Origin of the sequence: Microbacterium sp. M28 (assembly GCF_025836995.1) — a bacterium.
Taxonomy (GTDB): Bacteria; Actinomycetota; Actinomycetes; order Actinomycetales; family Microbacteriaceae; genus Microbacterium.
Genome location: NZ_CP107546.1, coordinates 336,908 through 394,578, shown reverse-complemented (window position 1 = coordinate 394,578; position 57,671 = coordinate 336,908). Strand labels below are relative to the sequence as shown.

Genomic DNA, 57,671 nt, shown 5'->3' with positions numbered 1-57,671 from the left:
CGGTCCAGGTGACCCCGAGGTCCGCCATCCTCGCCATCGATTCGGATGCCGCATCCGCCGCCCAGGTGCCGCGGATGCCCGTCCATCCCCATGTCATGCCGGCGACGTAGGAATCCAGGATGCCGCGTCCCTCCTCGGTCACTTCGCCACCTCGCTCACCGGACGAGAACCGGCGACCAGTTCGTTCGCCGTGCGCAGCACGGCCGGCGAGATCAGGGCCGCCGCGTCGATCTGCCCGGTGTGCCGGACGAGCAGTGTCGCGGTCTCCCCCGGCAGCAGCGTGATCAGCCCGTCCTCGGTGAACGCATCCGGGTGCACCTTGTCCGGCAGCAGCGACAGGTCCCGCACCAGGCTGTGCGCGGTGATCCGCACCTGAGTGCCATCGGCGACACTCGCCGTCTCGACCGCCACGTCGGCGGCCGGCAACTGCGAGTCCCGCGGCTCGGTGAAGTACCAGAATCCTCTCGCGTCGCCGACGCTCGCCACGATCAGTTCGCCCGCGGCATCCTGCGCGGCCGCCACCTCGGGGGCGATCACGACCGTCGCCCCACCACGAGCGGATGCCGTGACCGGCAGCGCCTGTTCGGCGAGAACCGTGCCGTCGAATCGCACCCGACGGACGACGAGTTCTCCCGCCCACTCCTCCCCGGTGTCGTTGCCGACGATCACGCTCAGGCCGGCTTCGCGCGGCTGGATCGTCACGGCCTTCGGAGCGAACGCGTTCTTGAGCGCGTGCCACAGCGGCTTCAGCCGCTCGTCGCCGTCGATCGCCGCCCAGGATGTGACGGGCCAGCAGTCGTTGAGCTGCCACACCACCGCACCGGCGTTGTGCGGTGCGAGCGAGCGGAAGTGCTCGAGCGCGAAACGCACCGCGTGCGCCTGGTTCAGCTGCATCGCCCAGTGCCAGGTGTCGGTGTCGGAGGGCACACGGAAGTGCGGCAGCAGGCCTCGGGTCAGCTTGACGTTGCCCTCCGCCGCCTTCTGATGCACGATCATGCCCGGCGACTCGGGTGTGAGCGGCTCGTCCGAGATCGACCGCGTCATGGTCGACCACGCCGGCGGTCCCTGCCAACCGAACTCCGCAACGAAACGCGGCTCGTGGTCGCGATAGGTGAGGTAGTCCTGCCTGTTCCACTGCTCCCACAGGTGCATGGTGCCGTGCGGCTCGGCGTTGGGATGCTGCCCACCGGGGCTGAAAGGGCTGCCTGGGCTGTACGGCACGTGCGCTGCCAGCTCGTCGACCAGCTGGGGGAACAGCTCGTAGTAGTAGTACGCGCCCCATGTCTTCCCGTCGAGCTCCTGCTTCCACCCCCAATCCTCGTAGCCCCAGATGTTCTCGTTGTTGCCGGTGAGCAGCACGAGGGACGGATGCGCGGACAGCCGGACGATCTGCTCGCTGGCCTCCGCCTCGACCTCGCTGCGGATCGGCTCCTCCTCGGGATACGCGGCGCAGGCGAACAGGAAGTCCTGCCAGGTCAACAGGCCGAGCTCGTCGCACAGGTCGTAGAAGTCCTCGGACTCGTACATGCCGCCGCCCCACACGCGCACGAGGTTGAGGTTCGCCGCGGCGGCCTGGCGAAGTCGCCGCTCATAGCGCGCGCGATCGACACGGGGGAACAGGGCATCGTCCGGGATCCAGTTGACGCCCTTGACGTACACCGGCTGGTCGTTGACGACGAGCGAGAACGGGGTGCCGTCGGCATCCGCCGCCGTGTCCCAGCGCACCGAGCGGAACCCGACCCGGCGCTCCGTCGCGTCACGTACGCCCTCGGCATCCGACAGGACGAAGGATGTCGCGTACAGCGGCTGCTCGCCGTACCCGATCGGCCACCACAGTTCGGCATCCGGGGCGTCGATCGCGACGGCGGCGACATCATCGGTGACATCGACCGTCGCGGAGCGTCCGGCGACGGAGACGTCGAGCGTCAGAGCTGCGGTGCCGACGGCTTCCGCACGCTCGACGAGCACGCGCGCGGTGAGCCGGCCGCCCTGCTCTGCGCGGTCGGCGGCGACGCGCACCTCGGAGATCCGGGCGACGGACCACGACTCGAGCGCCACGGGGCGCCAGATTCCGCTCGTCGCGGTGGCGATGCCCCAGTCCCAGCCGAAGCTGCACGCGGACTTGCGAATCGCCTCGAACGGCGTCGGGTAGGCGCGGGCCCGAGGAGCGAGCTCCTGGCTCATGGCGTTCGCGTGGCGGACGGGCGAACGGAAGGCGACCTCGAGCCGGTTGGAGCCCTCGACCAGCGCCTCGCGCACGTCGACCCGGTAGGAGCGATGCTGATTGGCGGCGCTGAGCACGGTGTGCCCGTTCACGCGGACGGTCGCGACGGTGTCGAGGCCGTCGAAGACGAGGTCGTGCCGGTCGTGCCCGTCGGGCGCCCAGTCGAACGTCGTCTCGTATGACCAGTCCACCAGGCCGATCCAGGCGAGCAGCGATTCGTTGTCGTCGAGATACGGGTCCGGGATCAGCCCTGCGGCGAGCAGATCGGTGTGCACGACGCCGGGGACGGTCGCCGGGATCCGCCTGCCGTCGATGGCCTCGGGTGCCGGGCCGTGTGCGGCACGGACGGTCCAGCCGGAGTGCAGAGGGATGCGGACGGGGGCGAGTGTCACTTGACGGCTCCTGAGGTGAGGCCCTTGTAGATCCAGCGCTGAAGCAGCAGGAAGGCGATGAGAGTGGGGATGATGACGAGGACTGTTCCGGCGGCGATGACCTCCCACTGCGCGCCGAACGGTCCTTTGAACCGGAACAGAGACGTGGAGATCAGTCCTTCGGACGGCAGATAGAGGAAAGGTGTGTAGAACTCGTTGTACACCGCGATGCCCTTGATGATGACCACCGTGGCGATCGCGGGCTTCAGCAGGGGCAGCACGATCCGCCAGTAGATCGTCCAGCGGTTCGCTCCGTCGATCATCGCGGCCTCGTCGAGCGAGACCGGTATCGATTGCATGAACTGGATGAAGAGATAGATCGCGATGATGTCGGTGCCCATGAAGAGCAGGATCAGCGCCGCCTTGGTGTCGTAGAGTCCGAGGCCGTTGATGAGCTGGAAGGTCGCGACCTGGCTCGTCACGCTGGGGATCAGCGTCGCCACCAGGAACAGGCCGAAGACGAGCTTCTTGCCGCGGAACTCGAACCGGTCCAGCGCATAGGCCGCCATGGTCCCCAGCAGGATCGTCCCGACCAACGAGACCACCAGCACGATCGTGGTGTTCACGAAGCCCTCGAGCATCTTGCCGCTCGTGAACGCGGTGACGAAGTTCTCGAAGTTCAGCCAGTTCGCCGGCGGGTCGAAAGGACCGGTCTGCGCGTACTCCGGCGCGGTCTTCATGCTCGCGAACAGCAGGACAGACAGCGGCAGCAGGGTCACGACCGCGGCGATCACGAGACTGGTGTACTTCGCCGTCGTCGCGCTGCCGCTCTTGAACCGGTCGAGGAACGAGCGCCCGCGGATCGGTCGCTGCGGTGCGGTGCGCACCGGCATGGTGCGCACCGGCTCGGTGGTGGTGGTCATGTCAGGTCGACCTTCTCGTCGGGGAACACCGTGCGCTGGATCCAGGTCACCACGAGCACGATCGCCAGCAGGACCACCGCCATCGCGGAGGCGAGCCCGACGTTGCGGAACGTGAACGCGGTCTGCAGGGTCTGGATCACGAAGGTGGCTGAGCCGTTCGCGCCGCCGGTCATGATGAACGGGATCTCGAACACGGCGAGGCTTCCGGAGATCGCGAGGATGAACGACAGCCCGATCACGCGTCGGATGCCAGGGAAGATGATTGCCCAGAACTGCTGCCAGCGGCTGGCACCGTCCAGGTCGGCCGCCTCGTAGAGATCGTGCGGTATCGATTGGATTGCGCCGAGGAAGAGCACGAAGTTCATGCCGGTGTACCGCCACACCGAGGTGGCCGAGAGCGACCAGTTGACGACGTCCGGGTCACCGAGCCATTGGGGAGGATCGACCATGCCGAACCACGCGAGCACGGTGTCGAGGGTTCCGCCGGGCTGGAACAGGTACAGGAAGACGAAGCCGATGGCGACGCCGTTGATCAGGTAGGGGAAGAACAGGATGCCCCGGAACAGGTTCGAGAACCGGGTCGAGAAGCTGAGGATCGTCGCGAAGTAGAGCGCGATCGCCATCTGCGCGAACGACGCCGCGAAGTAGTAGAGGCTCACCCCGAACACCGAGAAGATGCGCGGGTCGGTGAACACCTCGACGTAGTTCTCCAGTCCGACGATGTTCTTCTCGAGGTCGATGCCGTCCCAGTCCGTGACGCTGAAGTAGAACAGGTTCAGCGCGGGCCAGTAGGTGAACAGCAGGAGCAGTCCGACGGCGCCCGCGAGGAAGAACCACGGGGTGAGCTTCTGAAGGGGACCCTTTCCCGCCGTTCCGCTGCGGGCCGGGTCGGTTCGACGACGCGCGCCGCCGAACCGACCCGCTCGCGCGGGTGTCGAGAGGGCGGCAGTGCTGTCGACGGGTGCCGCACCCGGTGTTGCGATGGCCATGTCTCTGCCGCCCTCTGCCTCAGCCCGCGAGCTTCTCGACCGAGGCGCCCCAGCGCTCGTTCAGTTCGGCGAAATAGCTCTTCTTGTCTCCGTCGGCCGCGCCGCGCGCGACGTCGATGAGCTTCTGCCGGTAGATCGGACCGTAGAGATCGATCTGCGAATCGCTGGAGACCTCGTTCAGCAGACCCTCCTTGCCGGCCGGTGCCGCGTTGATCTCCATCAGCTCGACTCCGGCGGCTTCGAAGTCGGTGAGCGAGTCGGGAAGCGGTGCCTCCTTCAGCGGCGAGACCATGCCCTGCGTCTCCGTGTAGCCGGAGTCGGCCACGACCCACTGGATCCACGCCCATGCGGCGGCCTTCGCCTTGGAGTGCTTGCTGACGGCGAGGTTGTAGTCGCCGCCGATCACGGCCAGTTGCGTGCCGTCGACGGTGGCCGGGAAGGCCATGAATCCGATGTCGTCCGCGGAGGCGCCGTTGTCCTCGGCCGCCTGCTTGATCTGCGAGATGGCCCAGGAACCGAGCGGCATCGTGGCGATCTTGCCGGTGCCGAGGTCGACCTTGGACTGCTCCCAGTTGGTGGTGAGCGGGTCGGCCTCGGTCAGACCGGCGGCGACCGTCTCGTAGAGCAGACCGTCGATGGCGTGGATGTCCGTGCCTTCGGTCCACGGCGCCGGGTCCTCGGCGAGCGTGATCGGAGCATCCGGGTCGTTCGTGATGGCCCCGAGATTGCCGAAGCTCTGCGTCAGCGGCCAACCGTCCTTGTAGTTCGTGTACATCGGGATCGCTTCGGTGCTGTCCTTGACCTTCTGCAGCGTCTCCAGCCACTCGGCCTCGCTCGTCGGCAGCTCCGTGACGCCGGCGGCCTCGAAGACCTTCTTGTTGTACACGACGCCGTTGGCGTTGCCGCCGAAGGCGATGCCGTACTGGGTTCCCTCATAACTCGCGGCGGGGAGAAAGCGGTAGGTGTCCTCGAAGTCCGCGGTCTCGCCGAGCGGCTCGAGGAACTGCTCGTACTGGTCGGGCTGGATCGCCGGGATGCCGATGACGTCACCGTAGTTGGTGGTACTCATCCGGGTGAGCATCTCGCCGGCGTAGTCGGTGATGCCCTCGAAGGTCACCTTCACGTCGGGGTACTCCTTGTTGAACTCCTCGGCGTACGCCTCGAGCGTCCCATCCTCGACGAGGTCGGTGCGCCAGGTGACGACCTTGATGTCGCCCTTCACCTCGCCGTCGATCGCGTTGTCTGCGTCACCGCCTCCGCCGCCGCTCGCGCACGAGGTGAGCAGGAGCGCTGTGGTCGTCGCGACGACGGCGATGCCGGTCGCTGGCTTGCGTGATGCCATGTGAATCTCCCTTGATGTCGTGGCAGCCGGTCCGTGGGTCGCGTGGACCCTCGTCGCCGGATGTGCATGTCAGCGTAGGACAGATCAGGCAGGATGTAAAGCGCTTTAGTTCGGACGTGTGAAGACCGACCTCAGTCAGCCCGACGGTCAGGCCGGCGCGGGTCCGGTGGACTCGCGCGGCTGCAGCACCGGAGTGGAGTCGAGGTCGGTCTCGGGCGCCGCTCCGCCGACGACGTCGAACAGCCGACGGGCCACGTGAGCACCGAAGTTCACCACGTCGTGGCTCAGCGAGGTCAATCGCGGATACGAGTGCTGACACAGCACCGAGTCGTCCCAGGCGATGATCGACAGATCCTCGGGCACGCGGATGCCGAGTTGCGCGGCCACCCCGAGAGCGGCGACGGCCATGACGTCGTTGTCGTAGATGATCGCCGTCGGGGCATCGATCCCGCTCAACGCCGCCCTGGTCGCCTCGACGCCCTGCGCGGGGGTGAAGTCGGTGTACAGCACGCGGCCTTCGGCATCCTGACGACGCATCTCGTCGAGGAAGGCGTCATCGCGCAGGCGCGTGTGCACCAGCTCGGCCATGCCGGCGACACGCGTGATGCGGCGGTGTCCGAGCTCGACGAGATGTCGCACGGCCGCTCGGACGGCGGTCGCATCGTCCGTGCCGACCGTCATCAGGTCGACGGCGACGCTGGGGTCGCCGACGATGACCGCAGGCAGGTCGGGAGTCCCGGTGAGGTACGCGATGCGCGGATCGTCGACGCGGATGTCCGTGACGATCACGCCGTCGACTCGGCGGGCCTTGTGCCAGCCGCGCAGGGTCTCGAGCTCGCTGCGGATGTCGGGCACGACCTGCAGGAGCAGACCGTGATTGCGCAGCGACAACTCGCTCTCGACACCGGCGAGGAACTGCATGTAGAAGGTCTCGACGCCGAGGTTGCGCGGGTCCCGCGCGAGCACGAGCCCGAACGTCGCCGTCTTGGCACCCGCGAGCGAACGGGCCGCGCTCGCCGGCGCCCAGCCGAGCTCCTCCGCCACGCCGAGGATGCGCTCCCGCGTCTCGGCGGAGACACCTTTGCGACCATTGAGGGCGAACGAGACGGCTCCGATGGAGACGCCGGCGCGGGCGGCGATGTCAGCGATCGTCACGCGCCGCGTCGTCCTGCTCACCCTTGAACCCTACGCCCTCCCCGCGCACCGACCGGCCAGGACGGGCACCGCGCTCCAGGTCGCTGTCGCGAGGGGCGAGCGACGTCTTCTGCACCCTGGTGCGACGCCACGCACCGATGACGGCAGCGGAGGTCGGCCCCACCCGGGCTCCCGGGGGTCAGATCCGCAGCAGAGCCGCGCCGTGCGGAGCAAGCGGCACCCTCAGCGCTGCGCTTCCCGGTGCGACGCCGCGGGCAGCATCGCTCTGCGCGGTGATCGGCTCGAGCGGCACCTCGCGGCCGGTCCACAGCTCGGTCGCGACGCCGGATGCCGGGAAGCCGATGTTCCCGGCATCCAGCACGGCATCCATCGGCTCGGAGCCGAGGTTGAAGGCGGCGGCGTAGCGCTCGCCGTCCGCGCCATCTGCCGCCCAGAGAACGAGGGAGCCCTCGCGGAACACCTCGCGATTGCGCGTCGAGCGCGACAGCACCGCGAGCACGTCCGCGTTCTGGAACAGCGCGATGGTCGCGGGAGCGGATGACGGCAGGTCGCCGCCGATCATGAGCGGCGACCGGGCGATGATCCACAGCGTCAGCAGCGAGACCCGCTCATCCGGGGTGAGCCGGTCGTCGCGCGGTTCTCCCCGTTCGGCGCGGATGCCGATGCGCCCGAGCGGCAGCATGTCTCCATCGGGCCAGCCGTCCGACCCTGCGAACGGAGCCCAGCGCGCGAATCGGGCGAAGTTCGCCTCGACGTCCGACCACTGATCCCACAGGTCGTCGCAGATGCGCCACATGTCGGCGTGCCCGCGGAGGTGCTCGAGCCGCTCCAGCGACAGGTCGCGGCCGGGCGACAGACTCAGGACGATGTCCCGGCCGGAGCGCTCGATCGCCGCCGCGTACGCCTCGACGTCCGCCGCCTGGTACGGCCAGAGCATGTCGTCGGCCTTGATGAAGTCGACGCCCCAGTCGGCGTACAGCGCCAGGGTGGAGTCGTAGTACGCCTGCGCCGCCGGGTGCGCGTGGTCGAGGCCCAGCATGTCGGGGTTCCACTCGCACACGTTGGTCCGGTCCGCGACGTCCGATGCCCGCGCGTCGGCCCCGAGGATCGGCAACTCCTGCGCGACGGCCCGCCGCGGGATCCCCCGCATCGTGTGGATGCCGAAACGCAGACCGAGCGCATGCACGCGCGCCGCGAGCGGGCCGAAGCCCGCACCGCCGGCGGAGCTCGGGAAGCGTTCGGGGTCGGGGATCAGGCGGCCGTGCGCGTCCAGATGCAGCGGGGCATCCGCATTGTAGCCGTGCGACCGCGCCGTGGGGTCGGCCCAGTCGATGTCGACGACGATCGTGTCCCAGCCGAAGCGCAGCAGGTGCTCGGCCATGAACTCGGCGTTGGCGATGACTTCGGCCTCGGTGACAGTGGTGCCGTAGCAGTCCCAGCTGTTCCACCCCATCGGCGGTCGCGACACGGTCACAGCGCGGCGATCCGCCAGGATGCCGCGTGCGAGGCGCCCGGCTCGAGCACGACGAGGTCGACGCCGGAGTTGAACGCGTCGGGCGGGCACGTCATCGGCTCGACCGCGAGGCCGACCCGGTGGGTCGCCTCGGTGCCGGTGTCGGCGGTGTGCACCTGCACCCACGGGCAGCGCTCGTCCCAGCGCATGGCGACGCCGGTGCCGTCCGACGCAGTCACGCGCACCTCGGCGGAGCCGTCCGTGTACGACAGCGACGTGAACGCATGATCGATGAACACATCGCCGATCTCGCGCGCGGAGCGGAAGTCCCACTCGGGGTGTGCCGTGATCGGCTCCACGGCGACCGGGCTCAGCCGGTCGGGCGTCACCGTCAGGACCTCGGATGCCGGAAGCGTGAGCGTCCAGTCGTCCACACGACCGGCACCTGCGACGAGGTACGGGTGCGGCCCGGTGCCCCACGGCGCGGCATCCGCCCCGATGTTGCGCGCCGTGACCGTCTGCTGCAGGCCGTCGGCGTCGAGACGGTACTCGGTCTCGACCTCGACCCGGAAGGGGTAGCCGTCCTGCGGCTGGATGACCGCGTACAGGACCACGCGGTCATCCTCCACGGCACGCGGCACGAATTCGGTCCACGACAGCAGTCCGTGCAGCGCCTGACCTCTGCCCGGTTCGGTCAACGCGAGCTGGTGCTCGACGCCGGCGAACGAGTAGCGGCCGTCGACGATGCGGTTCGGCCACGGCGCCAGGGTCGTGCCGCGGTACCCGGGACGGACCTCATCCGCGTCGAACGGCACGACGAGGTCGCGGCCGTCGAACGCGAGGGTGCGCAGCGAGGCGCCGACGCTCGCGATCGCGGCCTGGTACCCGTGCGCGGCGATCGTGAACTGCTCACCCGAGCGCGAAGGGGATGCCACGGTCACAGTCCCTGCGCGAGACGGTAGTAAGCCTGGTTCCAGCGGACCTGCTTCTGGAACTCGACGAGCGTGGTGTCCTCGTCGATGACGAGGAGCTCGACCTCGGCCATCTCGGCGAAGTCGCGGAACGCCTCGAGCCCCACGGCCGTCGACATGACGGTGTGGTGGGCGGCACCGGCGGTCAGCCAGGCGGCGGCCGACGTGTTGAAGTCGGGAGCCGGCTTCCAGACGGCACGCCCGACGGGGAGCTTGGGCAGCGAGGCTCGAGGCTTGACGTTCTCGACGACGTTGGCGGTCAGGCGGAACCGGTCGCGCATGTCGCTCATCGCGACGACGACGGCGGGTCCGGCATCCGCGGTGAAGACCAGGCGGACCGGGTCGTCCTTGCCGCCGATGCCCAGAGGGTGGATCTCGAGCGTCGGCTTCGCGGTGGTCAACGACGGCGACACCTCGAGCATGTGCGCGCCGAGGATGAGCTCGTCGCCCGGGGTCATGTCGTACGTGTAGTCCTCCATGAGGCTGGCGCCACCGGGGAGGCCGGCGCCCATGACGTTCGCGATGCGCACCAGCACGGCGGTCTTCCAGTCGCCCTCGGCGCCGAAGCCGTAGCCCTCGGCCATGAGGCGCTGGACCGCGAGACCCGGCAGCTGCTTGAGCTCACCGAGGTCCTCGAACGACGTGGTGAAGGCGCCGAACCCGCCCTCCTCCAGGAACGACCGGAGGCCGATTTCGATCGCGGCGCCGTCGCGCAGCGACTGGTGACGCTCGCCGCCCTTGCGCAGCTCGGGGACGACCTCGTAGAGGTCTTCGTACTCGGCCACCAGGGCGTCGATGTCGGACTCGGATGCCGCGGCGACCGCCTCGGCCAGCTCGTTGACGCCCCAGGTGTTGACCTGCACGCCGAAGCGCAGCTCGGCCTCGGTCTTGTCGCCCTCGGTGACCGCGACGAAGCGCATGTTGTCGCCGAAGCGGGCGAGCTTGAGCGAACGCGAGGCGGCGAGGCCGGCCGCGGCGCGCTGCCACGTGCCCAGCTCCTGCTGCACCCGAGGGTCGGACGCGTGGCCGACGATCGTCTTGCGCGGCACGCCAAGGCGGGTCTGGATGTAGCCGAACTCGCGGTCGCCGTGCGCGGCCTGGTTCAGGTTCATGAAGTCGAAGTCGATGTCGGCCCATGGGAGCTCGACGTTGGCCTGCGTGTGCAGGTGCGCGAGCGGCTTCTGCAGCGCGTCGAGACCCGCGATCCACATCTTGGCGGGGCTGAACGTGTGCATCCAGGCGACCAGGCCGATGACATTGTCGTCGGCGTTGGCCTCGAGGGCTGCCTTCTTGATCGCGGCGGAGTCGGTCAGCACCGGCTTCCAGACGATCTTCACGGGGACGTCGCCCGCGGCATCCAGCAGGCGCGCGATCTCCTGCGACTGGTCGGCGACCTGCGCGAGCGTCTCGGGACCATACAGGTGCTGGCTTCCGGTGAGGAACCAGACCTCGTAGCCGTCGAGGGAAGTGGTGAGCTGGGGCATGTCAGGTCCTTCAGATGTTCTGGGTGGCGGCGGCCTCGATGGCCAGACCAGCCCGGTAGCGGTCGAGGTAGGTGGCGAATCCGGCGACGTCCGCCGGGTCAGGGTCGGCTGTGGAGAGGGATGCCGAGGCGAACACCCGCTCTTCCAGGAACGTGCCGAGGTCGGCATCCTCGGCGTGTGCGAGGTACGACGCGAGCACCGCGATGCCCCACGCACCGCCTTCGCTCGCGAGCTCGCCGACCGCGACAGGAGCGTCCAGTGCTCCGGCGAGGAAGCGCTGCGCGACCCCGGCGGTGCGGAACATCCCGCCGTGCGCGAACATGCGATCCAGCCCCACGCCCTCGGCGGCGAGCACCTGCATGCCCAGTGCAAGCGTGCCGAACACGCCGTACAACTGCGCGCGCATGAAGTTCGCCAGCGTGAAGGCGCTGTCCGGCGTGCGGACGAACAGCGGACGACCTTCCGTGAGGCCGGCGATCGGCTCCCCGGCCAGATGGTTGTAGGCGATCAGACCGCCGGCATCCGCTTCGCCCTCGAGCGCCTCGCGGAAGAGGGCGTCGAACACGGCGTCGTCGTCCAGCGGCTGTCCTGCTGCCGCCGAGAAGCGGGTGAAGAGCCCCGCCCAGGCTGCCAGCTCGCTCGCACCGTTGTTGCAGTGCACCATGGCGACCGCATCGCCGGCGGGGGTCGTGACGAGATCGAGCTCGTGGTGGACGTCGGCGAGCGGGCGCTCGAGCACGACCATCGCGAAGATGCTCGTTCCGGCCGACACGTTTCCGGTGCGGGGGGCGACCGAGTTGGTCGCGACCATGCCGGTGCCGGCGTCGCCTTCGGGCGGGCACAGCGGGATGCCGGGCTGCAGCGCTCCGGTCGGGTCGAGCAGGGCGGCGCCCTCGGCGGTCAGCGTTCCGGCTGCGGCTCCGGCGGGGAGCACGGCGGGGAGCAGGCTCGTGATCGGTGCCGGCAGACGCTCGGCGGCTCGGTCGTCGTAGGCTGCGATCATGCGGGCGTCGTAGTCGCCGGTCGCCGAGTCGATCGGGAACATGCCGGAGGCGTCGCCGACGCCGAGCACTCGTTCACCGGTGAGCTTCCAGTGCACGTAGCCGGCGAGGGTCGTGACGAAGTCGAGCTGCGGGAGGTGCGCCTCGGCATCCACGACCGCCTGGTGCAGGTGCGCGATGGACCAGCGCAGCGGGATGTTCACACCGAGCAGTTCGGTCAGCTCGGCCGCCGCTGCGCCCGTGTTGGTGTTGCGCCAGGTGCGGAACGGGACGAGCAGGCCGCCGGCGTCGTCGAACGCGAGATAGCCGTGCATCATCGCCGAGATGCCGATGGCGCCGAACGTCGTGGGCTTCACGCCGTAGCGGTCGTGCGCGTCGGCGACCAGGTCGGCGAATGCGGCCTGAAGGCCTTGCCACACCTCGTCGATCGCGTAGGTCCAGAGACCGTCCTCGAGCCGGTTCTCCCATGAGAACGATCCGGTGGCGAGGACCTCGGTCGCGTCGGAGCCGATCAGGCACGCCTTGATGCGGGTGGAGCCGAACTCGATGCCGAGACTCGTGCGGCCGACGAGCAGATCTTCCCGCGCGCTCATCGGCGGACGTCCGAGTTCTGCCCGTAGACGTTCTGGTAACGGTTGAAGAGGCTGTCGATCGCCTCCTGCGGGATCGGGATCAGCGGACCGGCCTCGCGGGCGTAGTGCACGGTGCGGGCGACGTCCTCGACCATGACGGCGGCCTTGACGGCGTCCTTCGCGTCGACGCCGATCGTGAACGGACCGTGGTTCTGCATGAGCACGGCGCGCGAGCGGTGCCCGGTGAGCGTCTGGACGATGCCGCGGCCGATGGAGTCGTCGCCGATGATCGCGAACGGGCCGACCGGGATCGGTCCGCCGAACTCGTCGGCCATCGCCGTGATGACGCAGGGGATCTCCTCACCGCGTGCCGCCCAGGCGACGGCGAAGGTCGAGTGCGTGTGGACCACGCCGCCGACGTCGGGCATGTGGCGGTAGACGTACGCGTGCGCGGCGGTGTCGCTGGAAGGGCTGCGGTCGCTGCCGGCCGTGCCGGGGATGACGTTGCCGTCCAGGTCGCACAGGATCATGTTGTCGGCCGTGAGGTCGTCGTAGCTGACGCCGGAGGGCTTGATCACGAACAGGTCGGCGCCGGGGACGCGACCGGAGACATTGCCTCCCGTCCAGACGATCAGCTCGTATCGGACCAGCTCGCCGTGCAGTCGGGCGACGTCCTCACGGACGGTCTGAATGGCGGCTTCGATCTCAGGGGCGAAGACAGGGGCTTCGTTGCTCACGGATACCTCATCATGCGGCGGATTGGCGGTCACTGTGACCGGTCACAGTAGTGTGACATGCGGTGCTGGCGTCGTCAAGGCGGCGGGCTGGTGTTCCGCCGCCCCGACGATCGGTCACGCTTCTGGCGGGATGCTGAGCCCGGATGCCGCCGCAATCGTGACCTCGCGCCCGATCGGTCACGCTTCTGGCGGGATCCCGAACGTCAAGGTCACCCCAAGCGTGACCGACGCGGGAGGCGCGGCTCACGACCGCGGCGGAGCGACCGATGCGCGCGGCACGAGGACCGGCGCGACGGGCGCGAGGTCGGCGGCTGCGTCCTCAGATCCGGAGATCAGCGTCGCGACGGCGCGGCGGGCGAGCTCGCCGAAGTCCTGGCGGACCGTCGTGAGCGGGGGCCAGTAGTACGCCGAGTCGGGGATGTCGTCGAAGCCGACCACGCTCACGTCGCCCGGAACGTCGAGGCCCGCTTCGCGCAGCCCGGTCAGCAGGCCGAGCGCCATCTGGTCGTTCGCCGCGAACACGGCCGTGACCCCGGCGGAACGGATGCCGTGCGCTGCATCGTATCCGGAGCGGGCGGTCCAGTCACCGACGAGCACCGGGCCGGCCGACAGCCCTCGGTCCGCGAGCTCGGCCTGGAATCCCTCGACGCGCGACTCCGCCTCGAGCCAGTCGGCGGGCCCCGCCAGATGCGCGATGCGGGTGTGCCCGGCATCCGCCAGCGCAGCGACGGCGAGCCGGGCACCGGCGGCGTGGTCGACCGAGAGGCCACGGGCACCGCGTCCGGCGGAGTGCAGCGTGACGACGGGGATGCCGATGCGCGACACGTCGAGGGCGAGGAGCGTTCTGGCGTGCGGGGCGACGACGACGATGCCCTCGACGCCCTGGGCGATCAGGTGATCGACGGCCGAGGCGACGGCCGCGTCATCCGCGGCATCCGCGAAGGCCGCGCTCACCCAGTACCCGGCGTCGCGGGCGCTGGACTCGATCGCGGCGATGCTCCGCGACGGTCCGTACTGCAGCGCATCCGAGGCGAGGATGCCGATCGTGCGCGTCCGACGGGTGCCGAGCGCGCGGGCGGCATTGTTCATCCGGTACCCGAGCTCGTCCATGGCGGCGAGCACGCGTTCGCGGGTTCCGTCGGCGACCTCCGGGTGGTCGTTGAGCACGCGCGAGACGGTCTGCCGGGAGACCCCGGCGAGCGCGGCGACTTCGCGCACGCCGACCGTGCGGGTGCCGTCGATTCTCGTCTCGCTCATCGCGATGAGTCTAGGGCCGGTGCCGCTCGCGACGATCGCGTGGCACTCTGGACGCATGCGCATCGCACTCACCGGATCATCGGGCAAACTCGGCCGTGTCGTCGCGCGGGAGCTGCGCGCCGACGGCTACGAGGTCATCGGAATGGATGTCGCGGGCGACCGCGGCCCCGACTTCGTCCAGGTCGACCTCACCGACTACGGACAGGTCGTCGACGCGTTCACCGCCGTCGGGGACCGCCACGACGGGATCGACGCGGTCGTGCACCTGGGTGCCATCCCGGCGCCGGGGATCCGCAGCGACGTTGCGACGTTCCACAACAACATGCCCGCGACGTTCAACGTGTTCTGGGCGGCGGTGCGACTCGGCATCCGGCGCATCGTCTACGCGTCCAGCGAGACCGTGCTCGGCCTGCCGTTCGACGCGCCGCCCCCGTACATCCCCGTCGACGAGGAGTATCCGGCCCGGCCCGAGTCGGTCTATTCGCTGGTGAAGACGCTCGAGGAGCAGCTGGCGACCGAGCTCGTGCGCTGGCACCCGGAGGTCTCGATCACCGCGTTGCGCTTCTCGAACGTGATGGTGCCGGAGGACTACGCCGAGTTCCCGTCGTTCGACGAGGACGCGCTCCGGCGCAAGTGGAATCTGTGGGGCTACATCGACGCCCGCGACGGTGCGCAGGCGGTCCAGCGTGCGCTCGAGGTCGCGGCCCCAGGCTTCGATCGGTTCATCATCGCCGCCGCCGACACGGTGATGTCGCGCCCGAACGCCGAGCTCATCGCCGAGGTCTTCCCCGGTGTGCCCGTGACGCGGGAGGTCGGGGAGCACGAGACGCTACTCTCGATCGACAAGGCGCGGCGCGTGCTGGGGTTCGACCCGCAGCACTCCTGGCGCGACCACGTGTGAGCGCCTCGCCGCGGTCGTCGCTCAGCGCGCGAGAGGTAGGGCGCTGCGCTCATCGCTCAGCAAGCGAAGGGGCTACCGCCGTGCGATCGTCGACCCGCGGATCACGAGCCGCACCGGCAGCGTCCGCGTGCCGCTTCCGATGTCGACGCCGTCGATCGCGTCGAACACGCGCTGCGCGGCCTGCCGACCCAGTTGCTGCAGGTTGGCGTCGATGCTCGTGAGCTCCGGGCGCGAGTTCGTCGCGAGCACCTCCCAGTTGTCGTAACCGATGACGGCGAGGTCGTCGGGCACGGCCCGCCCGAGATCGCGGGCGGAATCGAGCGCCCCGCGAGCGATCTGGTCCGACCCGCAGAAGATGGCATCGATCTCCGGATGCCGCTGCAGCAGCAGCGCCGCGGCATCCCTTCCCCAGTGCTCCGTCCACTCCGAGAACATCGGGGACCCCACGAGATCGAGCCCGGCGTCAGCGAGCGCCGCTCGCGCGCCCGTGAGACGATCCTGCGCCGCCGCGTACGAGGGGTCGCCGGAGATGTGCGCGATACGTCGACGCCCGCACGCGAGCAGGTGCTCGACGGCCAGCCGTCCCCCCTCGACGTTGTCCGGGGTCAGAGACAGATCGCGTGTGTCGTCGGACGGGGCGTACGCGTAGACCACCGGCACGGGGATGTCCTGTCCGAGCGACGGCCGCGGATCCGTCTGACGTCCGACGACGATGATCCCGTCGACGCGGCGGCTCAGCAGCTCGCGCAGATGATGCTGCTCGCGGATCGCGTCGCCGCGCGCATCGCACAGGAACACGTTGATGCGGCCGGCGCCGAACGCGTCCTCCGCGCCCATGAGGATCGGCAGCATGAATCGACCCTCCAGGTCGCTGGTGAGCAATCCGACCGTCCCGGTCCGCCCCGCGAGCAGGCCCTTCGCCATGGCGTTGGGGGTGAACGCCAGCTCTTCGGCCGCCGCGCGGACCCTGGCTCGGGTCGCCGCGGCGACATCGCCGCGGTCGTTGAGCGCCTTGGATGCCGTTGCGATCGACACCCCTGCGCGACGCGCGACGTCATTGAGGGTCGAGGCCTTCGCCGTGGTCTCGCCTGCTGTCAACGCATCCTCCCGGTGCCCACTCGTTGCTGAAAGGTTATCGGACCGTCTCTTGACCAGTCGATGAATCCCACGGTATACCTTTTCGAAAGGGGTTTCGGTGATTTTCGATCCGGCTCCGGAACCTGAAGGCAGCATCCACTCGAAACCGCTCGAGGAAGAGCCGAGGAGGCACACCCATGCACACCCCCCGACGCCGCACGATCAGACGTGCGGCCATCGCCCTCGCCACCACCGCAGCGCTGGTCGGCTCGCTCGCCGCCTGCGCGGGCGGAGGCGGCACCGACGGACCGGCGGAGGCCATCCCCGCCGAAGGAGTGGACGACGGCTCGACGCTCACCCTCTGGACGCGCGCTCCACTCGAGCACCAGGCCAACCTGCTGGTGGATGCGTACAACGAGACGCACGAGAACCGGGTCGAGCTCACCGTGGTCCCGAACGACGACTACGTCGCCAAGGTCGGCGCGGCCGCGGGATCCGGCGGACTGCCTGATCTGTTCGCCGCTGACATCGTGTATGTGCCGAACTGGGTGCAACAGGGGCTGTTCACCGATATCAGCGAACAGGTCGACGGCCTGGAGTTCAAGGACTCGATCAACGAAGGCCATCTCTCGGCCGGCACGCACGAGGACAAGGAGCACGTGCTGCCGTTCGTGCTCGACCTGTCCATGCTGTTCTGGAACAAGGAACTCTTCGCCGAGGCCGGTCTCGACCCCGAGAAGGCGCCTGCCACGCTCGAGGAGTTCGCCGCAGCAGCTCAGGCCGTGCAGGACCTGAACAAGCCGGACACCTACGGAACCGCCACCGGCCTCAACTGTGGTGGATGCCTCGTGTTCACCTGGTTCCCCTCCATCTGGGCATCCGGCGAAGAAGTCCTGTCCGATGACGGCACGGAGTCGTTGCTGAACGGCGACGCCGCGCAGGAGGTCTACGACACCTGGACGGGGCTCCAGGAAGGCGGCGCGATCCTGCCGAGCTCGACGGATGAGGCGGGTCCGACCTGGACCGCCGCGTTCAGCGAGGGCAAGGTCGGCGTGATGCCGTTCCCCGCGACGCTGCTGCCCACGCTCGAGTTCGACGCGGGCGTGGCAGGGCTCCCCGGTGTCGACGGCGGTGCCTCCACGTTCGTCGGCGGCGACGGCATCGGCATCTCCAAGGACTCCGAGCAGTCACCCCAGGCGTGGAACTTTCTGAACTGGATGATGTCCGAAGAGGCGCAGGTGGAGGTCCTCGCACAGGACGGCAACGCGGTCTCGCGCAGCGACCTCGCCGACAACGAGTACGCCGCGGCCGACCCGCGTCTGGTCACGATCAACGAGGTGGCGGCTCAGGGCGACACTCCGGTGGCGATCAACTTCCAGCAGGCGTTCAACGCCCCAGGCAGCCCCTGGCTGAACCTGGTGCGCAACGCGGTCCTCAAGGGCACCGACACCGTCGACGCCGACAACGACGAGATCACCGCGATCCTCTCCCAGTGATCCCGGCGGAGGGGCGGTGCGAACCGCCCCTCCGCCCGTCTCGACCCCGAAGGCAGATGATGACTTCCACCGTGCCGCGCGGCAGACCCTCGCGCACCCGATACGGCGGCCCCGTGCAGGGCTGGCTGTACGCCGCCCCGACCGCGACCTTCGTAGCGCTGCTGTTCATCGTGCCCCTGGTGCTGGTCTTCCAGATGTCGGCATCCGACTGGCCCCTGCTCAGCGGCAACCAAGGCGTCAACTTCCCCGACAACTACGTGGATGCCGTCAACCACCGACTGTTCTGGGACTCGATCTGGTTCACCCTGAAGTACACCCTGATCGCAACCGTCCTGCTGATCGGGCTCGGCCTCGGGCTCGCGCTGCTCGTGCAGGAGTCCACCCGCTGGAAGGGATTCCTGCGCACGGCCTTCCTCATCCCGAGCGCGCTCGGACTGGCATCCGCGTCGCTGCTGTTCTACGTGCTGTACTCCCCCATCGCCGGACCGTTCGCCGACCTCATGAAGTCCTGGGGGATCACGTTCCTCGGGACGCCGGAGGGCGCCCTGTGGTCGACGATCTTCCTGATCGTCTGGCGCTACGCCGGGTTCTACATGCTCCTGATGCTCGTGGGATTGCAGGGCATCCCGGACGACGTCTACGAGGCGGCCCGCATCGATGGCGCGAATCGGTGGCAGACCTTCCGCGACATCACCGTGCCGCTGCTGCGCCCCACGTTCGCGCTGACGATCGTGATGTGCGTGACGGGGTCGCTGCTCGCGTTCGAGCAGTTCTACATCCTCACCAAGGGCGGTCCAGACAACAGCACCATGACGGTCGTCCAGCTCATTTACAACGTCGCGTTCCAGGGACAGAACAGCCTGGGTATCGCCGGCGCCCTCTCGGTGATCGTGCTCGTGGCACTCATCGTCATCAACGTCTTCCAGTTGCGCGCCTTCCGGCGCCCCGACGAGAGCTGACCCCATGTCTCAGACGCTGACCCGCACCCTCGTCGCACCTGATCACCAGCCGACCACCCCGCAGTACCGCTCCAGAACGAAGCGACTCGTCTACGGCATCCCGTACTGGGTGTTCACGACCGCGCTGGCCGTGATCTTCCTCTACCCGCTGATCTGGACCGGCGTCTCCAGCGTGAGTCCGCTGGCCGGTACCAGCCAGACCGACGGCTGGGGCTTCGGCAATTACGCGGCCCTCGGCGAGTACCAGGCGGGCATCTGGGTGTATCTGGGCAACTCGCTCTTCGTCTCGGTGCTGACCGTCGCCCTCACCCTGTTCATCTCGCTGCTGGGCGGCTACGCGTTCGCGCGCTTCTCCTTCCCAGGCAAGAACGCGCTGTTCCTGCTGACGTTGGCGATCCTGATGGTGCCTTACGCCACGCTGCTGATCCCGCTGTACGTGATCCTGAATTCGGTCGGTCTGCAGAACTCGCTCGTCGGCGTGGCCCTGGTGATCACGATGTTCCAGCTGCCGTTCTCGATGTTCATGATGCGCATCTCGTTCGAATCGATCCCGCGCGAGATGGACGAGGCCGCCATGGTCGACGGCTGCTCGAGCTGGAGCGCGCTCTGGCGAGTGCTGCTTCCTGCGGTCAAGCCGGGCCTGGTGACCGTCGGACTGTTCGCGTTCCTGACCGCCTGGAACGACTTCATGGCTCCGCTGATCCTCATCAGCGACACCAACCGGATGACGCTGCCGCTGGCCGTCGCCAACCTCCGCGGCCAGGTGCAGGGCGTCGTCGACTACGGCGCCACCGAAGCAGGAGTCGTCGTCCTCGCCCTGCCGTGCATCCTCCTCTTCCTGATCCTCCAACGGCACTACGTGCGCGGCTTCATGTCCGGCGCTTTCAAGGGATGACCATGTCAGACACCACTTCTCCCGCAGCCCCCGTCGTCCCCACCAGCGGACGACTGCGCCCGCTCGGCCTCGGCGAGGTCAGCATCACCGGCGGCTTCTGGGCCGATCGACAGCGCGTCAACGGCGCTGCGACGCTCGCGCACATCGAGTCGCGCCTGGAATCCGAGGGCTGGCTCGGCAACTTCGATCTCGCGGCATCCGGCGCACTCCCGACCGGCCGGCGGGGCCGGGAGTTCGCGGATTCCGAGATCTACAAGTATCTCGAGGCACTCGCGTGGGAGATCGGACGCACGGATGCCGCGGCATCCTCTCCCCTCGAAGCGCGCTTCCGCGCGATCGTCGCCCGCGTCGCCGCCGCCCAGGAGCCGGACGGCTACCTGAACACGAACTTCGGACGCCCAGGACAGGGCGCGCGCTGGTCGGACCTGGAGTGGGGCCACGAGCTGTACTGCCTCGGGCACCTGTTCCAGGCTTCGGTCGCGCGGGTGCGCACCCGACCGGATGCCGACGACGGCCTGATCGGGATCGCCCGGCGTGCCGCGGAGCTCGTGTGCCGCGAGTTCGGCGCGGACGGACGCGACGCGATCTGCGGGCACGCCGAGGTGGAGGTCGGGCTCGCCGAACTCGGCCGTGCCCTGGGAGAGCAGCGGTTCGTCGATCAGGCCGCGCTGTTCATCGAGCGGCACGGACGAGTTTCGCTGCGCGACATCGAGTGGGGCCGGAAGTACTACCAGGACGACATCGCGGTGCGCGACGCCGAGGTGCTGCGCGGGCATGCCGTGCGGGCGAACTATCTGTCGGCAGGGGCGACGGACGTCGCGGTCGAGCGTTCAGATGTCGGCCTTCTCGATGCGTTGCGCGCGCAGTGGGACCGCACGATCGAGCGCCGTACCTACATCACCGGCGGGCAGGGCTCGCACCACCAGGACGAGGCGTTCGGCGACGACTGGGAACTGCCTGCCGACCGCGCCTACTCGGAGACCTGTGCCGGCATCGGTTCGGTGATGTTCTCGTGGCGGCTGCTGCTGGCGACAGGAGACGCTGCTTACGGGGACCTGATCGAGCGGACGCTGTTCAACGTCGTGGCGACGTCGCCTTCCCCTGACGGCACCGCGTTCTACTATGCGAACACGTTGCACCAGCGGATGCCGGGCGTGCCGGCCGATCCTTCTGCGACGTCGTCTCGGGCGTCGTCGTCGCTGCGCGCGCCCTGGTTCGAGGTGTCGTGTTGCCCACCCAACGTCGCCCGCACCTTCGCGAGCCTGGACGCCTACGTCGCCACCGCGGACGATGAGGGCGTGCAGTTGCACCAGTACGCCCCGGCCCGGGTGCGCACGAGACTGCCCGACGGCCGAGTCGCGGCGTTCGATGTCGCGACGGAGTACCCGGCGGACGGGCGCGTGCGGATCACGCTCGTCGAGGACGGCGAGTGGACCCTGACTCTGCGCGTGCCCGCATGGGCTGACGGGGCGACGCTGCGGGTGAACGGTGCGGAGTCGACCGTCGCTTCGGGGGCCGTCACGGTGCGGCGCGCTTTCCAACGCGGGGATGTCGTCGAACTGGACCTGCCCGTCGCGCCTCGTGTGACGGAGCCCGACCCCCGAGTGGATGCCGTCCGCGGCTGCGTCGTCGTCGAACGAGGACCAGAGGTGCTCGCTCTGGAGTCGACCGACTTCGGCTCGGACGTCGTCGACGCCGTGATCGTGGGCGAGCCGGTCGAGCGCGAGGGACGGGTCGTCGTGCCCGTGCGGAATCGATCGACCGGTTCGGTCGTGGATGCCCCGCTCGTGGCGTACCACGACTGGGCGCAGCGCGGACCGTCGACGATGCGGGTGTGGCTGCCGACGAGCTGAGCTCTGCCCGCGATCGAGGGGTCGCATATCGCCGCATCCCGCCGCGCGAGGCGACCATACGCGACCCCTTGTGAATCGAGCCCGCGCCCCTGCCCGCCAGCGACCGCCGGCGAATGGCGGCATTCCGCCGGACGTCGGCACTCCTCGCACTGCCCCGGGGAGCGCGTGTTCGTTACGCTCGCCCCATGCGCATCTCCGATTTCGCCGTGCCAGACACCGCCGCCGCCCGCGGAGCCCGCGAGCTGATGGACGAGTACCACTCCCCCGCACTGCGCCATCATGTGCTGCGCTCCTGGCTGTGGGCCGAGGCGTTCGCGGTGATCGAGGGCCGCACGGGCGTCGATCACGAGCTGCTCTACGCTGCGGCCCTGCTGCACGACATCGGACTCGCACCGGCGTTCGACAATCACCTGCTCGGCTACGAGGAGGCCGGCGGCCATGTCGGCGAGGCGATGGCCGCGGGCGCCGGGTGGCCGGCCGAGCGCCGCCGACGCATCAACGAGGTCATCGTGCGGCACAACTGGCCCGAGGTCGACCCCGCGTTCGATCTCGAGGGCTACCTGCTCGAGACGTCGACCGGGCTCGACATCTCCGGACGCCGGGATGCCGAGATCCCGCTCGAGTTCCGCCGCGAGGTGCTGTCCGTGTACCCGCGCCTGGATCTCGCCGCGGAGTTCGGCACCGGTGTGCAGGAGCAGGCGGACCGCAAGCCGCACAGTCTCGCCCGCGGCCTGATCGACGGCGGACTCATCGACCGCATCGCGACGAACCCGCTGGTGCACCTCCCCGGGCTACCCGCTCGTTGAGCGAGTCGAGCGAGTCGAAACGGGGCGGCTGCTGATCGGCGGTCACCCCGTTTCGACTCCTCGCTCAACGCGAGCGCCCGCCCCCACGCCGTAGGGATCGCAGATGGCCGCCTCAACGCTCGCGAGGCGACCATACGCGACCCCTCGAGAGCGCAGGGCATCAGGGCCTCTACTCCTTCTTGCGCGTCACCGCCCGCTGCAGCAGCACGAACACGAGCAGGATGCCGCCGGTGATGATCGTGGTCATCTCCGGCGGGATGCCGCCGTCACTCGTGATCAGCACGTTCATGAGTCCCAGCACCAGCGCTCCGATGACGGATCCGAGCACGTAGCCGTACCCACCGGTCAGCACGGTGCCGCCGATCACGGCCGCGGCGATCGCGTCGAGCTCCCAGCCGACACCGGTGATGTTCTGCGCTGTGCCGATCCGCGCGGTGTAGATCACGGCGGCCAGCCCCGCGAGCGTTCCGCTGATCACGTACACGAGCACCTTGGTGCGCTGCACGGGGAGCCCCATGAGCAGCGCCGAGTTCTCGGATCCGCCGATCGCGTACACCGTGCGCCCGGTACGGGTGCGGTGCAGGACGAAGAACGCCACCGCGACGACGACCACGGCGATGATGACGCCGGGCGTGACCACGAGGTCGTTCACCTTCGGACCGTCGATCACCTTCAGCTGCTCGCCGAGCCAGCGGATCGGCGACTCCTCGCCGAGTCGCTCCGCCTTGGTGCTGAGCAGCGACGCGAGGCCCCGCCCGAGGAACATCATCGCGAGAGTCGCGATGAACGGCTGCACGTTGAAGTACCGGATCAGGATGCCGGAGACGAGGCCGAACGCCGTGCCGATCAGGATCATGACGACGACGACCGCGAACGCGTTCCAGCCGGCGTTCGCCAGCATGACGCCCGCGACCGACGACACGGCGATGATCGCTCCGACCGACAGATCGATGCCGCCGGTGATGATGACGAAGGTCAGCGCGACGGCCAGCACGATGAGGTGCGCGTTGTTGATCAGCAGGTTCGACAGAGTGCTGGCCTGCACGATGTGCCCGTACGCGAGCTCGCCGTACACGAGCATCCCGATGAAGATCACGACCGACGCGACCGTGGGCAGCACGGACGGGTTGGCCTGCACCGCGCGTCGGATGCGGCCCGCGAACGCGGGCGACTCGGACCGGGACTCGGTCGCCGTCAGAGCGGTCATGCCGCCACCTCCTCTTTCACGGGTGCCGCTGGCGGTTTGGGCGCCGATGCCCTCCTGCTGCGGAACCAGCCGCGCACGCGCTCGGACTGCAGCAGGCACAGCACGACGATCACGATCGCCTTGAACGCCGGCGTCGCCGACGAGGAGACGCCCAGGTACAGCACGGTCTTGTCGAGCGTCGCGATCAGCAGGGCGCCGACGAAGGCGCCGCTCAGCGAGAACTTGCCGCCGGCGAGCGATGCGCCGCCGATCACGACGGCCAGGATCGCATCGAGCTCGAGCTGGTAGCCCGTGCGCGAGACGTCGACCGTCATGACGCTGCCGACCGCCATGATGCCCGCGATGCCGGCCAGGATGCCGCTGAGGATGTACGTCGTCAGCAGCAGCCCCTTGGGCTTGATGCCCGCCATCCGGCTGGCCTTCGGGTTGATGCCGATCGCCTCGATCATGAGCCCCAGGGCGCTGCGCCGCACGACCCACCCGACCAGCAGCACGATCGCCACGGCGAGGATGAACACGACGGGGATGCCGAGGACATAGCCGTTCGAGATCCAGCGGAACGCGTCGTTGGATGCCGTCGTGTTCTGCCCGCCCGTGATCACCTTCGCGATCCCTCGGCCGGCGAGCATGAGCACGAGCGTGGCGATGAAGGGCTGCAGCCCGACGTAGGCGACCAGCACTCCGTTGACCGCGCCGAGGATGCCGGTGATCAGGAGCGCGAGCCCGACGGCGGCGAACGCGGAGCCGGCCGAGCCGTCTGCGGCGCTGAGGAACTCCATCGACACCGCACCGGCGACCGCCATGAGCGAGCCGACCGACAGGTCGATGCCGCCGGTCGCGATGACCAGGGACATGCCGATCGCGATCATCATGATGGGCGCCGCCTGGCGCAGGATGTCGATCACGTTGCCGACGAGGTGGCCGTTGTTCGGGTTGACCGACATCGCCAGGTACGTCGGGTCCTTGATGAGGTTCAGCGCGAGCAGCGCGAGGATCGCGATGAGCCCCCAGAAGAACGGTTTGTGGATGAGCTCACGCCAGAACGACGTGCGGGATGCGGCGGTCATCGCGCTTCCTCCTTGTCCGTGGTGTGCGCGATCGTATCGGGTGCCGCACCCTCGGTCTCCTCGAGAGTCTCGGCCGCGGCCTCGGTGCCATGCGCGGCGATCACGTCGACGATCTCCTGCGCGCTGACATCGGGGCCGTTCTGGATCTCGCCGATCTTGCGGTGATCCTTGAGCACGACGATCCGCTCCGACAGACGGACCACCTCCTCCAGCTCGGACGAGATGAACACGACCGCGACACCGTCTTCGGCGAGTTCGGCGACGGCTTCCTGGATCTCGGCCTTGGCGCCGACGTCGATGCCGCGGGTGGGCTCGTCGAGGATCAGCAGGTCGGGCTCTGTCGCGAGCCAGCGTCCGAGCAGCACCTTCTGCTGGTTGCCGCCGGACAGGTTCTTGATCATGCGGTCGGGATCGGCCGGCCGCACGTTGAGTTCGGTGATGTACTTCTGAACGATCGCGTCCTGCTCCTTGCGCGGCATGGGCTTCGCCCAGCCCCGCTCGGCCTGCACCGCGAGGATGATGTTCTCGCGCACGGTGAGGTCGCCGATGATGCCCTCATCGCGCCGGTTCTCGGTCGAGAACGCGATGCGCTTGGCGAGAGCATCCGACGGCGACTTCAGATCGACCTCGGCACCCTTGACCGCGATGGTTCCGGCATCCGCTCGATCGGCTCCGTAGAGCAGCCGGGCGAGCTCGGTGCGTCCCGACCCGAGGAGTCCGGCGAACCCGACCACCTCGCCGGGGCGGATGTCGAGGTCGGTCGCCTCGACCGAGCCTCGCCGTTCGATTCCGGATGCCGAGAGCACCGGCTGCTCGTCCGCGTCACGGGGCGCGGTCCGGCGGTTGCCGCCGAGGGACTTGAGCGCGTCCAGATCCTTGCCGATCATGGTCGAGATGAGGGCGTGGCGATCGAGATCGCGCGTGAGGAACTCGCCCTGGTACTGACCGTTGCGCAGTACCGTCAGGCGGTCGCTGATCGCGTAGATCTGGTCGAGGAAGTGCGAGACGAAGAGGATCGCGACGCCCTGGTCGCGCAGCGTGCGCATGACCGTGAAGAGGCCTTCGACCTCGGCGGCGTCGAGGCTCGAGGTGGGTTCGTCGAGGATGAGGACCTTGGCCTTGATGGCCATCGCGCGGCTGATCGCGACGAGCTGCTGGACGGCGATCGACAGCGTCGACAGCGGCTTGTGGGTGTCGAGGTGCTCCAGCCCGAGCAGGGCGAGCGCTTCGGTGGCTGCGCGATGGGTGGCGCGCCAGTTGATGCCGAACGGACCGCGGACCTCGTGCCCGAGCATGACGTTCTCACCGATGGTGAGGTTCGGGGCGAGGTTGACCTCCTGGTAGACCGTGGAGATCCCGGCATCCTGTGCGTCCGACGTGCCGACGAAGCTGCGCTCCGCGCCCGCCACGACGATCGATCCGGAGTCGATCCGGTAGACGCCGGTGAGCGCCTTGATCAGCGTCGACTTGCCGGCGCCGTTCTCTCCCATGAGCGCGTGCACCTCGCCCTGGAACAGACGGAAGTCGACGCCGTCGAGGGCTTTCACCCCGGGGAACTCGATCGAGATCCCGCGCATCTCGACGATGGGCAGTTCTTCGTTCATCGCTGACTCTCAGTTTCGAAGATGGGATGCCGGGGCGGCGCAGGTCGCTGCGCCGCCCCGGCAGTCGATGCGATCGTGAGCGATCAGTACTTGCGGTCCGCGAGGACGGCCTGAGCGGCCTCCGCGGAGTCGAACGCCTCGCTCGGGACCACGATGTACGACTCGACCTCTTCGCCGGCGAGCGCCTTCTCGACGACCTCGAGGGCGGTCTCGCCGAACAGCGGGTTGTACTCGTGCACGTAGCTGAGCTGACCGTCGGCGAGCGCCTGCATGGCGTTCTTGGTGCCGTCGATCGTGGCGATCTTGACGTCGGTGCCGATCACGAGGCCGGCTTCTTCAGCGGCCTGCGCGGCTCCCAGACCCATCTCGTCGTTCTGGGCGAACACGAACTGGATGTCGTTGCTGTTGGCCTTCAGCATGGTCTCGAAGACGCTCTTGCCCTCTTCCGCCGACCAGTTCGCCGTCTGCGCGTCGACCTTGGTGAGCGCCGAGTCGCCGAGGCCCTCGTCGAAGCCCTCGTTGCGCTCGTTGACCACGCCGACGCCGGCCGGGCCTTCGAGCACGACGTAGTTGCCGCCGTCGGGGAAGGTCTCCGCCGCCCAGGCGCCGACCTCCTTCGCGACCTCGACGTTGTCGGGCGCGATGCGGGTGACATACAGGCTGTCGTCATCGGGCTCGATGCCGCGGTCCAGCAGGATCACCGGGATCTCGGCCTCCTGCGCACGCGTGAGCGAGTCCTCCCAACCGGATGCCTCGGTGGCGGACAGCAGGATGACATCCACGCCCTCGTCGACGAATCGCGTGAAGGCGTCGATCTGCGACTTCTGGTCGAGGTTGGTGGCGGGTGCGTACTTGAGCTCGTATCCGGCGTCCTCCGTGAAGGTGTCCTGGATGTTCTGCTCGTTGGCCTCACGCCATGCACCCTCGGGGCCGACGGCGACGAATCCGACGGTGGTCAGTTCGCCCGAGCCGCCGTCACCGGTCGAGCCCTCGGCGCCGCCGTTGTCGCCGGTCGAGCACGCGGCCAGACCGAATGCGAGGGCGCCGACGGCAGCCAGACCCAGAGCGGTGCGAATGCGCTTCTTCGCGGACATGTTTCTCCTCCTTGAGAGACCGAGGATCTCCCTCGGCTGCAGTGCGGGACCGGTCGTGGTCCCCTCTGTGATTGCGGACAGCTGGCGCGTGTCCTGACTGGATGTTACCGGGAACATTCCGTGGAACACAACACATTGCTCAAACCGTGACCTTTTGGACGTCCGGTCAGTGGTTACCGGTCACAGCGGACCCGCATCGCCGCGGTCGGCCGCGATCATCTCGACCACGGTGTCGACCGTGACGCCGGGGCCGTTGCTGAGTTCGCCGATCTTCTCGCGGTCCTTCAGCACGATGATCCGGTCGCTGAGGCGGACGACCTCCTCGAGTTCGGAAGAGATGAACACCACCGCGACGCCGTCTCCGGCGAGCTGGGCGATCCGCCGCTGGATGTCGAGCTTCACGGCGATGTCGATGCCGCGCGTCGGCTCGTCGAGGATCAGCACGTGCGGGCGCACCGCCAGCGCCCTGGCCAGCAGCACCTTCTGCTGGGTTCCGCCCGAGAGCAGCTGTGCCGGCCGGTCGAGGTCGGCGGGGTCCAGGTGCAGCGCCTCGACGTACGTGTCGATCAGCGCCGCCATCTCGGACGGAGACAGCGGACGCGACCAGCCGCGCATGGCCTGAAGCGAGAGCACGATGTTCTCCCTCGCCGTGAGCTCGGCGATGATCCCCTGCGTGCGGCGGTTCTCGGTCGTCATCGCGATGCGCTGTTTGAGCGCGGCAGATGGACTGCGCAGGTCCACCTTCGCCCCGTCGACCCAGATCTCTCCGCTGTCCGCGCGGACGGATCCGCTCAGCAGTGACGCCAGCTCGGTCCGCCCTGAGCCGCGCAGTCCCGCGACGCCGATGATCTCGCCGCGCATCAGATCGAGGTCGGTGCGGTCCATCTCGCCGCGACGCCCGATGCCGGTGGCCTGCAATGCCGGCATCCCGTCGGAGGCGTAGTGGTGGGCCTTGCGCTCGGATCTGAGCGCGCGCAGCCCCTCGATGTCCTTGCCCAGCATCTGCGAGATGAGATCGGCGCGCTCGATGTCGCGCGTGGAGTGCTCACCGATCCACCGGCCGCCGCGCAGCACGGTCATCCGGTCGCTGATCGCGAACGCCTGCTCGAGGAAGTGCGAGACGAACAGGATCGCCACGCCGCGTTCCCGCAGACTCCGGATCACGCGCATCAGCACGGCGACGTCGGCGGCGTCCAGGCTGGACGTCGGCTCGTCGAGCACGAGGACGCGCGGATCGTCGACGACCGCGCGGGCCAGCGCCACCAGCTGCTTCTGCGCCGGGGACAGCGTCAGCAGCGGGGTTCTCGGATCGAGGTCGTCCAGGCCGAGCCGCGCCAGGGCGTGCGCGGCGTCCTCGCGCGTGCGACGCCAGTCGATGCCGAGAAGGCCACGGCGCTCCCGGCCCAGCATGACGTTCTCGCCCACGCTGAGGTTCGGCGCGAGCTGGGTCTCCTGGAAGACGGTGGCGATCCCCGCCGCGCGGGCATCGGCGACACCGGCGAAACGACGCGGCTCCCCCGCGACCGTGACCGTTCCAGCGACCGGTGCGCACGTGCCGGTGAGCACGCCGATCAGCGTCGATTTGCCCGCGCCGTTCTCGCCCATGAGGGCGTGCACCTCGCCGGCGAAGAGCTGGAAGTCGACGTCGTCGAGCGCGCGGACCCCCGGGAAGTCCACTGTGATGCCCTCGAGCTCGACCAGCGGCTCGGCATCCGGAGCCATCAGCGCACCTCCCGGGGAGCCGCGGACGACGCGCGCGCGACGAGCTCGGTGGGGATGCGGGTAAGCGACGGGATCTCGCGCTCCTCGACGGCGGCGCGCAGCATCTCGACCACGGCGGAGCCGAGCGCGTGGAAGTCCTGCCGGACCGTCGTGAGCGGCGGCAGGAAGTGGCGCGCGAGCGGGATGTCGTCGAAGCCGACGACACTGAGGTCCTTCGGCACCTCGAAGCCCTTGTCGTTCAGACCGTGGATGAGCCCGATCGCCATGTCGTCGTTGGCGACGAAGATCGCGGTGTAGTCGGGCAGGCGGTTCAGGCCCATCGCGAAGTCGTAGGCGAAGTCCGCCGTCCAGTCGCCGACCACGATCGGCCGCTCGCGAATGCCCCACGACTTCGCCCTGCTGTGGAACGCGCGCTCTCGGGCGCGGGCGTCCAGCCAGTCCAGCGGGCCCGAGATGTGCAGGATGTCGCGATGCCCGAGGGCGACGAGATGATCGACCACGAGCGTGGTGCCGGCGTGCTGGTCGATCGAGACCGTCAGGAAGGTGGGGTCGGCGTCGGCCTTCACGACGAGCATCGGCACGCTCAGCGAGATGCGGCGCAGCGCAGCCACCGACGACGACCGCGGGGCGATCACGCACAGCGCGTCGACGCCCTGCGCGGCGAGGTTGTCCACGGCATCCTGCGGCGAGAGCGCATCGCCCTCGTGGAGTGCGACGGCCGTCACGGAGTAGTCCGCGGCGCGGGCGGCGAGCTCGACCGCGCGCAGGATGCTGGTCGGCCCGAACGCGACGGGGCTCTCGATGATCACGCCGATGCGGCGCGTGCGCTGCGTCGCCAGGGCGCGGGCGACGAGGTTCGGGCGGTAATCCAGCTCCTCGATCGCCTCGAGAACGCGCCTGCGGGTGTCCGGCTTGATGTTCGGGTGATCGTTCAGCACCCGCGACACGGTCATGTGCGAGACGCCCGCGATCACCGCGACCTGGCGGATATTGGGCTTGTCGGAGCCGACGTTCGCCATGGGCACCTCCGTCGGCCTCGCCTGGGGAGATGTTACCGAGCACAACGCGCGCGGCGCAATCGCGCGGGGTGGCGGTGTCGGCCGGCCGCGGCCCTTGCCGGAGAAATCCCCTCCGTCGGATGGATGCCGTGATCGGCGCCCGACGAAGGGGATTTCTCCGACGAACGGGCGCGAGCCCGCGTCGGGTCAGGTCAACCGCAGCTGGCAGCCTCCGTGGCCACGCGCTGCTCGACCTCGTGCCCGTCGATCACCGCGGTCACGACGATCTCCCCGGCCGGCACCTCCGCCCGCTTCGTGTTGATCGACGCGGACGCGCTCTCCCCCGCGGCGATCACGCCCAGATCCCGCGCACCGAACGGCGACGAGACCACGAACGACGCATCCGCATCAGACGAGTTCGTCACCGTCACCGTCTGCTTCACGAACTTCCCCGCCACGCACCGGTCGGTCACCTCGACCGAGAACGGGATCTCCGGGTCTGGCGCCGCAACGCGCAGCGTTCCCAGCCGTGCCAGCTGATAGCTCAGCGCGCGCTCCGGAGCGTCGATCTGGTTCTGGGTACCGAAGTCACCAGCCGCTTCGGCCTGTTCGAGAGCATCCTGCATCGCCGCCCAGGCCTCCGCCGGGTACTCGCGCTCTTCCAGTGAGCGAGCGTGGGCGATCGCGGCATCCAGATCCCCGGCATCCAGAGCCAGGCCCTGAGAGGTGAGGGTGTCGCTCAGGAGGAACTCGTCGAAGTCGACGTGCCCGCCGGCCTGCTTCGTGGCGTAGCTGAACAGGCCGACCCTGTGCCCCATGAAGTGCGTCAGGCTGCCGTCCAGTCGCAGCGGCCCGACCGGGTCGCCGAGCGTCGTCCAGGAGCGGCCGTCGAGGCTGTACGAGAACGTCGTGAACAGCTGGCCCGGCGAGCTCGCGAAATCGAGATCTGCCTTGAGGTGCACCTCGCTCTCGCCGAATTCCGCCGTGCTGCCCGTCACGAAGCTCTCGACCGCCGCCTGGTCGATGGATGCCGCGAACGGCTGCCCGCGGTGCACGACACCGACCGTGTTCACGCCGTCGATCCGTTTGACCGCGACGTAGGAGAAGTCCCGGTTGTAGGCCGCGAGCCCTGCGACGTCGCCGTCTTTCATGCCGGAGACGTCGAGCGTCGTCTCAACGGACTGCCGAGGACCGAAGGAGCGCTGCGACAGGGTGTTGCGCGCCTCCTCGAACCAGGTCAGCTCGCCGCCGTTGCGGTGCGCGTACGCGCCGGTGACGACCTTGCCGTTCGTGAGCCGGAGCCAGCCGTCGCGGTCCGTGAGCGACCAGTACCGGTTGTCGGGGGCGTGGTTCCACTCCCAGGCGAGGTCGAGATTCGACCCGTTGGGGGCGACCTCATCCGGATGCGGCGTCTCGACGACGGCAGGCCGACCGATCAGAGATGCATCGTCGATCGCGAAGTCCATCAGGTGCGTGGTCGGGTCCGCACCCGGATTCGGCGTCCAGGTCGTCTCGACGAAGAGCCGTACATCGTCGATCGGCTGCGTCGACGGGACGGTGAACGAACCGGTCAGCAGACCCCACTCGCCCCGTACGATGTCCGCCGCCGGAGTGACGTTCACGTACGTCGTGTTCCCTCCGCCGTACCGGGCAGTCATGACGAACGACCTCGTCGCCGGGCTCGCCGGGTTGTCGTACTTGACCCAGGCCGACACGTCGTAGGTGACGCCGTGCTGGAGCTTGGCGGTCACGTCCTGCGCGGGACCCGCGCCGGTCGTGGTGCGGCCCGTGACAGCCAGCGCCGAAGCGCCGCTGCGCGCATCCGTCGTCTTGGACAGCACGGCCGTGTCGTTCGCGATCCAGCCGGCGGTGCCGTCCGCTTCCGCGTCGGCATCGGCGAGGAGCTCGACGCCGATCAGCGACTCATCGAGTTCCGGCGGCTCGGGCAGTGTCCACTGCTCGTTCTGATACGCCTGGTGGGGCGCGTCATTGCGGAAGTCGTCCGAGGCGACGATGCTCTTCTGCTGCTCGAACAGCTCCTGCTCCGCGGTGAGCTGGATCGGCTTCGGGAACGCGCCATCGACGGGAACCACGCCGTCGTCACCGAACGTCGGCCAGCCCTCGCTCCAGGTCGCGGGGATCAGCGCGGGGATGCGCCCGATCGGGAACGTGTCGCGGAAGAAGAAGCCGTGCCAGTCATCGCCTCCTTCTCCGTTCGCCACCGGCACGAGGCTGCCCTGGGCGAAGCCGTTGGAGTTGAGCACGCCGCGGGACTCGTACGGAGCGGGAGCGCTCGCGAGATGCCCGAGGAGGTCCGTCGATCGGAACATCGCGACCTGCCTGCCGCTGCTCGGCCACGTGATCATGACCACGTAGTAGTACCCGTCGATGTAGAACGCCTGCGCGCCTTCGAAGAGACCGGTGCTGCCGACGTACGTCTCATCCGCGTATTCGCTGCGCGGGATGATGTTCGCGAAGTCCTGCTCGATCGCCGTGAGGTCCTGGTTCAGCCGGACGGCACTCACCCCGCCGTAGATGATGTACGGAGTGCCGCCGTTCGCGTCGTCGAAGAACAGCGACGGATCGTGCAGGCTGCGCCCCAGCGCCGTCCGCTCCCATGCCCCGTTCTCGATGTCGTCGGTGCGGTAGATGTAGGCGCCACCGAGGTTGAGCGAGTTGACCAGCACATAGTAGGTGCCGTCGTGATAGCGCAGCGAGGACGCCCACTGCCCCTGACCGTAGGAGTTCGCGCCGTTGCGCAAAGAGTAGGCGTCGCCGATGTCGAGCCGGTCGAAGACGTAGTTCACGATCTCCCAGTTGACGAGGTCGTACGACTTCATGATGGGCGCCCCTGGGCTCAGCTGCATCGTGGTGCTGATCATGTAATAGACGTCGCGGCCCTCGTCGCTCTCTGAGGCGGGCACGCGTTCGACGCTGACGTCGGGGACATCGGCGTTGAGTCCCGGCACACGATAGGTGCCGTCTCCATTGTCCGTCGACGTATAGGACGGGTCGGGGTTCCACTCGTCAGCCGCGTGGGCCGCGGCCGGGGGCGAGATGAGGCCGATGCCGGCGAGAATGCCGACGACGGCGAGCGAGGCGAGCTTCAGTGCTCGGAGGGGGATGGACACGTGTTCTCCTTCGAAGGCATGAGGGGGTGGGGGAGCCGGGGCCACTGCCCGGCTCCCCGTGGTGTCGTACTCAGCCGCAGCTGGCCGCCGGGGTCGCGACCTTCTGCTCGACCTGCACGGGCTCGCCATCGACCGTCGCGGTCGCGGTGACCGTCAGCTCACCGGCGGGAACCTGCGCCTGCTTGGTGTTGATCGACGCCGACGCGCTCGCACCCGAAACAACGGTCCCGAGGTCGCGATCGCCGAACATCGATGACACCGAGAACGCCGCATCCGCCTCGGAGTCGTTCGTCACCCGAACCGACTGCTTCACGAACTTGCCCGCGACGCAGCGATCCGTCACGTCGACCGAGAACGCGAGTGCAGGCGCGACGGCGGCCGGGGCGAACGCCCAGTTGTCGATCTCGGCGAGGTCGACATCCTCCTCTGTGCCCTCGGCGGCGGCGAAGACGAAGAACACGTCGTGCTCTCCGGTCGCACCGGTGACCTCGGCCTGCACGTCGGTCCATTCGCCGGCCGAGCCGTCGAGCGGAAGCTCGGCGACGACCGGACCGTCGACGTCGTCCAGGCGCACCTGGATGCTCGTTCCGTCGACGAGCGGCTTCACGCGTGCCGACACCGTCGCGGCGCCATCGCCGAAATCGACGCCTGCGATGCCGGTGAAGTCGCCGCCATCGACGCCGGCCAGCACCATGTTGCCGCCGCCGTTGTGCTCGGCGAACTCGACCGAAGCCGCCTCGGTCGGCGCCGTCGTGATCCCGAGCTGCCAGGCGAGCGTCTCGGCTTCGAAGGTGCGGTACGGGTCGAAGGCCTCCACCTGCTCGACACCCGCACGCGTGCCCTGGATCGGCTTGATCGTGCCGTCCTCGTTGAACTCGAGCTTGTCGATGTGCACCGAGCGATATCCCTGCGTCGCCCCCGGCGTGCCGAGTGCTGCTGCCCACGCCGCTCCCCTCGTCTGCGCGTGATACGTGAAGTAGGTCTCGCCCTTGAACGTGAACATGTCGGAGTGGTTGTTGCCGCCGTTACCCGCGCCGAAGTGGACCGCCGGGTTCTGGAAGGCCACACCCGCGTACTCCGCCGATGTCAGATCCATCGGATCGTCCGTCATCATGTACGCGATCGCGCCGCGCTCGGGGTACTCCCCCGGCACCTCGTTCACCTGGAAATTCGAGGAGTACGAGTAGTAGTACTTGTCGCCGTGCTTGAACATGCTCGACGCCTCGAAGATGCCGGGTGCGTCGATCTCGACCGGATCGCCGTCGAGTGTGACCATGTCGTCCTGCAGCTTCGCCACACGGGTGGACTTGGGATTCTGCGGCCCCTGCTGGTTCGGGCTCGTGCCGATCACCGAGTTGCCGCCGAAGTAGAGGTAGCCCTGACCGTCGTCGTCGATGAACACTTCGGGATCGAACAGCCACATCCCGGCCGGGAAGCCGCCGTTCGCGATGTATTCCGGCGATACCGTGTCCGGAATGATCTTCTTGCCCAGCGGGTCCTCCCACGGGCCGAGCGGAGAACCGCCGACGACGACCGCTGTCCCGGTGCCGCTGTCGCAGAAGTACAGGTAGACCTTCCCGTCCTTCTCGATCGCGGCGGGCGCCCAGGAGTTCCGCGCCCAGGGCGCAGCTCCGCCTTCACGGGCGATCGGCACCGCGCCGTGGTCGACCCAGTTGACCATGTCACTGGTGGACATGACGTTCAGCCGCGTGATGCCGCCGTAGCCGTTCGACTGCGTCGGAAGGCCGTTGGCGTCCTTGCTGTTCAGCTCGTACTGCTGCGTGTCATCGGTCGAGTAGATGTACAGACGACCGTTGTAGACGAGGTGATGCGGGTCCGCGCCGAACTTGTGGCCGACGAGCGGGTTGTGGTCGCCGATCGGCTTCGTCTGCACCTGCTCGAGGCTCGAGTACTCGGGCGCGGGCGGCGCGTCGGCGATCTTCACCAGCGACACCTCGTCGACCTGGAAATCCTGCAGCGCGTTCGATCCCCACGGCGTCTCGACGAAGAGCCAGTCGGCTCCGGCGTGCCTCGCCTCGGCCGTGAACTCCCGCGAGAACGTGCCCCATTCGCCCTTCGTGAAGCTCTGGCCGTAGTCCGCGCATCCGTTGAAGTTCGCCGGGCAGAACGTGAAGTTGAACTGCTGCGCGTCCGCCCCCTCGGTGTACTTGAGCTTGCCGGTCATCCGATACGACGCACCGAGCTCGAGCTTGCCCGTCACGCTCGCGAAGGGTCCGGACTGGGTGTTCTCCCGCGCAGTCGTCAGCAGCGAGAACGCTCCGCTCGCGGCATCCGAGGAGAGCTGGAGGGTGCCACCGCGTGTGTTCGTCCACCCGCTCGAGTCCGCCACGAAGCGACCATCGGGCAGGAGGTTCCCCGGGATCGCTGGCGTCTCCTCCGCCGCCAGTTGCGCCGCGCCGACCGGAGCCGCGTTGGCCTCGTCGCCGGCGGCGACGACGGACATCGATGACGCGATGAGCGCGGCCGCGCCCATAAACGCGGTCGCGATCCGGAGAGACTTCTCCCTCGTTCGCGCACCCTTGAGTTGCTGTGCTGATGTCACGGTCTGCACTCCTTCGTATGATCGACCGCCATGCCGGCACGATGTTGTGCCGACGCCCGGATGTTACCGGTATCAATCCATCGGGAGCAAGAGTTTCGGAACTATCGGCAGAACTATCGGACGCCCGCGACATCCCCAGAACCGGAGAAATCCCCTCCGCCGGATGGATGCCGTGATCGGCGTCCGACGAAGGGGATTTCTCCGACGAACGGGCGCGAGCCCGCGTCGAGTCAGGTCACCCGCAGCTGGCAGCCTCCGTGGCCACGCGCTGCTCGACCTCGCGCCCATCGACCACCGCGGTCACGACGATCTCCCCAGCCGGCACCTCCGCCCGCTTCGTGTTGATCGACGCCGACGCGCTCTCCCCCGCAGCGATCGTGCCCAGATCCCGCGCACCGAACGGCGACGAGACCACGAACGACGCATCCGCGTCGGACGAGTTCGTCACGGTCACGGTCTGCTTCACGAACTTCCCCGCCACGCAGCGGTCGGTCACCTCGACCGAGAACGAGGGCGCGACGGTCACGGTGACCGAGACGTTCCGGTTCTCCGGTGCCACCTCTTCGGCGGATTCCTGGTCGAGCACCGGCATCCCGTCGGCCGAGAAGTGCACGCGACGGACAAACATGTCGCGTCCGGTCAGACCGTTGTGGTCGGTACGCGCGTGGAACACGTACAGCAGATTGCCGTCCTCGTCGGACGACCACATGCCGTGGCCGGTTCCCAGTTGCCACTCGCCGTTGAACATTCCGGACTTCTGCACCGGATAGTTGAGCTTGGTCCAGGATGCCGGGTCGGCGAGGTCCGCACCCGCACCCGCCGTGGCCGTCGCGAGCCCGGTCGTGTACGTGTCGCCCACGGTCGATCCGGAGTACAGCAGGTAGAGCGTGCCGTCGCGTTCGAGCACGTTCGGCCCTTCGGCGATCGTGTTGTCCCATGCGTACTCGGGGGCGAGGATCCGCACCGGTTCGGTCGTCAGGCGGGTCGGATTCGCCGGGTCAACCTCGGCGAGATAGATCGCGCCGAGCATCTGCCAGGCGTAGTACGACTTCCCGGAGTCCTGGAAGAACGTCATGTCCAGCGAGATCTGCTGCACCGGGTTCAGGATGCCGCCATCCGCGCGCACGACCGGCTCGGCCTTGGACCAGTTCGCCGGGACAGCCGGGTCGAGGTCGTTGCCCTGCGCATCCTTCTGCAGCTGGATGATGCTCGCGCGGCCCGTCCACATGTCCGGTCGACCACTGTCGCCGTCGTAGCAGGGCATGAACAGGATCGACAGCTTCCCGTCGATCACGTGGAATTCGGGCGCCCAGAAGCATCCGGTCATGGCCTCGCCCGCGGCATCCAGATCCCCCGCCTTCAGCAGGTCGATCTCGACGTTGCGGCCGGCGGCGATCGCATCATCCGAGAGGTCGTCGATGGTGTCCGCGATGCGGATCGGCATGTGCGGCCCGTTGGCTGGATCGACCGGGTTGAGGTTGAGGTCCTCGGTCGCGATCATCAGAAAGGTGACCTCGCCGTTCGCCTCGTAGCGGAACACCGAGGGGTCGGCCCGCTCGTCCGCGAACGGAGTCGGGTACTCGGGCTGTTTGACGACTCCGGTGACGGTGTACTCCCCCGGCACGGACGTGTCGACGGCCGCGAGCTCGTCTGCGTTCCACGCGATCGCGCGTGTCGCCTCGGATCCGTCGCTGTAGCCGAGTCCGACGCGCTCCGGCAGATCGGATGCCGAGATCGCATCGCCCTGCGCCACCGTCACGCCGTCGAGCGCCTTCGCGCTGGTGTTCGAGATCGGGCCGAAGCGCACCTGCAGCTTCTCGGCCGTCTCCGTCGGGATCGGCGGGGCGTTGCCGGTGGCGTAATCGGCGACCCCTGCTGCCGACGTACCAGCGGCGGCCGCGATCGTCCCGCGGCGCACGTCACCGCGGGTGCTCTCGTCCGCCAGATCGGCGAAGGTCGTGTAGTTGCTGACGCCGGAGTCGCTCGTCCAGTTGACGACATAGCGCTGAGCGGCGGAATCCCACACGGATGCCGGGTCGTTCACGCCGTCCGTGACACCGAGATCCAGCATCCCGACCTCCGTGTACGAGAGCAGGTCGTCGGTGCGTGCGAAGAGCACCGACGACGCCTGCGTGCCGTCCGATGCGCCGCCGCGGGCGACCCGGGTGGCGACGATGCCGTAGCCGCCGTCGGCCAGCGCGAACAGATGCGGGTCGCGGAGGCTGCGGATCAGCGACTCCGACGGACCGTTCGCGGGCACGGGCTCCGACGTCTTCGGGAAGAAGATGCCGTAGTTCTCATTCAGCGGCGCCCAGCCGTCGGCGCCGGCGAGCGCGAGGTGCATGCTCAGCGCGACATCGGCGTTGTTGGCCTCGGTCTCGCTCGTGGGCGCGCGGCTGTAGGCGAGCAGGTCGACGGATGCCGAGGCCGGCAGCACCGTGACGGCGAAGCGCCGAGGGATGACCGTGCCGGTGGACTCATCGGTGACGGCAACCTCGATCTCGGCCGGGACTGCGGCACCGCCTGAGACAGAGATCGTGCCGTCGGCGACGGTCACGCCGTCACCCGCGACCTCCGTGACGGCGACCGAAGTCCCGGCAGGGGCCTCGGGCAGCGCACCGCCCGACGCGACGACGGGGGCGATGACGAATTGCTCGGCGAGTCGCTCGGCGCGCTCGGCGTCGTTCAGCGTCGACGGCTCGACCGTGACGGTGATCGTCCGGCTCGCGGACTGTCCGCGCACCGACGCCGTCGCGGTGAGCTCGACGTCGATCGGGGCCTGGCCGGCCAGTGGCGGTGTGACAGTGCCGTCGGTTGCGACGACCTCGGGGTGGGATGACATCCAGGAAACCTCTCCTCCTGCTGTGGGCAAACTGATGTGATCGCTGGTGGTGATGTCAGCGAGATCGAGAGCGTCGATCACGGCCTGCGCCTGCGCCTGCAGCTCGGCGGCGTGCACCGCGGCATCCGCGTCGGTGACGGCGGCGACCTCGGTGTCGGCGAGCGCGCGGTCGTAGACGCGGAAGGCCGAGATCTCGCCCTGGAACAGGGCGTCGGGCCAGGGCGAGCGGCCGATGGCGTTGAGCGACTGGTCCGCGACGTCGCCGGGGACGAATCCGACTTCCCGCGAGGCGACGCGCGCGCCGTCCAGGTAGAGCGACAGGGTGCCCTCGGATGCCGTGACGGTGACGTTTACCCACTGATCGGCCGTCACACCGCACGACGTCGACGCGGCGAGCTGCTCGACGCCGGCGGACTTGATGCCCGCGAGCGGGGCGCGTCCGAAACCGCAGTTCAGCGAGGCGAAGAAGTACTCCGTGGCGGAGGCGTCGTTGCCGATGCTCCACAGGAAGTGGAACGAGTTCAGCATCGCCGCAGTGGCCTTGACCTCGGCGGTGACGGTCGCGGCGCGCGCTCCCGGGAGCAGGTCGTCCGGCAGCTCGACCCAGGTACCGGTGGCTTTGTCCCCGCCGCGCAGCGTCAGGCCGGCATCGGTCCAGTCGGCGGGTTCGGCGTTGTGCACGACGGCGGCGCCGAGTGCGGCATCCGGTGCGTTGTTCGGGATGCTGTCGCCGACTGCGGTGGTGAAGTCGTAGGCGACGACGAGGCCGTCGGTGGGCGCTCCGGTGGCCGCGAGCGCGGCAGGGGCGACGAGCGCCCCCAGGACCACGGAACAGGCGGCGGCCAGGGCGACCGCCATCGGTCCCCTGCGGTGAATGGTGGGCATTCTCACTCTCCTCTGAGTGGTCTGCGGCGCGGGGCGCCGCGACGTCACGCCGACGTTACCGGTAACTCGACCGATTCTACAACGTTGTACTTGCGACGGGCGGCCCCACCATTAGGCTGGCCCGCATGACAGCGACGACGCCGACGCGCGCGACGATGAAGGACGTCGCCGCGCTCGCCGGCGTCTCGCCCAAGACCGTCTCGAACGTCGTCACCGGAACCGTGGCGGTCCGCGAGGAGACGAAGGCCAGAGTCGAAGCGGCCATGGTCGAACTCGACTTCGTCCCGAATCTCAGCGCCAGGGGGCTCCGCCAGGGACGTTCGGGGATCATCGCGCTCGCGCTGCCCGATCTCGCGACGGCGTACTCGGCCGAGCTCGTGCACCGCATCGTCGAGGCCGCCCACGAGCGCGGACTCGCGGTGCAGATAGAGGAGACCGCGTCCGATCCGGCACGCGAGAAGGAACTGCTCTCGCGCGCACGCGCGCATCTCGTCGACGGGCTGATCCTGAACCCCATCCGCCTTGAGGACAGCGTGATCCGCTACGCGGACCGCCTGCCGCCGATCGTCGTGATCGGCGAGGTCGAGCAGCACCGCGCCGACCAGGTGCGCATCGACAGCCGACTGGCCGCCGCCGACGCAGCCCGCCATGTCATCGCACGCGGCGCGCGCCGGATCGCGGTCGTCGGTGCGGACGACCGCGGCGAGGTCGCCACCGCGACGAGCCGGCTGCGTCTCGAAGGCGTCCACGACGCGCTCCGCGAGGCAGGCCTGCCGCGCGACCCCGCACTCGAGGTGAACCGTCTTCCCTGGTCGATGGCGGCGGGCGCCGACGGCATGAAGGAGATCCTCGCGCGACGGGTGCCGTTCGACGCCGTCGTCGCGTTCACGGACTCGATGGCCGCCGGGGCGCTGCACACCCTGCACGACCACGGAATCGACGTCCCCGGCGACGTGATCGTCACCGGCTTCGACGACGTCGAGTTCTCGCAGTTCACCTCGCCGTCCCTCACGACGATCGCCTTCGATCGCGGCGCTTTCGCGCAGGCGACGCTCGGACTGCTGCAGACCCGCATGGACGACCGGACCTCGGCGCCTCGTTCCCTGACGCTGTCGCATCGGGTCCTGGAGCGCGCGAGCACAGCACCCAGGCCCGCGGGCCACCAGCCCTGAGCACGGCGTCGCGCCCTGCCGGGGCACGTCTTTCCGGGGCATTCGGATCCGGTTCTGGACGATTGCTTGCGCACGGGATTACCACGATGTAATGATGAGACCGCCCGATCCAACGAAGCAACGACGACTGTCACGAAGGAGTGACGATGACTCCCCCGCTCGACCTGTCCCGAAGGCAGTTCCTGGCTGCCGCATCCGTGGCCGCCGGCACGGCGCTGCTCGCCGGCTGTGCACCAGGCACCTCCGCCGGTTCCCCCGCCCAGACCCTCCAGTTCTGGCATCTGCTCTCCGGCGGCGACGGCGTCACCATGACGTCGCTGCTCGACGGCGTGAACAAGGCCCAGGATGCGTACGCGATCCGTCCGACCGTCCTCGCCTGGGGCACGCCGTACTACACGAAGCTCGCCATGGCCGGCGCCGGCGGACGCGCACCGGACGTCGCGATCATGCACGCGACCCGCACGGTCGGCTGGGCGCCGGGCGGTCTCCTCGACACGTGGGACATCGACAAGCTCGCCGAACTCGGCGTGGACAGCTCCACGTTCCCGAAGCCGATCTGGGAGAAGGGCTTCGTCGGCGAGGGGATGTACAGCATCGCCCTCGACGCGCATCCATTCGTCCTGATGTTCAACACCGACATCTGCGACGCGGCCGGGGTGCTCGAGTCCGACGGGTCGCTCACGCCGACCTCGTCGCCCGAGGAGTATCTCGACCAGCTGCGCACGATCGCCGGCTCTTCCGGCGAGCACGCCCTCTCGTACGGCTACCTCGGCGACGGCGCGCAGATGTGGCGCCTCTTCTACGGCCTCTACGCGCAGCACGGTCTCGAGATCGAGCTCCCCGTCGGCGGCAAGGCCGTGATCGACAAGGATGCCGCGGTCGAGGTCCTCACCTTCATGCAGTCCCTGCTCGACGGCGAGATCGCCAACACCCAGGCCGACTACGGCACCGCGGTGGCCGAGTTCGCCTCGGGCAAGAGCGGCATGTTCATGACCGGCGTCTGGGAGCTGAGGACCATGCAGGGCGCCGGCATCCCGTTCGATGCGACCATGATCCCCGCGCTGTACGGGCAGCAGGCGGTCTACGCGGACTCGCACTCGTTCGTGCTTCCGCATCAGACCAACGCCGACCCGGTCCGGCGCGATCTGACCTACCAGTTCGTCGCCGACATGCTGAAGGGTTCGTTCGGGTGGGCTGAGGCCGGGCACATCCCCGCCTACCTGCCCGTCACCGAGTCGCCGGAGTACGACGATCTCGTGCCGCAGGCGAACTACGCCGAAGCGGCACAGCACGTCGTGTACGACCCGATCGCCTGGTTCACCGGCTCCGGATCGAACTTCCAGAGCGAGTTCGGCGCCGCCGTCCAAGGCGTGCTCCTCTCCGGCGATGACCCCGCCGCCGCCATCGACCGCTTCGAGTCGCGAGTGAACACGATGCTCGCGCAGCCCAACCCGGCCGACCCCGAAGGGACGTGGAAGCCATGACCACCACCGCCTCCTCGTCCACGCGGGTGATCGTGACCGGCAAGAAGGCCGACCACCGCGCACGCCAGTCCGTGCCGGCCAAGCGCGAGCAGCTGATCAGCTGGGCCTTCCTGACGCCCTTCCTGATCGCCTTCCTGCTCTTCCTCATCTGGCCCATCGTCCACGGCATCTACCTGAGCTTCACCGACCAGTCCCTGACCGGCGCAGGCGGATCGCTCATCGGATTCGCGAACTACGCCGAAGCCCTCACCGATCCGGTCATGTGGCAGTCGCTGTGGAACACGGTCTGGTTCACACTGCTGTCCACCGTTCCCCTCGTGCTGATCGCCCTGATCATGGCGGCTCTCGTCGACCGCGGCCTCCCCGGCCAGTGGCTGTGGCGCCTGTCGTTCTTCATGCCGTATCTGCTGGCGTCGACCGTCATCTCGCAGATCTGGGTCTGGATCTTCAACCCGCAGATCGGTGCGGCCAACAACATCCTCAAGGCCGTCGGACTCGAGCCGATCGCCTGGCTGCAGAATCCCGACACGAACATGATCTCGATCGTGATCGCGACGGTGTGGTGGACGGTCGGGTTCAATTTCCTGCTCTACCTGGCGGCGATGCAGAACATCCCGCCGCAGCAGTACGAGGCCGCCTCGCTCGACGGCGCAGGCGCATGGCGGCAGTTCTGGTCGATCACGCTTCCGCAGCTGGGCCCGGCCACCGTGCTGATCCTCATCCTGCAGATCCTGGCGTCCCTGAAGCTGTTCGATCAGGCGTACCAGATGCTCGGTGGTGTCGCGAGCGACACCACCCGGTCGATCGTCCAGTACATCTACGAGGCCGGATTCGTCAGCTACCGGTTCGGATATTCGGCAGCCATCTCCTACGTGTTCTTCGCAATCATCGTCATCATCGGCGTCGCCCAGGCTCTGGTCATGCGCCGCCGGAAGGAGCAGTGATGTCCACCGCAACTCTCTCTCCGACCGAGACGATCACGGTCGCGAAGCCCGGCCGCGCTCGCCGTTCGCACCTTCCGGGGCAGAAGCCCTTCGGTGCGCTGCGCGTCACCGCCTTCATCGTCCTGCTGCTGATGGCCGTCGGCTGGCTGCTGCCGTTCCTGTGGGCGGTCGCCACCGCCTTCAAGACCGAGACGGATGCCGCATCCGGAGACGCCTCCTGGATCGGCGCCTCCGGTCCGACGGTCGAGGCCTTCGTCGCCATCCTGTCCCAGGGCAACGTCTACATCTGGGCGTTCAACAGCCTGTGGAGCTCCGTCGCCGTGACGGTGATCACGCTCGCGATCTCGGCTCTGGCCGCCTACGCGTTCTCACGGCTCGACTTCACCGGACGCAAGTGGCTGTTCGCCGTGATCATCGCGTCGATCGTCGTGCCGCCGCAGGTGCTGATCATCCCGCTGTTCTACCAGATGCTCACGTTCAACATGATCGACACCTACTGGGGTCTGATCCTGCCGCAGGTCGTGGCGCCGGCGATGGTGTTCATCCTGAAGCGGTTCTTCGACGCCATCCCGATCGAGCTCGAGGACGCCGCACGCGTGGACGGCGCGAGCCGGCTGCGGATCTTCTGGTCCATCGTGCTGCCGCTGTCCCGGCCGATCCTGGCATCCGTCGCCATCTTCGTGTTCATCGGCGCCTGGAACAACTTCCTCTGGCCGTTCCTCGTCGTCAACGACACGACCCTGATGACGCTCCCGGTGGGTCTTCAGACCGTGATCAGCGCCTACGGCGTCCAGTACGCACAGGTCATGGCGCAGGCGGTGCTCGCGGCGCTTCCGCTGATCATCGTGTTCATCATCTTCCAGAAGCAGATCGTCAAGGGCGTCGCGACCAGCGGCTTCGGCGGTCAGTGATCCCCGCTCAGAGACCAACGAGGAGAGCAATGTCCCAGGCCCGCATCACCATCGACCGCGACTTCACGATCGCCGACGTGCCCCGCAGGCTCTTCGGATCGTTCGTGGAGCACATGGGGCGCTGCGTGTACACCGGCATCTATGAGCCGGGGCACCCGCAGGCGGACGAACGCGGCTTCCGCCGTGACGTCCTCGCCCTGGTGCGCGAGATGGGGCCGACCGTGGTCCGCTACCCGGGCGGCAACTTCGTCTCGGGGTACAACTGGGAGGACGGCGTCGGGCCGGTGTCCGAGCGCCCGGTGCGCATGGACGGCGCGTGGCACACGATCGAGACCAACGCGTTCGGGCTGCACGAGTTCGTCGACTGGGCCCGCGAAGCCGAGGTCGAGATCATGGAGGCCATCAACCTCGGCACCCGCGGTGTCGACGAGGCCCGCGCGCTGGTCGAGTACGCGAACCACCCCGGTGGCACGTACTGGTCGGATCTGCGCCGGAGAAACGGTGCCGCCGACCCGTTCGACATCAAGCTGTGGTGCCTGGGCAACGAGCTCGACGGCCCGTGGCAGATCGGCCACAAGACGGCGTCCGAGTACGGCCGGCTGGCGCAGGAGACGGCGAAGGCGATGAAGCTCGTGGACGACTCGATCGAGCTCGTCGCGGTCGGGTCCTCGAACCGGCAGATGCCGACGTTCGGATCGTGGGAGCACACCGTCCTCACGCACGCCTACGACGAGGTGGACTACATCTCGATGCACGCGTACTACCAGGAGCACGACGGCGATGCGGAGTCGTTCCTCGCCGAGGCCGTGGAGATGGATGCCTTCATCGACGGCGTCGTCGCCACGATCGACGCGGTCAAGGCAGCGGGCAAGCACACCAAGCAGGTCGACATCTCGTTCGACGAGTGGAACGTCTGGTACCAGCGCGGCCTGGACACCGAGGACCAGCCGCACCAGGTCTCCAAGTCGTGGCGCACCCACCCGCGCCTGATCGAGGACACCTACTCGGTGACGGATGCCGTGGTCGTGGGCACGTTCCTCAACAGCCTGCTCCGGCACGGCGATCGGGTGCGTATCGCGAACCAGGCGCAGCTGGTCAACGTCATCGCGCCGATCCGCTCGGAGGAGGGCGGTGCTGCCTGGCGGCAGACGAGCTTCTGGCCGTTCGAGCGCATGGCACGACTCGCGAAGGGCCGCATCCTGCGCCTCGCCGTCAACGCGTCGCAGATCAGCACGAAGCGCTACGGGGACGTGGATGCCGTGGACGCCGCGGCGACGTACGACGAGGAGACAGGCCGCGTCGTGGTGTTCGTCGCGAACCGGTCGCTGGAGACGTCCAACGACCTCACCCTGGACCTGCGCGGCTTCGGCGACCTGCGGATCGCGAGCGCCGAGACGCTCACGATCCCGGAGGGCGGCGACCGCCACACCGCGAACCTGGAGACCGCTCCTGATCGCGTGGGGATGGTGCCGCTGGCCGGCGCCGAGGTCGTCGACGGCGCCGTTCGCGCCACGCTTCCGCCGCTGTCCTGGTCGGTGATCGAACTCGCGTAGCCCCGCTTCCGCCCACTCAGGTCGCGATTTCTGTCACTGAATGCGTCGTTTAGCGACAGATTTCGCGACCTGAACGCGTTCAGGACCGTCAGAGGGCGACCGGAATGCGCGACGTGAGCAGCCCGGCATCCACGAGTGAGCGCTCCAGAGCGATCATCGCGATACCCGAGGCGACAGGGTTGCCCCGCACGGTCGACACCTCGAGCGCCAGGGCCGTGCCGGCGCGGCCGGGCGACTGCTCGCGCATGCGCTCCGCGGCGTCCGGCAGGAGCAGGTCGCCGAGCGCCCAGGTCGTCCAGCCCGTCAGCGTGATGACCTCGGGGTTCACGATCGCCACGAGGTCCGCGAGCGCCGAACCGAGGTAGTACGCCGTGCGGGCCACGGTCTCGCGCGCGGCGGCATCCTGCTCCGGCTCGGCCGCGGCCTCGGCGAGCTCCATGATGAAATCCCGCTGCAGATCGACGTCGGCGAGCGGATGCTCCGAGGCGATCTCGCGCAGCGTCTGCTGGATGCCCGGCACACCGACGTACGCTTCGACGCAACCGCGGCGACCGCAACGGCACAGCCGCCCGTCCAGCTGCAGCAGCGAGTGCCCCCACTCCCCTGCGGAGTTCGTCGAGCCGCGCAGCACCCGGCCTTCCAGGACGATGCCCGCGCCGACGCCCGTGCCCAGATTGACCGTCGCCATGCTGGACGCCGAACGACCGCGTCCGAGCCACAGCTCGGCCGCGACCATCGCCTTGAGAGGGTTGTCGATCACGAGCGGCAGCCCGACGCGCTCACGCAGATGCTCGAGCTCGACGCTGCGCCACTCCCAGTTGGGCACGACGACCGCGATGCCGGTCGGCTCCTGAATGAGGCCGGGCAGCGAGATCCCGACGCCGAGGACCTGTTCGCGGGAGACGCCCTCCCGAGCGAGCAGGTCGTCCAGGACCAGCCCGATCGCCTCGACGATCGAGTCCGGTTCCAGCAGGCGCTCGTCGTGCGCCCGCTCGATCTGAGCCAGCGGGTTCAGCGCCGCATCGAAGAGCACCCCGCGCACATAGGTCTCGGCGACGTCGAGGCCGACGACGCGGCCTCGATCCGCGTTCATCGCGAGCATCGCAGTCGGCCTTCCCACCTGACCCGCCGTCGTCTTGGTCCCGACGATGATGCCCTGGTCCACGAGTTCGCCGGCGATCGTCACGACCGTCGCCGCGCTCAGCCCGGTCTTCCGCGCGATCTCGTTGCGGGTCGTCTCTCCCGCCGACAGCACGGCGTGCAGGACGTCCACCATCGAATCGCTGCGGATGTCTCGCGACGTCCGCCTCGGCACCGCACCCCTCATAGCTGAACCGTAACAGCCTCGACACCGGTGGCGCTCAGCCGGACACCGGTCTGATCGCCCGGGCGCACGTAGACGATCAGCCGACCGTCGCGGGTGCGGCGCTCGGCATCGCGGTACGACGTGACGTCGGCGAGATCGCCGTTCTCCAGGCCGAGCAGCGCTCCGTCCAGGACTGCGGCCGAGACCATCGCTTCCCCCTCCGCGAGTTCGCCGTCGACGCCGCGCAGCGCGCACTCGATCTGCACCACGTCGTCGATGTCGATTCCGGCGGCCCGGCATCGGCGCGCGGCTTCGTCGGGCGCGCGCCAGGCTGCGGCATCCAGTCGTGCCGGCGACCCGGCGGGACGCAGCTCGTCCACCGCCGCCGCCCGTCCGTCGTGCGTCACTTCCAGCCTCAGCGACGCAGCGGATGCCGGAACGACCGCGCGCCAGTACCCCCCGTCGTCATCGAACGCCAGCGCGACCTCGGCGCCGTCGACCACCAGGCAGGGGTCACCACCGGCGGCGAAGGCCAGCACTTCGATGTCGCCGCCGTCCGACGCCCACCGACGGGACACCGGATGCTCCCAGAACGTCCTGCGACCGGCATCCGTCCCATGCGCGCGCACGACGAGACGCGCGGTCGGCTCATCCGACCACCAGCTGCGGCGGAGGTGCCACTCGTGCTTCGGGAAGCCGGCGAGCGTCAGCAGCCCGGCGCCCGAGCCGTGGATCGGCCAGCCGTGCGCCTCGCCGAGGTAGTCGATCCCCGTCCAGAGGAACTGCCCGGCGACGAACTCGTTGTCGACGACGGCGCGCCACTGCGCGTAGCCGTGCCCGTTCTCGCTGCCGAGCAGCGGCTTGTCGGGGAAGCGCTCGTGATCGTCGGTGTAGAGGTGCTCCTTGTAGTTGTACCCGACGACGTCGAGGTCATCGAGCAGCCCGGTGCGGCCGGAGAGCTCGGGGAAGGCCGCTGCGAGCGTCACCGGCCTGCTCGGATCGGCGTCGCGCACGATCTCGCCCAGGCGACGCGCGATGGTCGTGAGCCGGCGGGCGTCCGGCCTGCTCGGATCGTAGACGCGCTCCTGCGCCGGCTTGTTCGCGTCGTTGTTGCCCGTCATCTCCTCGAAGAGCTCGCTCGCGTACGGGTCGTTCGGGTAGTCGATCTCGTTTCCGGTGCTCCACGCGATGATCGAGGCGTGGTTGCGATGCGCGGCGATCATGTCGCGCAGATCGCGTTCGTGCCAGAGCGGGAAGTGCGTGGCGTAGCCCTCGTGCTTCGGCGGGTACACGTTGTGCCCCTGCCACCACTTGTTCTTGGGGTTCTCCCACTCGTCGAACGCCTCGTCGATCACGTAGAAGCCGAGCGCATCGCACAGCGCGTAGAGCACAGGGTCATGGGGGTTGTGCGCCATCCGGACCGCGTTGCACCCCATGTCCTTCAACGCGAGCAGTCGTCGCAGCCAGACCTGGGCCGGAACCGCGACGCCCAGGCATCCGGCGTCCTCGTGCAGGCAGACGCCCTTCAGCGTCCGCGGTTCGCCGTTGACGAGCATCCCGCGCTGAGGATCGAAGACGATCGAGCGGATGCCGACGATCTCGCTGCTCTCGCTGTGTCCGCTCCCGTCGGAGCTCCGCCAGTTCACCGTGGTCGTCAGTCGATACAACGACGGGTCGACATCCGACCACAGCTCGACGTCGGGTACCCGGCCGTCGACGACGAGTCCGGCCGAGGCGCCGGCCGGCACCTCCAGGTCGCTCTCGAACACGTGCACCCGGCCAGAGGAGAGCGAGCGCAACTCGTGGCGCACGCCGACATCGGCGGACCGGCCGAGGTCGTTGCGGACGGTCTGCGCGATGCGGATGCCGGCCGTTTCACCGTCCACATCCGCGGTGGTGAAGGCCGTGCTCTGCGGGACGATCCGAACGGGGCCGTGCGCCTCGAGCACGACGGCGCGGGTGATGCCCGACCCGTTGTACCAGCGCGAGTCCGCGATCTCGGTGCGATCGACCCGCACGCTGATGACGAGATCGTCGTCCGGCGCGTAGGACGCGATCTCGGTGAGATCGAAGAAGAACGGCACGTGACCGTTGGGGCGACCACCGAGGTGATAGCCGTTGACCCAGACATCCGCGTTCTTGTACACGCCGGCGAAGGAGAGCCGCAGGACCGAGTCGGGCGCGCGATCGAGAGTGCTCAGCGGCACGTGTGCGCGATACCAGCCGATCCCGCCGGGGAGGTAGCCCGTTCCGCTGGCGTGCTCGACCGCGAAGTCCTGCTCGACGCTCCAGTCGTGCGGTACGACGACCTCCCGCCACTCCGAGTCGTCGAAGCCCTTGGCCCACGCTTCGCGGTGATCGGCGAGCGCGAAGCGCCACCGATCGACGCGGAGCGCCGATGCCCCGCTCACGCGGCGCCCGCCGTGGCGGCGTAGCGGGCGAACACCCGGGTGAACACGACCGCGTGAACCACGGCAAGACCTCCGAAGCCGATGAGGAGCCAGAACAATCCGTACCCCGTGACCTGGGGCGAGAACACGCTCACGACGATCACGAGCACCGTGATCGCGAGCACCGCCAGGGCTGCGAGCGGATGGCGCAACCCGATCAGTCGGGCGTTGCGGAGCACGTCCCTCGTCGAGTCGTCGAAGGTGGCGAGGTACGGGAAGACGAAGAGGACGGAGGTCACGGCGAGGAAGAGGAGAACGAACCACCCTCCGAGCAGCAGGAACTGGAGCACCGCATCGGTCACCAGCTGCGTGACCACGAAGTACCAGGCTGTGAAGGCGCCGGCGACCGCGGCGAGGATCAGCGCGATGACGGTCGACTGGCGGAAATCCCGCCGGAAGGCCGTGAAGTAGTCGCGCGTGATCGATCGCTCCGTGCCGGCCACGATGCGCATCGCAGTGGCGTTCAGCGCCGTGAGCGATGCGCCGATCGTCACGATCGGCAACGAGGTCACGATGAACAGGAAGTTGAGAATCATGACGTCCGCAATGCGCGTGAGCGTGCGCATGAGCGCGGAGTCGGCGGCGAAGATGCCTGGCATGGATCGGTCCCCTCGAACGATGAAGTGTGCGGAGCCGGGCGGGCCTCAGCCCGCCCGGCTGCGCGTGTCAGCCGAAGTCCTGCTCCTCGGCCCAGGCGTCGATGTCCGCCTGGAGCGAGTCGCGGGCATCTTCGTAGCCGGCGTCCGTCAGCTTCTGGCGCATCTCCTCGATCGCGGCCGCCGGATCATCGAACTTGCCGTACTGCAGCTGCGGGATGTACTCCGACAGCACGGCTCCCATCGCGGCGAGCGTCGGGTCGATCATGCTCTTGTCGATGATCAGCGTCGAGTACGGGTACTCCTTCGCGACCTCGTCCAGCGAGGCGTAGATCTCGTCCTTGTTCGGCGCCTCGGTGACCCGCTGCGGCTCGAACTCGTCCATGCGGCCGGCCCAGAAGTTCGAGCCGAGCGAGTCCGTCGACGGGTCGTACCCCTCGGGGAAGCCGAGCATGCCGTCATCGGTCATGACGTAGTCGGTGCCCTCGATGCCGAAGTTGAGCAGCTTGTACAGCTCCTCGTCGTTGCGCAGCGCGTCGTAGACCTGCAGCGCCTTCTCCGGGTTGCTGGAGTTCGCGCTCACCGCCATCGCACCGTGCGTGAGGATGTCCTTGTAGACGTTGTCGTTCTCCTGGCCCCAGTAGAACATCTTCGGGTCGGACCCCGGCTGCTTCTTCGTCATGTTGTCGACGATCGCGCCGATGTACGTCTGGGTGTGGTGCTGGTCGGCCCCGCTGAGTCCGGCGTAGAACTCCTCACGAGTGTCGCCGTCGTAGTTCAGCGCGTCCTCGCGCCAGACCCCGATCTCGTTCCACTCGCGTGCCAGTTCCGCCGCCTCCAGCAGCTCGTCACCCTCCATGTAGACCGACGTCACGGTCGTCGGGTCGGATGCCGAGAGCTGGAACGGCATGAAGATGCCGGCGCTCACGCCCTGCAGTGTGACCAGGTCGGTGTGGCCCTGCCAGTACCCGGTCAGCGCCGCCTCGTTCGTGCCGACCACGTCCCACGGGTAGACCTCCGGCTTGTTCTCCTTGATCCAGCGGAAGTAGGTCGTGAAGTCCTCGAACTTCGTGATCTCGCCGTTCTCGAACCCGGCCTCGGTGGCCCAGTCTCCGCGGTAGAAGAACCCGTGGTTGGTGTACTGGGTGTAGTTGTCCTCCGGGATGAACATGATCTCGTCGTTCAGCTTGGTGAGATCCCAGTGGCCCTCGGCATCCACCTGCGCCCAGGTCTTGGGGGCGTTCTCCTTGAGCATGTCCTCGGTCAGCGGCAGGAAGGCGCCCTTCTCGGCGTTCTCCCACGCGTACAGCCAGTCAGTGGCCGTGGTGATCAGGTCGATGTTGTCATCGCCGGACAGCAGCTGCACGTTGTACTGGGTCTGCCAGTCCGCCCACTCGACGTAGAAGAAGTCGAGGGTCGCGTTCACCTTCTCCTTGAGCTTCGGGTTGAGCTCCTCGAGCATCGCCTCGAGGCGGCCGTTGGTGGGCTTGTTGCCCAGGACGAGCATGGTGATCTTCGCGGCGTCGCCGCCTTCTTCACCACCGGCGGGCGAGCAGCCCGCCAGGGCGCCGACGCTCAGCCCGACGACGGCGAGCGCCGCTGCGGACGTGAGGATCCTTTTCTTCATGTGAGACTCCTTCGGCTCGGGGTGTGATGGTGCAGGGGGTGGCCGCGTGGCCGGGGACGTCAGCGTCGGTGGGTCAGCCCTTGACCGCGCCGACCGTGATGCCGCTGACGAAGTACTTCTGGACGAACGGATAGAACAGGAGGATGGGTCCGGTGGCCACCACGGCGCTCGCCATCTTCAGCGTGTTGCTGGGCAGATCGGCGATGCTCACGTTGGCGCCGGCGACCGAGTTGCGCAGCGCACTGGCCGTGTTGATGACGTTGTACAGGTAGTACTGCAGCGGTTTGAACTCGACGGTGCTGCCGAGATACAGCGAGGACAGGTACCACTCGTTCCAATACGCGAGGGCGAGGAACAGTCCGATGGTCGCCAGCGCCGGCTTCATCATCGGCAGGGTGAGCTTCGCGAAGATACGGAAGTCGCCCGCGCCGTCGATCTTGCCCGACTCGACGATCTCGTACGGCACCGTCTTCATGAAGTTCTTCATGAGGATGATCAGCCACGGGGTCATCAGCAGCTGGAGGAACACCGCGAGATAGGTGCCGCGCAGTCCGAGATCGCGGCCCACCCAGAGGAACGTCGGCGCCAGCCCAGCGGAGAACAGCGTCGTGAAGTAGATGAAGAACGAGATCTGATTCCGGAAGGGGAAGTCCTGCCGGTACAGCGCGTAACCGGTCATCGCGATCACGAACAGGCCGATCGCCGTTCCGAACACCGTCATCGTGACGGTGACCGCGTAGGCACCGAGGATCTGACGCGGCGCCTGGAAGATCAGCTCGTAGGCGGCGAACGTGAACTCCTTCGGCCACAGCCCGAACCCGTCGGCGCGGATGGCCGATTCGCTGGAGAACGAGGCCGAGACGATCAGGACGAACGGCAGCAGGCAGAACAGCGCGAACAGGCTGATCCACACGTAGGAGATCCCGCGCAGCCAGCGATCGCTCCTCGACAGTTTGATCGCGCGCGGCCTCGGTGACCGGTCGAACAGGCCCTTGCCCTTCTTCGGCAGCAGCAGCGTCCGCGTCGCGCCGGTGTCGGTGAAATCGGCGGCCGGGGCGGTCATGGTGACATCAGAAGAGGGCATAGTCCTTGTTCATCCTTCGAACGATCCAGTTCGCCGTCATGACGATGGCGAAGCCGAAGAGGGATTGGTACAGCCCCACCGCCGTGGAGGTCGTGAAGTTGTTCTGCGACATGACCATCCGGTACACCGAGGTCTCGATGATGTCGGTGGTCGAGAACAGCGCCGCGTTGTTTCCGACGAGGTTCCAGAACAGGCCGAAGTTGCCGCTCATGATGCCGCCGAGCGAGAACAGGAACAGGATGATGAACGTCGGCTTGAGGCTGGGCAGGATGACGTAGCGGATGCGCTGCCAGGCGGAGGCGCCATCGATCTCGGCGGCTTCGAACAGCCCCTTGTCGATGCCCATGATCGCCGCGAAGTACACGATCGACCCGTATCCGGTGCTCTGCCAGAGGTGGACCACGATGATGATGAGCGGCCAGACGCCGGCCATGCTGTAGATCTTGATCGGGTCGCCGCCGGTCTGCTCGATCAGCGTGTTCAGCGCCCCGGTGTCGTAGTTCAGGATGTTGAAGGCGATCACGCCGATCAGCACGACCGAGATGAAGTAGGGCAGGAACATGATGCCCTGCGTGATCTTCTTGAAGAACTTCAGCCGGACCTCGTTGAACATGATCGCGATCGCGATCTGCAGGATGTTCCCGAGCACGATGAAAGCGACGTTGTAGAGGATCGTGTTGCGGGTGAGTTCCCACAGCATCCCGGACTTGATCAGGAACTCGAAGTTCTTCAGTCCGACGAACGGGCTTCCGAAGATGCCGTCGCGGTAATTGAAGTCCGTGAACGCGATCCAGATCCCCGGCAGCGGGGCGTAGTTGAACACGAGGAAGAACGCGATCGCCGGGACGCACATGAAGATCAGCATCCGGCTGCTCTTGATCTGCCCCCACAGCGATTTGCGCCGTCGTGGTGCTTGCGTCAGTGCCATCCTCCGCCTCTCTGCGGTCGTGGCGTCAACACTGACACCCGGGATGAACAGGGATAAACATAACCCCTGATTTAACTACCGGCAAAGCTAGCAGAGAGTCCTCGCCCAGCCAAGAACTATTTCTCGGAAGGCACCTCTGGCCAGCCATCCCGCCACGTGATCGGGAGCAGCCCGAGGGTGGGGATACCGTCGGCAGCGCCGTCGTAGAAGTGGAAGGCGAGGGTGTCGTCCCACACCGACTGCCCGCCCGGGCCGATCCGGTCGCCCTCACCCGTCAGCACGACCGTGCCGCCGTCTTCGAGCAGCACCCCGCCGTCGGCATCCCGATACGGACCGGTCACGGCGTCCGCACGACCGACGATGATCTCGTACGTGCTGTCGGTGCCCTTGCAGCAGAAGCCGCGCGAGGCGAACAGGTAGAACGCTCCGTCGTGCGGGACGATGTACGGCGCCTCGATCGCGTTCTCGGTGAGGCCACGGTCCGCGATGGTCACGGGCTCGCTGTCATCGGCGCGAAGGCCGCTCGGCCACTCCAGCGGCACGATCTTCAGCCCCGACGAGAACGATCCGAACGCCATCCACGGCTCGCCGTCCTCGTCCTCGACGATTCCGGCGTCGATCGCGTTGTAGTCGGTGCCTGCCGATGCGATGACCTCGCCGCGATCGACCCACTCGTAGGCGGGGTCCTCCGGATCGAGCGTCGTGTTCGTCGCGAGGGCGATCACGGAGGTGCTGCTGCCGAACGTGGACGCCGAGTAATAGAGGTACCAGGTGCCGTCGTGCTCATAGAGCTCGGGTGCCCAGAGGTTGTCGACGCCGGGCACGGCATCCGACAGCCAGGCAGGCTTCGTCGCCCAGACCTCGCCGGCGTACTCCCAGTCCGCACCCTCTTCGGAGGTGCGGACCTGGATGTTGCCGTCCGCGATCCGCCCGTCACCGGTCGAATACACGAAGTACCCGTCATCCGTGACCGCGTACGCGGGGTCGTGGACGAAGAGATCGCCGGACAGGTCGGGGGCGACCGCCGCGGCGGGGGCGCACCCGGCCAGCGCCGCGACCGCGGTGATGACCACGGCCGCGGCGCCGGTCAGGCGCAGGATGGGTGAGCTCACGAAAGGGCGATCGCCGACCACGAGACGGGAGGCAGCGTCACGGTGAGCACGCCATCGACCAGGACGGCGCCCTCGAGCTGCTTCAGCCCGACGCGGTTCTGGTCGGCCAGGGTGTTCTTGGCGTACACGTCGTCATCCCAGACGGTCACGGCCTCGGCGATGCTCGTCGCCCCCAGCTCGGCGACGTCGACCGTGACGGTGATGGCCTCGGTCTGGCTGCGGTTCACGAGGAACACGGCGGAGGAGGTTCCATCGGTCGTGACGACCGAGTCGACCAGCGGAGCGTCGCCGTAGACCTTGGTCTCGTACGTGCCGGCATCGATGCGCGGCTTGAGGATCTCGCCCTTCGCCAGACGCGACGTCACCGAGAACGGGAAGAACGTGGTCTGACGCCAGGCGTCTCCCCCCGGCTCCGTCATGATCGGCGCGATCACGTTGACGAGCTGCGCCAGGGATGCCGAGGCGACCCGGTCGTGGTTCTTCAGCAGCGTGATCATGAGGTTGCCGAGGACCACGGCATCCGCCACGGAGTAGACGTCCTCGAGCTGGCGGGGAGCGATGCGCCATTCGTCGTTGACCTCGTCGGATGCCTGGTGCTCGTCGAGGTACCAGATGTTCCACTCGTCGAAGGAGAGCTTGATCTTCTTCTTCGACTTCAGCTTGTTGCCGACGTGATCGGCCGTCGCGACGACGGTCTCGATGAAGTACTGCATGTCCAGCGACGAGGCGAGGTAGGAGCCGAGGTCGCCGCCGCGCTCCTGGTAGTACGCGTGGCAGGAGATGTAGTCGACGTGCTCGTACGCGTGCTCGAGCACGGTGCGCTCCCAATCACCGAACGTCGGCATCGAGGAGCTCGACGAGCCGCACACGACGAGCTCGAGCGAACGGTCGGCGGTCTTCATGGCCTGCGCAGTACGGGCCGCGATCTTGCCGTAGTCCTCGGCCGTCATGTAGCCGGTCTGCCACGGCCCGTCCATCTCGTTGCCGAGGCACCACATCTTGATGTCGTGCGGCTCGACCGTGCCGTTGGCGATGCGCTGGTCGCTGAGCGCCGTGCCTGAGGGGTGGTTGCAGTACTCGAGCAGGTCGAGGGCCGCCTCGATGCCGCGCGTACCGAGGTTCACGGCCATCATCAGCTCGGAGCCGGTGAGCTTGAGCCAGCGCGAGAACTCGTCGACGCCGACCTGGTTGGTCTCGATGGAGTGCCAGGCGAGGTCACGACGCACCGGGCGCTGGTCGCGCGGCCCGACCGAGTCCTCCCAGCGGAAACCGGAGACGAAGTTGCCGCCGGGGTAGCGGATCGTCGTGGAGCCCAGTTCGCGCACGAGGTCGACGACGTCCATACGGAAGCCGTCCTCGTTGGCGGTCGGGTGGCCGGGTTCGTAGATGCCGTCGTAGACGCAGCGGCCGAGGTGCTCGACGAACGAGCCGAAGATCCGACGGTTGAGCGGAGCGACGACCGCTTCACGGTCGACGGAGATGCGTGCCTGAGTCACGGTGATTCCTTCTGTGGGACAGGCCGCGCTGCGGACAGCACGGCGTGCGGGTGATGGGCAGGGAAGTCGGAGTGCGGATGCCGGCTCAGTCGGCATCCTCGATGCGATCCAGCCGAGCATCGATCAGACGCACGACGATCGCGAGCGGGAGGGCGGCTCCTGCCAGGGGCAGCAGCACGGGCAGGATCGAGACGATCAACGTCCACGCGAGGACAGCGACGATCACGCCGATGCTCATCGCCGGCGAGGTGGGTGGGAGCACCAGCGCATAGCGCAGGATGGCCGGGACACCGTCGTCGTACCGGGACAGCAGCGTGACCGTGGCTGCGAACGTCGTGATCGCGGCGATCAGCACGGCACCGGTGAAGACCAGCAGCACAGCCGAGACAGGTCCCGCGAGCTGCGGAAGGACGGCCAGGTCGGCTGCGAGCAGGATGCCGACGATCCAGAACGGGATCCCCGCCCGGTTCGCCCGCCAGAACTGTGCACGGTAGTGCGACCAGAAGGTGCGCAGCAGACCCTCCTCCGCCGAGCCGAGGAGCAGGTCGTTGCGGCGCAGCACGGCGATGGCCGCGACAGCGGCCGGCATGACGCCGAAGAGGATCAGGCCGGCGACCCCACCGAGCAGGAACAGCACATTGACGAGCACGATCGCGGTGATGACGCGCAGCCACTGCATGACGCGGCCGGTCCAGCCGAGAGCCACGTCGTCCGATCCGGCCACGACGCCCTCGCGGCGTGGATGGACGAGCGCGGTCATGACGTCACCTGCTGCGATCCGGTCCAGACGACGCCGGCCGCGTCGATACCGGCGAAGGCCAGCACGGCGCTCTGCGCCACCGGGTCCCAGGCGCCGAACACGACGCCGTCCAGGATCGCGTCACCGGATGCCGCGGTGAGCGCGAGCTCACCGGCGACCGCCTCGCCGGCGCTCACGAGGGGCGCCACCAGATGCACGGTCTCCGCCTCGATCAGCTTCGCCTCTTCGGGGGCGTAGCGCACGGCGTTCCACGTCCCGGAGACGGATGCCGGGGCATCCAGCGTCTCGGCATCGAGCCCCGCGTACGGATGGGGCGACACCAGCGGCCAGCCGCCGCCGGTCCAGTGCACACGACGGATCTGCGCCTCGTGCTGCGTCGGGGCATCCGCGAGCCGGACGTGGTGCACCAGGAAGGTCGCGTCGCCGTCGCGGAAGACCGAGTTGTGGCCTGGGGCGATGAAGCCCGTCCCGCCGGGGAACCGGTGGCCGCCGAGAATCTTGGTGCCGACCACGGCCGCCTGCTCGGCCGCGGGGTCGGTGAGGTCGTTGCCCGCCGCATCCCGATACGGACCCGTGATCTCGTCGGCCACGCCGACGCGCACGCTGTACGTGTCCACGAGGGAGTCGTACGAGACGAACAGCACGAAACGGTCCTCTTCGGGCCGATAC

Annotated in this window: 43 protein-coding genes (2 of these 43 running past the window's edge); 11 read left to right on the top strand and 32 right to left on the bottom strand. The window is 68.2% G+C overall.

Translation table 11 applies throughout. The features are described from left to right. From OED01_RS01890 to OED01_RS01835, 12 genes are all read right to left on the bottom strand, one after another. On the bottom strand, window positions 1-142 hold the 5' portion of the coding sequence (locus OED01_RS01890; protein ID WP_413231601.1) for a glycoside hydrolase family 113. The gene continues 833 nt to the left of window position 1, outside the view; the window shows 142 of its 975 coding nt (coding positions 1-142); its start codon is at window positions 140-142; its stop codon lies beyond the left edge, outside the window. Beyond that, entirely contained in the window at window positions 139-2,616 is a 2,478-nt protein-coding gene (locus tag OED01_RS01885; RefSeq protein WP_264156720.1) for a glycoside hydrolase family 2 protein, read from the bottom strand. Before OED01_RS01885 ends, OED01_RS01890 begins: the two co-directional genes overlap by 4 nt. Then, entirely contained in the window at window positions 2,613-3,518 is a 906-nt protein-coding gene (locus tag OED01_RS01880) for a carbohydrate ABC transporter permease (RefSeq protein WP_413231600.1), read from the bottom strand. The genes OED01_RS01885 and OED01_RS01880 overlap by 4 nt, the downstream gene beginning before the upstream one ends. Then, on the bottom strand, window positions 3,515-4,507 hold the full coding sequence (locus OED01_RS01875; protein ID WP_264156719.1) for a carbohydrate ABC transporter permease: 993 nt from the start codon (window positions 4,505-4,507) through the stop codon (window positions 3,515-3,517). The genes OED01_RS01880 and OED01_RS01875 overlap by 4 nt, the downstream gene beginning before the upstream one ends. Before the next feature lie 19 nt (window positions 4,508-4,526). After that, complete coding sequence (locus tag OED01_RS01870; RefSeq protein WP_264156718.1) at window positions 4,527-5,849, bottom strand: ABC transporter substrate-binding protein; 1,323 nt, start codon at window positions 5,847-5,849, stop codon at window positions 4,527-4,529. Window positions 5,850-5,996: 147 nt separating this feature from the next. Continuing rightward, window positions 5,997-7,025, bottom strand: a complete 1,029-nt coding sequence (locus tag OED01_RS01865; protein ID WP_264156717.1) for a LacI family DNA-binding transcriptional regulator — start codon at window positions 7,023-7,025, stop codon at window positions 5,997-5,999. Window positions 7,026-7,182: 157 nt separating this feature from the next. Beyond that, window positions 7,183-8,457 (bottom strand): glycoside hydrolase family 27 protein, encoded by a 1,275-nt coding sequence (locus tag OED01_RS01860; protein ID WP_264157895.1) that lies wholly within the window; start codon window positions 8,455-8,457, stop codon window positions 7,183-7,185. 17 nt (window positions 8,458-8,474) lie between these two features. Then, window positions 8,475-9,398, bottom strand: coding sequence for an aldose 1-epimerase family protein (locus OED01_RS01855; protein WP_264156716.1), 924 nt, complete (start codon window positions 9,396-9,398; stop codon window positions 8,475-8,477). Beyond that, the gene (gene araA, locus OED01_RS01850; RefSeq protein ID WP_264156715.1) at window positions 9,395-10,912 is read right to left on the bottom strand and encodes an L-arabinose isomerase; all 1,518 of its coding nucleotides are present in this window, start codon (window positions 10,910-10,912) and stop codon (window positions 9,395-9,397) included. The genes OED01_RS01855 and araA overlap by 4 nt, the downstream gene beginning before the upstream one ends. Before the next feature lie 10 nt (window positions 10,913-10,922). Further along, complete coding sequence (locus OED01_RS01845) at window positions 10,923-12,506, bottom strand: xylulokinase (RefSeq protein ID WP_264156714.1); 1,584 nt, start codon at window positions 12,504-12,506, stop codon at window positions 10,923-10,925. Next, on the bottom strand, window positions 12,503-13,222 hold the full coding sequence (locus OED01_RS01840) for an L-ribulose-5-phosphate 4-epimerase (protein ID WP_264156713.1): 720 nt from the start codon (window positions 13,220-13,222) through the stop codon (window positions 12,503-12,505). The genes OED01_RS01845 and OED01_RS01840 overlap by 4 nt, the downstream gene beginning before the upstream one ends. Before the next feature lie 243 nt (window positions 13,223-13,465). Further along, window positions 13,466-14,479 carry a LacI family DNA-binding transcriptional regulator gene (locus OED01_RS01835; RefSeq protein ID WP_264156712.1) on the bottom strand — a complete coding sequence of 338 codons (1,014 nt, stop codon included), beginning with the start codon at window positions 14,477-14,479 and terminating at the stop codon, window positions 13,466-13,468. Window positions 14,480-14,534: 55 nt separating this feature from the next. Here OED01_RS01835 and OED01_RS01830 point away from each other — a divergent pair, with 55 nt between their 5' ends. After that, window positions 14,535-15,380 (top strand): NAD-dependent epimerase/dehydratase family protein, encoded by an 846-nt coding sequence (locus OED01_RS01830; protein ID WP_264156711.1) that lies wholly within the window; start codon window positions 14,535-14,537, stop codon window positions 15,378-15,380. 72 nt (window positions 15,381-15,452) lie between these two features. On the opposite strand, the gene OED01_RS01825 is transcribed toward OED01_RS01830, so the two are convergent. Next, entirely contained in the window at window positions 15,453-16,478 is a 1,026-nt protein-coding gene (locus OED01_RS01825) for a LacI family DNA-binding transcriptional regulator (protein ID WP_264156710.1), read from the bottom strand. A 176-nt stretch (window positions 16,479-16,654) separates the two neighbouring features. Here OED01_RS01825 and OED01_RS01820 point away from each other — a divergent pair, with 176 nt between their 5' ends. The 5 genes from OED01_RS01820 to OED01_RS01800 all read left to right on the top strand — a co-directional run bounded on the left by OED01_RS01820 (window position 16,655) and on the right by OED01_RS01800 (window position 22,466). Next, a complete protein-coding gene (locus OED01_RS01820) occupies window positions 16,655-17,953 on the top strand; it encodes an ABC transporter substrate-binding protein (RefSeq protein WP_264156709.1) in 1,299 nt (432 codons plus the stop codon). A 56-nt stretch (window positions 17,954-18,009) separates the two neighbouring features. Next, window positions 18,010-18,912: a carbohydrate ABC transporter permease gene (locus OED01_RS01815; protein WP_264156708.1), complete on the top strand. Its 903-nt coding sequence runs from the start codon at window positions 18,010-18,012 to the stop codon at window positions 18,910-18,912. A gap of 4 nt (window positions 18,913-18,916) precedes the next feature. Next, window positions 18,917-19,807 (top strand): carbohydrate ABC transporter permease, encoded by an 891-nt coding sequence (locus OED01_RS01810; protein WP_264156707.1) that lies wholly within the window; start codon window positions 18,917-18,919, stop codon window positions 19,805-19,807. Beyond that, the gene (locus tag OED01_RS01805) at window positions 19,804-21,660 is read left to right on the top strand and encodes a glycoside hydrolase family 127 protein (protein ID WP_264156706.1); all 1,857 of its coding nucleotides are present in this window, start codon (window positions 19,804-19,806) and stop codon (window positions 21,658-21,660) included. Before OED01_RS01810 ends, OED01_RS01805 begins: the two co-directional genes overlap by 4 nt. A 185-nt stretch (window positions 21,661-21,845) precedes the next feature. Next, window positions 21,846-22,466 carry an HD domain-containing protein gene (locus OED01_RS01800; protein WP_264156705.1) on the top strand — a complete coding sequence of 207 codons (621 nt, stop codon included), beginning with the start codon at window positions 21,846-21,848 and terminating at the stop codon, window positions 22,464-22,466. 169 nt (window positions 22,467-22,635) lie between these two features. On the opposite strand, the gene OED01_RS01795 is transcribed toward OED01_RS01800, so the two are convergent. The 9 genes from OED01_RS01795 to OED01_RS01755 all read right to left on the bottom strand — a co-directional run bounded on the left by OED01_RS01795 (window position 22,636) and on the right by OED01_RS01755 (window position 39,579). Then, window positions 22,636-23,673: an ABC transporter permease gene (locus OED01_RS01795; RefSeq protein WP_264156704.1), complete on the bottom strand. Its 1,038-nt coding sequence runs from the start codon at window positions 23,671-23,673 to the stop codon at window positions 22,636-22,638. After that, window positions 23,670-24,740, bottom strand: coding sequence for an ABC transporter permease (locus OED01_RS01790; RefSeq protein ID WP_264156703.1), 1,071 nt, complete (start codon window positions 24,738-24,740; stop codon window positions 23,670-23,672). Before OED01_RS01790 ends, OED01_RS01795 begins: the two co-directional genes overlap by 4 nt. Next, a complete protein-coding gene (locus OED01_RS01785; protein ID WP_264156702.1) occupies window positions 24,737-26,344 on the bottom strand; it encodes a sugar ABC transporter ATP-binding protein in 1,608 nt (535 codons plus the stop codon). The genes OED01_RS01790 and OED01_RS01785 overlap by 4 nt, the downstream gene beginning before the upstream one ends. An 83-nt stretch (window positions 26,345-26,427) precedes the next feature. Continuing rightward, the gene (locus tag OED01_RS01780) at window positions 26,428-27,438 is read right to left on the bottom strand and encodes a substrate-binding domain-containing protein (protein WP_264156701.1); all 1,011 of its coding nucleotides are present in this window, start codon (window positions 27,436-27,438) and stop codon (window positions 26,428-26,430) included. 180 nt (window positions 27,439-27,618) lie between these two features. Further along, complete coding sequence (locus tag OED01_RS01775; RefSeq protein ID WP_264156700.1) at window positions 27,619-29,160, bottom strand: sugar ABC transporter ATP-binding protein; 1,542 nt, start codon at window positions 29,158-29,160, stop codon at window positions 27,619-27,621. Next, a complete protein-coding gene (locus OED01_RS01770) occupies window positions 29,160-30,179 on the bottom strand; it encodes a LacI family DNA-binding transcriptional regulator (RefSeq protein ID WP_264156699.1) in 1,020 nt (339 codons plus the stop codon). The genes OED01_RS01775 and OED01_RS01770 overlap by 1 nt, the downstream gene beginning before the upstream one ends. A 191-nt stretch (window positions 30,180-30,370) precedes the next feature. Beyond that, window positions 30,371-33,289: a beta-xylosidase family glycoside hydrolase gene (locus OED01_RS01765; protein ID WP_264156698.1), complete on the bottom strand. Its 2,919-nt coding sequence runs from the start codon at window positions 33,287-33,289 to the stop codon at window positions 30,371-30,373. A 70-nt stretch (window positions 33,290-33,359) separates the two neighbouring features. After that, window positions 33,360-35,753, bottom strand: coding sequence for a family 43 glycosylhydrolase (locus OED01_RS01760; protein ID WP_264156697.1), 2,394 nt, complete (start codon window positions 35,751-35,753; stop codon window positions 33,360-33,362). A 334-nt stretch (window positions 35,754-36,087) separates the two neighbouring features. Beyond that, window positions 36,088-39,579 (bottom strand): family 43 glycosylhydrolase, encoded by a 3,492-nt coding sequence (locus OED01_RS01755; protein ID WP_264156696.1) that lies wholly within the window; start codon window positions 39,577-39,579, stop codon window positions 36,088-36,090. A 125-nt stretch (window positions 39,580-39,704) separates the two neighbouring features. Here OED01_RS01755 and OED01_RS01750 point away from each other — a divergent pair, with 125 nt between their 5' ends. From OED01_RS01750 to arfA (OED01_RS01730), 5 genes are all read left to right on the top strand, one after another. Then, a complete protein-coding gene (locus OED01_RS01750; protein ID WP_264156695.1) occupies window positions 39,705-40,751 on the top strand; it encodes a LacI family DNA-binding transcriptional regulator in 1,047 nt (348 codons plus the stop codon). A gap of 146 nt (window positions 40,752-40,897) precedes the next feature. Beyond that, window positions 40,898-42,235, top strand: coding sequence for an extracellular solute-binding protein (locus tag OED01_RS01745; RefSeq protein ID WP_264156694.1), 1,338 nt, complete (start codon window positions 40,898-40,900; stop codon window positions 42,233-42,235). Continuing rightward, window positions 42,232-43,179, top strand: coding sequence for a carbohydrate ABC transporter permease (locus OED01_RS01740; protein ID WP_264156693.1), 948 nt, complete (start codon window positions 42,232-42,234; stop codon window positions 43,177-43,179). The genes OED01_RS01745 and OED01_RS01740 overlap by 4 nt, the downstream gene beginning before the upstream one ends. Then, window positions 43,179-44,090, top strand: a complete 912-nt coding sequence (locus OED01_RS01735) for a carbohydrate ABC transporter permease (protein ID WP_264156692.1) — start codon at window positions 43,179-43,181, stop codon at window positions 44,088-44,090. Before OED01_RS01740 ends, OED01_RS01735 begins: the two co-directional genes overlap by 1 nt. Window positions 44,091-44,119: 29 nt before the next feature. Beyond that, window positions 44,120-45,643 (top strand): arabinosylfuranosidase ArfA, encoded by a 1,524-nt coding sequence (gene arfA, locus OED01_RS01730; RefSeq protein WP_264156691.1) that lies wholly within the window; start codon window positions 44,120-44,122, stop codon window positions 45,641-45,643. 88 nt (window positions 45,644-45,731) lie between these two features. Here arfA (OED01_RS01730) and OED01_RS01725 read toward each other — a convergent pair whose 3' ends face one another. The 10 genes from OED01_RS01725 to OED01_RS01680 all read right to left on the bottom strand — a co-directional run. Next, entirely contained in the window at window positions 45,732-46,958 is a 1,227-nt protein-coding gene (locus OED01_RS01725; protein ID WP_264156690.1) for an ROK family transcriptional regulator, read from the bottom strand. 8 nt (window positions 46,959-46,966) lie between these two features. Next, on the bottom strand, window positions 46,967-49,360 hold the full coding sequence (locus OED01_RS01720) for a glycoside hydrolase family 2 TIM barrel-domain containing protein (RefSeq protein WP_264156689.1): 2,394 nt from the start codon (window positions 49,358-49,360) through the stop codon (window positions 46,967-46,969). Continuing rightward, complete coding sequence (locus tag OED01_RS01715) at window positions 49,357-49,998, bottom strand: YesL family protein (RefSeq protein WP_264156688.1); 642 nt, start codon at window positions 49,996-49,998, stop codon at window positions 49,357-49,359. Before OED01_RS01715 ends, OED01_RS01720 begins: the two co-directional genes overlap by 4 nt. 67 nt (window positions 49,999-50,065) lie before the next feature. Then, window positions 50,066-51,622 (bottom strand): ABC transporter substrate-binding protein, encoded by a 1,557-nt coding sequence (locus OED01_RS01710; protein WP_264156687.1) that lies wholly within the window; start codon window positions 51,620-51,622, stop codon window positions 50,066-50,068. A gap of 73 nt (window positions 51,623-51,695) precedes the next feature. Then, window positions 51,696-52,685 carry a carbohydrate ABC transporter permease gene (locus tag OED01_RS01705; RefSeq protein WP_264156686.1) on the bottom strand — a complete coding sequence of 330 codons (990 nt, stop codon included), beginning with the start codon at window positions 52,683-52,685 and terminating at the stop codon, window positions 51,696-51,698. Between the two features lie 7 nt (window positions 52,686-52,692). Continuing rightward, entirely contained in the window at window positions 52,693-53,634 is a 942-nt protein-coding gene (locus tag OED01_RS01700; protein WP_264156685.1) for an ABC transporter permease, read from the bottom strand. A 116-nt stretch (window positions 53,635-53,750) separates the two neighbouring features. Further along, window positions 53,751-54,746 carry an arabinan endo-1,5-alpha-L-arabinosidase gene (locus OED01_RS01695; RefSeq protein ID WP_264156684.1) on the bottom strand — a complete coding sequence of 332 codons (996 nt, stop codon included), beginning with the start codon at window positions 54,744-54,746 and terminating at the stop codon, window positions 53,751-53,753. Continuing rightward, window positions 54,743-56,242 carry an arabinosylfuranosidase ArfA gene (gene arfA / locus OED01_RS01690; protein ID WP_264156683.1) on the bottom strand — a complete coding sequence of 500 codons (1,500 nt, stop codon included), beginning with the start codon at window positions 56,240-56,242 and terminating at the stop codon, window positions 54,743-54,745. The genes OED01_RS01695 and arfA (OED01_RS01690) overlap by 4 nt, the downstream gene beginning before the upstream one ends. Before the next feature lie 85 nt (window positions 56,243-56,327). Continuing rightward, the gene (locus tag OED01_RS01685; RefSeq protein WP_264156682.1) at window positions 56,328-57,002 is read right to left on the bottom strand and encodes a YesL family protein; all 675 of its coding nucleotides are present in this window, start codon (window positions 57,000-57,002) and stop codon (window positions 56,328-56,330) included. Then, window positions 56,999-57,671, bottom strand: the 3' portion of a protein-coding gene (locus tag OED01_RS01680) for an arabinan endo-1,5-alpha-L-arabinosidase (protein ID WP_264156681.1). Its footprint extends 617 nt past the window's final position; only the last 673 of its 1,290 coding nucleotides appear in the window; the start codon falls outside the window, past its right edge — the gene reads right to left on this strand; its stop codon occupies window positions 56,999-57,001. The genes OED01_RS01685 and OED01_RS01680 overlap by 4 nt, the downstream gene beginning before the upstream one ends.

Coding starts and splice junctions, on each gene's coding strand:
- OED01_RS01880 (WP_413231600.1), bottom strand. CDS start 3,518: ATGACCACCACCACCGAGCCGGTGCGCACCATGCCGGTGCGCACCGCA.
- OED01_RS01875 (WP_264156719.1), bottom strand. CDS start 4,507: ATGGCCATCGCAACACCGGGTGCGGCACCCGTCGACAGCACTGCCGCC.
- OED01_RS01870 (WP_264156718.1), bottom strand. CDS start 5,849: ATGGCATCACGCAAGCCAGCGACCGGCATCGCCGTCGTCGCGACGACC.
- OED01_RS01860 (WP_264157895.1), bottom strand. CDS start 8,457: ATGGGGTGGAACAGCTGGGACTGCTACGGCACCACTGTCACCGAGGCC.
- araA (WP_264156715.1), bottom strand. CDS start 10,912: ATGCCCCAGCTCACCACTTCCCTCGACGGCTACGAGGTCTGGTTCCTC.
- OED01_RS01845 (WP_264156714.1), bottom strand. CDS start 12,506: ATGAGCGCGCGGGAAGATCTGCTCGTCGGCCGCACGAGTCTCGGCATC.
- OED01_RS01835 (WP_264156712.1), bottom strand. CDS start 14,479: ATGAGCGAGACGAGAATCGACGGCACCCGCACGGTCGGCGTGCGCGAA.
- OED01_RS01830 (WP_264156711.1), top strand. CDS start 14,535: ATGCGCATCGCACTCACCGGATCATCGGGCAAACTCGGCCGTGTCGTC.
- OED01_RS01820 (WP_264156709.1), top strand. CDS start 16,655: ATGCACACCCCCCGACGCCGCACGATCAGACGTGCGGCCATCGCCCTC.
- OED01_RS01815 (WP_264156708.1), top strand. CDS start 18,010: ATGATGACTTCCACCGTGCCGCGCGGCAGACCCTCGCGCACCCGATAC.
- OED01_RS01810 (WP_264156707.1), top strand. CDS start 18,917: ATGTCTCAGACGCTGACCCGCACCCTCGTCGCACCTGATCACCAGCCG.
- OED01_RS01805 (WP_264156706.1), top strand. CDS start 19,804: ATGACCATGTCAGACACCACTTCTCCCGCAGCCCCCGTCGTCCCCACC.
- OED01_RS01800 (WP_264156705.1), top strand. CDS start 21,846: ATGCGCATCTCCGATTTCGCCGTGCCAGACACCGCCGCCGCCCGCGGA.
- OED01_RS01795 (WP_264156704.1), bottom strand. CDS start 23,673: ATGACCGCTCTGACGGCGACCGAGTCCCGGTCCGAGTCGCCCGCGTTC.
- OED01_RS01790 (WP_264156703.1), bottom strand. CDS start 24,740: ATGACCGCCGCATCCCGCACGTCGTTCTGGCGTGAGCTCATCCACAAA.
- OED01_RS01785 (WP_264156702.1), bottom strand. CDS start 26,344: ATGAACGAAGAACTGCCCATCGTCGAGATGCGCGGGATCTCGATCGAG.
- OED01_RS01780 (WP_264156701.1), bottom strand. CDS start 27,438: ATGTCCGCGAAGAAGCGCATTCGCACCGCTCTGGGTCTGGCTGCCGTC.
- OED01_RS01775 (WP_264156700.1), bottom strand. CDS start 29,160: ATGGCTCCGGATGCCGAGCCGCTGGTCGAGCTCGAGGGCATCACAGTG.
- OED01_RS01770 (WP_264156699.1), bottom strand. CDS start 30,179: ATGGCGAACGTCGGCTCCGACAAGCCCAATATCCGCCAGGTCGCGGTG.
- OED01_RS01760 (WP_264156697.1), bottom strand. CDS start 35,753: ATGTCCGTCGTCGCCGCCGGCGACGAGGCCAACGCGGCTCCGGTCGGC.
- OED01_RS01755 (WP_264156696.1), bottom strand. CDS start 39,579: ATGCCCACCATTCACCGCAGGGGACCGATGGCGGTCGCCCTGGCCGCC.
- OED01_RS01750 (WP_264156695.1), top strand. CDS start 39,705: ATGACAGCGACGACGCCGACGCGCGCGACGATGAAGGACGTCGCCGCG.
- OED01_RS01745 (WP_264156694.1), top strand. CDS start 40,898: ATGACTCCCCCGCTCGACCTGTCCCGAAGGCAGTTCCTGGCTGCCGCA.
- OED01_RS01740 (WP_264156693.1), top strand. CDS start 42,232: ATGACCACCACCGCCTCCTCGTCCACGCGGGTGATCGTGACCGGCAAG.
- OED01_RS01735 (WP_264156692.1), top strand. CDS start 43,179: ATGTCCACCGCAACTCTCTCTCCGACCGAGACGATCACGGTCGCGAAG.
- arfA (WP_264156691.1), top strand. CDS start 44,120: ATGTCCCAGGCCCGCATCACCATCGACCGCGACTTCACGATCGCCGAC.
- OED01_RS01715 (WP_264156688.1), bottom strand. CDS start 49,998: ATGCCAGGCATCTTCGCCGCCGACTCCGCGCTCATGCGCACGCTCACG.
- OED01_RS01710 (WP_264156687.1), bottom strand. CDS start 51,622: ATGAAGAAAAGGATCCTCACGTCCGCAGCGGCGCTCGCCGTCGTCGGG.
- OED01_RS01705 (WP_264156686.1), bottom strand. CDS start 52,685: ATGACCGCCCCGGCCGCCGATTTCACCGACACCGGCGCGACGCGGACG.
- OED01_RS01700 (WP_264156685.1), bottom strand. CDS start 53,634: ATGGCACTGACGCAAGCACCACGACGGCGCAAATCGCTGTGGGGGCAG.
- OED01_RS01685 (WP_264156682.1), bottom strand. CDS start 57,002: ATGACCGCGCTCGTCCATCCACGCCGCGAGGGCGTCGTGGCCGGATCG.